We start from the raw sequence: 57,671 nt of genomic DNA on the forward strand, positions 1-57,671 counted from the left end.
CCCACTGCTCCATTTGACCGTTCAGCTTATTCCAATCCCGCTACGTGATACCGGCTGCCCTATGGCACTGATAATAAACAGATAACAGACACGGCGCCCGCCCCTGGGCCGATATCTCCAATCTCACTGTTCCATACCAGTTATCCGATACGACTAGGCCTCGCGCAGTGCAGTTCTACATCTCACATCTTATATCTCACGTCTGTCTAAATCTAATTAAGGGTTGGCGGTCTCAAAAAAAAATAGTTTCTTGCAGCGTTTTACTAACAACCTTATGATGACATATATGAGATTCTTACTTTTTTTGACTTTTCTTTTTCTGTCAACACTTTCGAATCAACCGGTTTATGGACAGCGATTTCCTCCGGCAGACAGTACGATTACAACCAAACACGAAACTGTCGCAAATGGCCAGCGTTTTAGCTATACGGCAACGACAGGGACACAACCTGTTTGGGACGATAAAGGCAAGGTGATAGCAACCGTTCATTACACATATTATAAGCGGGACGGTATACAGAATATTGCCCGACGTCCTTTGGTAATTTCGTTTAACGGGGGACCCGGATCGGCTTCCGTCTGGATGGAAATTGCTTACACGGGACCTCGGTTATTAAATATTGACGAGGAGGGCTATCCTGTACAGCCCTATGGTATTAAAGACAATCCGCACAGCATTTTGGATATAGCGGATATCGTATATATAAATCCAGTCAATACCGGATATTCAAGAATTTTAGATGAGAAGGCTGATAGGAACATTTTTTTTGGCGTAAATGCGGATATACGGTATCTGGCCGAATGGTTGAATACATTCGTGACAAGAAATAATCGCTGGACATCTCCGAAATATTTGATCGGTGAGAGTTACGGTACAACGCGCGTGTCGGGATTAGCTCTCGAACTTCAAAATGCACAGTGGATGTATCTAAATGGCGTTATCTTAGTGTCGCCGACCGACTTAGGTATCAAGCGCGACGGCGCGCTGGACAAGGCGCTAAGACTACCGTATTTTGCTGCGACAGCGTGGTATCATCGGAAGCTGTCGCCCGAGTTGCAAGGGAGGCCTTTGGATAGCTTGCTGCCTGAGGTTGAACGTTTCACGTTAGACGAGCTGTTGCCTGCCATCGCCCGCGGCTCCAGTTTACAGGACGACGAGAAGAATCGTATTGTCCAACTGATGGCCAAGTATACGTCCTTGTCTCCAGCGGTTATCTCCCAAAATAACCTGGACATTCCCACTTCGCTGTATTGGAAGGAGCTGATGCGTAGTGATGGATATACCATCGGCCGCTTGGACTCAAGGTATTTGGGTATTGACTTCCGCGAAGGAGGCGAACGTCCGGACTACAACGCCGAGCTTACCTCATGGCTGCATTCTTTCACGCCGGCGGTCAACTATTACTATTCGAATGAATTAAACTATAAGACCGATGTCAAATACAATATGTTCGGTCCGGTACATCCTTGGGATCGCAGTAACGATAATACCGGAATAGCATTGCGGCAGGCCATGGCTGCTAATCCGTACTTGCATCTGATGGTGCAATCTGGATATTTTGACGGCGCAACTGATTATTTTAATGCGAAGTATAATATGTGGCAAATGGATCCTTCGGGCAGATTGAGCTCGCGGATGCGTTTCAAGGGGTATGAAAGCGGGCATATGATGTATCTTCGCAAGGAAGACTTAATTAAAGCGACCGAAGATATCCGTGAGTTCATTCGTATATCCCTGCCACAGGAAGGGAAAGCGGCCAAATATGAGTAAAATAGATAGCAAAAGCATATGAACATTTACGAAGTTATTGCGATCGGGCTGTATATGGTCCTGATGGTGCTCATCGGTATTTATTCTTATAAAAAGTCTACGGGTAATTCCGACGACTTCCTAATCGGCGGACGGAAAATGGGTGCCGCAGTCACCGCGCTATCTGCCGGGGCAGCAGATATGAGTGGCTGGCTGCTTATGGGCCTCCCGGGGGCTATGTATTTATCCGGCCTGTCCAGTGCCTGGATCGCTATCGGCTTAACGGCGGGCGCCTTTTTGAACTATGTCCTCGTCGCTCCGCGGCTCCGGATTTACACGGAAGTCGCCCGCAATGCTATTACGTTGCCCGTCTTTTTCGAAAATCGTTTTCACGACCGGACGCAGCTATTAAAGTTGGTATCCTCCATTCTCATTTTGGTGTTTTTTACGCTTTATACTTCTGCAGGTATGGTGTCAGGAGGGCGTCTATTTGAGTCCGCGTTCGGGATGGACTATTACACAGGGTTGTTCTCGACGACTTTTGTCGTTGTACTTTATACTTTCTTAGGCGGCTTTCTAGCGGTCAGCCTGACCGATTTTGTACAGGGCACGATCATGGTAGTCGCCCTGATAGTCGTGCCCGCAGTTGTTGTTTTTCAGATGGGTGGGGTAGAGGCAACGTTTGACATAATTGAAGCGAAGAATTCTAATTACCTGGATCTCCTTCAGGGGACCACCCTCGTGTCCGTTGTTTCTCTGCTCGCCTGGGGGCTCGGTTATTTCGGGCAGCCACATATCCTTGTGCGGTTTATGGCAATAGAACATATCAGCGATATTCCTAAAGCCAGGCGAATTGGAATAGGCTGGATGATCTTTACTGTTGGCGGAGCAATGCTCGTAGGGCTTTTCGGTATAGCTTATCTGCGCACGTTCGATGTAGACACGATGAACCGTTTTGATGCATCCAAGGAAGCCGCAGAGACAATTTTTATCTACTTGTCACGCGTGTTGTTCCATCCGTTTATCGGCGGGATATTAATGTCTGCTATCTTAGCGGCAGTCATGAGTACGATTTCATCGCAGCTACTCGTGACATCAAGTTCGATGACGGAAGATATTTACAAGACATTTTTTAATAAGAAGGCGACACCGCGGAATATGCTGCTGATGAGCCGCTTATCCGTTCTCATCGTAGCCGTCGTGGCCTTTTGCCTTTCATTGAATCCGCAAGATAGTATTTTGAATCTGGTGGGCAATGCTTGGGCCGGGTTTGGAGCTGCTTTTGGTCCGTTAGTAATCCTGTCCCTGCTCTGGAAAAGAACAACCGCCTGGGGTGCGCTGTCAGGGATGCTGGTCGGCGGTACAATTGTCCTGCTATGGGTATATGTACCCCATGGCTACAAAGCTGTCTATGAAATCATTCCCGGTTTTGGGCTTGGATTTCTAACGATTATTATTGTTTCCCTTTGTACCAGGCCTGTGTCTCCGGAAATCTGCCGTGAATTTGACCGCGTTCAGGAGATCAGAAATGCGGGGAGCAGATAGGAAAAATAGCACGTCCACGGAACCGTACGCGGGTATGGACGTGCTATCGTCAATCCTGTTTGTCAACGTCTCAGTTAGATATGGGCAATGTAATGCGGCTGGGATGTTGGCCACCCACAAAAATCGTGTGTTTGTTGATAACGTAATCTTCCCGGCGCGCTTTGTAGATATCCATAAACTGGTTGGGGTTACGGTCAACTAATGGAAACCAGGTATGCTGGATCTGGACCATGATTTTATGGCCCTTCTTAAATGTATGTGCGATATCGGGTAAACGCACCTGCACGTCGGTAGGCACATTCGGGACAAAAGGTTCCGGGACGCTGTAGCTATTTCTAAATTTTCCGCGCAATACTTCTCCCCGGACAAGCATCTGATAGTTGGCCATGACCGCCTGCTGGCCGCGGGGCGATGTCGATGTTGTCGTGTCGGGGTATACATCTATAATCTTTACAATGAAATCGGCGTCAGTTCCTGTCATTGCAATCCGTAAATCTGCTGTTACGGGCCCCAGAACAGTAATATCCTCGGTTAATTTATCTGTTTCGAACACGATGACGTCGGGTCGATTGGCCACGAAGCGCTGATCTGCAATCATGTACTCTCGTGTTCTGTCCGTGATAATTCCTTCCTGAAAAGGCACAGGTTTATTGGGGTCAGCGGTATATTCTATCGTTGAAGCCTCCGTCTTTGCGCTTATCGTTTCCATTTTTCCTCCTTTCGTAAAATAGAAAGGTGTTTCTTTTACTTCTCTCGGAGGCCATTGATCAAATTGTCGCCAGGCGTTTGACCCCGTGACGTATATTGTAGCTTCTGCAGGATTAAAGTTCCCCTTTCCCTTTAGGTGGTATTCGAAGAACGGGAGTTCAAGCTGCTGCTGATAGTAGGCGCTTGTTTTTTCGCCAAAACGTATATCTCCGAAGGAGTCGCCGTCAGATCGCACCCAGCCGCCGTGATACCAAGGGCCGGCTACAAGGACGTTTTTGTTTTTCGGATTACGGGCTTCGATCTGTTTATAGGTTTCGAAAGCGCCGTAGGTATCCTCAGCGTCGAAAAGCCCCCCGACAACGAGGACGGCCGGCTTCACCCCGTTCAGGTGTTCGGTAATGGTGCGGCTGGTCCAAAAGGTGTCGCGAACTTCGTGTTTTGCCAGATCGTTCCAGAACTTCACCGTATGTCCCAGGTAGTTCTCTTTAATGCCACTTAACGTGGGATTGTCGAGGAAGAACCTGTAATAATCTTTGGAAGGGAGCTGAAATGCTTTTGGACTGTTTTCGTTAGATACGGGTTTTGGCCGCGGCGCGTCAAATGTGTACATAAAGCGGAAAGCATCCATCAGGAACAATGCGCCCCCATGATGAAAATCATCGCCGATAAACCAGTCGGTTACCGGAGCTTGGAGGGAGACTGCCTTCAGAGCGGGATGTGAGCCGATCAGACCAGCTGTAGCGTAGAAGCCGGGGTACGAGATGCCGTACATGCCGACTTTTCCGTTATTGTTTTTTACATGTTTAATTAACCAATCGATTGTATCATAGGTGTCTGTGCTTTCATCTATCTGGTGCCCATTTATATCTGTTCGCGTAGGCCTGATGTTTTCGTAAACACCTTCGCTCATCCACTTTCCCCGGACATCCTGATAGACAAAGATGTAGCCGGAACGGCTCATTTCGGGAAAGTTACCTAAATAGGGTTTGAATTTATCAACCCCGTAGGGTGCAACAGTGTATGGCGTACGGTTTAACAAAATCGGGTATTTCTGACGCGTATCTTTGGGCATGTAGATGGACGTAAATAGCCTTGTGCCATCGCGCATCGGAATGTACGTTTCGATTTTTTCGTAATGAGTTTTGATATAGTCTTCATTCACTTCCTGGGGATACCCCGGGATATAAGCAAGCAATAATAGCAGTATAAAAAGGAGCTTCTTCATGTTGGTAAATTTGGATGGTTGTTAAACATTGATGAAATTACATAAAATCTATGAAATCAGTTACGATGTATTATTTAAAAAAAATGAAGATCTGATGTAATATTTCACAGATTACAGTTGTCTTCTTACTAAAATGCACCAAATGAATCAAGAAGCCTTCAAAAATACGGTATTCGTCCTGAAAGATGGGATGTATCGCTTTGCGAAGAGCATTTTGGTCGACGAAGATGAGGCTTATGATCTGGTTCAGGAGGTGATGATGAAATTGTGGCAGAAAAGGGAGACACTATTGCGTATCGGTAATATAGAAGCATTCGCTATGCGTTGCGTGCGGAACGATGCGATGAATAGAAAGAAGCATGCCAAGGTGGTTCAGCTCTACCAGGAAAGCGTTATCGAAGGGGTCACAAAGGAACAATATCCTGCGATGACAAAAGAGCTGATATTGCGGTTGATTCATGCGTTGCCGGAAAAGCAGCGGACAGTTATGCATCTGCGGGATATTGAAGAGTATGAAATTAACGAGATCTGCGAGGTGATGGATATGGATGAACGAGCTGTGCGGGTGAACCTAACCCGTGCGAGGCAGAAGGTTAAAGCACAATTACAAAAGATTTTTGACTATGAAAAGAGACAGATCAACGGACTTGGAAGATAAATATTGGAACGGTACCTCTTCTTTGGAAGAGGAACGTCGCCTCAAGCGGCAAAAAAAGCTGGATTATTTTGAGGGACTGAAGGAGGCGAAGCACGAGCGAATGGACTGGGCATTTGCAGATTTCGTAGAACGGACGGATGCCAACGTAATACAGTCGAAAAAAGAGAAGGGATGGGCTGGAAGGCTCTGGCTGTATGGTGCGGCCGCAACGGTAGTACTATCCCTTGGGATATGGGCGATGATGGGAGAAAATTCGGGGCCGGAAGAGGTCGCGCGAATGAAACATACAGCGCTTGTTGAGCCCCTGCCGATTTCAAAAGGCGATCCGAAGGATGAGGAGCCTGCGCTTGATAGACCTGCTGCCGGCAGGCACAGGGGAAGATCTGTAGCGGCCCGTGTAACGAACCCGCCGGCGCAGAACAGGAGCGTCGTCAGCGCGCGTTCAGCGCAGGAAGAAACCTCTGAAAGGGAGGCAGCGAATGAGCACGAAGCATTTGTTATCGTAAACGGAAAGCCTGTTTATAACGAAGAAGAGGCGGAGGAGATAGCCTTGGCATCTTTGAAACTAATGGTAAACAATTTCCAGGAGGGTAAGGAAGCACTGGAGAAAGTTAAGTATATAAAAGTCACCTTATAATCTAAAAAATATGAAAGTAGTATTCTCGCTGTTGATGTTGCTTGCTGCAACATGGACGCATGCACAAGTTTCCAAACTGGACAAGATCTTCGATACCTACCAGGAGGCGAAGGGCGTAACCTCTATCAAGATAGGAAAGCCTATGTTTAACATGATCAACAAGCTAAATATTGGCGACTCGGAGATGGAGCAGATCAAGCCTTTATTGACCAAAATCAATTCCATAAAAATGCTGATCGTAGAAGAGGATCAGGATTTTCAGATACAAAAGGAGGTGAAAAATGCATTTGCGAAGATCAACTACGAAGAGCTTATGGCCATACATAGCGATGGCAGCCGTATAAAGTTCTTAGCCGAGCATACCGATGATAAGGTATTGAATAACCTCTTATTAGACATCACTGCAGATGGAAGCACCATCTTTATGATTTTGGATGGCCTTATTAGTTTCGACGACATCAACAAACTTGTGGAGGAAAAATAGTATGGTTAAGATTTATCAGCTAACGTTTTGCATAGCGCTGATCTTGACGATTCAGTCATGTTACGTAAAGCAAAGTTCAAACATGCGTTTCATAGACCGGTCAGTTGCCGGACGGAATGCAGAAATTGTATCGATCAAGGTGCCGATGTTTTTAGTTAAACCGTTTTTAGCCAAGGAGCTTCGAAAGGAGGACGATGAGATGCTCCGGCTGGCTCTAAAGAAGGTGAGGAGCGTCAAGTTAACAACCTTGTCTAACCCGGCAAACAGCGACCGGATACGGGAAAGCTTTAGAAAGTTTCTGCGGGACGAACAGATGGAGGAGTTCGCCAGTGTCGTCAGTGATGGAGACCGTGTCTCCATAAATGGACAGGTAAAAAAGGACAGAATTAAGAAGCTGATGTTGGACGTATCGTCAGCTGATGGGGAGCACGTATTTATCGAGGTTAAAGGTAATTTCACGATGGATGATATTGCTCAGGCTGTTAATTCTTATGAGGTATCCACGCGCGCGGGGTGTGCTCCATGATCATACGACCCAGGTGTTAATCGTTGATAAAGTATCATCTGTTCTTTAGCACCGCTTAGCGGGTCCTTGGTTAGGCTTTGCAAAGTGGCATGATTGGCGTCGTAGGGCCATCCTATTGCACCTCAACGTACCCGATCAAACATGTGGATATCGGCATTTAAGATAGATGTCGGATGTAGAGGGGCCGTTCATTGTGAGAAGCCATGCCGGCGGCGTGCAATCGGTTAGGAGCTGCATAAAAAAGCCCGAAAACATTTGTTTTCGGGCTTTTTTATGTATAAGGGAGCAAATTACTTCGCTAATTCTTCCGCGATGGCTACACCGATTTCAGCTGGCGATTCCACTACGCGGATGCCACATTCGCGCATAATTTTCATTTTTGCCGCAGCTGTGTCGTCGGCACCGCCAACAATAGCTCCCGCGTGGCCCATACGACGTCCCGGAGGCGCTGTCTGTCCAGCGATGAAACCAACAACCGGTTTTGTTCCGTGCTCTTTGATCCAGCGTGCAGCTTCAGCTTCCATACCTCCACCGATTTCTCCGATCATGATAATACCTTCGGTTTCCGGATCGTTCATTAATAATTCAACGGCCTCTTTAGTGGTAGTTCCGATAATAGGGTCGCCACCGATACCAATAGCCGTAGTAATGCCTAAACCAGCCTTGACAGTTTGGTCTACAGCTTCATAAGTTAATGTTCCTGATTTAGAAACGATACCCACTTTACCTTTTTTAAAGATAAAGCCCGGCATGATACCAATTTTAGCTTCTTCAGCTGTGATGATACCAGGACAGTTAGGACCAATCAAACGAGATTTTTTGTCACTCAAGTAAGATTTTACTTGAATCATATCTTTAGTAGGAATACCCTCGGTAATACATACGATAACTTCAATGCCAGCCTGTGCAGCTTCCATGATCGCATCAGCAGCAAATGCAGGAGGAACGAAAATAATGGAAACGTTAGCGCCTGTTGCTTCTACTGCGTCTTGAACAGTATTGAATACGGGGCGATCTAAGTGAGATTGGCCACCTTTACCCGGTGTAACACCACCAACCACGTTTGTTCCGTACTCAATCATTTGAGAAGCGTGATAAGTACCTTCATTTCCGGTAAAACCTTGTACGATTACCTTTGAATCTTTATTTACTAATACACTCATTTTTTCTGTTTTTTTGCAAAGCAAATCTACTATTTTGCAACGACTTCTAAAAATTAAGCTTAGGGTATTAAAGCTTTTTTTTGAAAGAGCCGGTTTTCTCGGATTTCCGGACGCTTTCTTTTCAGTTAACCGGCTTGTTACAGCTTTAACCTTTGAATAAAATGCCACATGATGATGCCTACTGTCACCGAGACGTTCAAAGAGTGTTTGGTGCCGAATTGGGGAATTTCAAGACAAGCGTCTATTTCTTCCATAATTTCGTCCGAGACGCCATGTACTTCGTTGCCGAATACAACGACATACTTTTGGAGGGGGGCAGGGGTAAAGTCCTGCAGCGCGATACTGCCTTTCGCCTGCTCAACGGCTAGTATGGTATAGCCTTGACTCCGAAATGCACGGATAGCGTCGATGGTCTGCTCGTGATATTCCCACGCGACAGAGTGCGTCGCCCCTAGGGCTGTCTTTTCAATTTCCCGGTGTGGGGGGGAGGCCGTTATTCCGCACAATACCACTTTCTCGACCGCGAAGCCGTCTGCGGTGCGGAAGGTAGATCCGACGTTGTGCATGCTTCGTACATTATCCAGTAAAATAATAACGGGCGTCTTATCTTGATTTTTAAATGATTCGACATCAGGCCGATTCAACTGTTCCATCGATAATTTTTGCATGGACAAAGATACATAACGAAAAATAAAAAATGATTTTGAATATTGGGAATAAGATGTTATTTTTGCAATCCGAAATTAGTATAGAAAATAAATTAGCTAAGAGAAATGGCAAATCATAAATCAGCGATCAAAAGAATAAGGGCAAACGCAGCAAAACGTTTAAGAAACCGTTATCAAGCGAAAACTACACGTAACGCAATTAAGAAACTACGTAACACGACAAATCCTGAAGAGGCAAAAGCTTTGTTACCAAAGGTTGTGTCTATGCTTGATCGTTTGGCTAAGAAAAATGTTATTCACAAGAATAAAGCTTCTAACAACAAATCCAAGCTAACGAAGTTTGTTAACAAGCTAGCGTAAGTAGTTTTGTTTTAAAGATATGTAGGGATGTATTTTTTTTACATCCCTTTTCTTGTTCTACCAGAAAACCGCCGGAGTCGTTGCTCCGGCGGTCTTTTTATTGTATTTTTTTAATAACCTCGTCTAATTTGGTTTTGTCATTCTTATACGGAGCCAAATCGTACAGCTCGACTTTTCTGAAGTCGATCGGATGGCTTTCGCTTTGAAGATGGATAAATCCTTTGTTAAGCAGCGTGCCATCTGGCTTTTGCTTTGGATCATAGTTTTCTACATTTCCGCCTCCGATCTGTGGTTTGCTATACTCCAGAACTACCTCACCATCAAGTATGTGTTTGATAACAGAATCGCCAAGCACTAGAAATTCGGCGGTTACCCATTGGTCTCCATGATATGTCTTTGATGTGGAGCTTGTACAATGAGGTGTAAATAGTTTGTCGTTGAGTACGACATTGGTGCCGGGGGTACATAAATTGGAGGTCGTACGTTCGTCGGTACCATTTCCGCCCAGGAGTTGCCCTTCTATGGAAATCGGAAAATCCTGATCTCTTAACATGGTTTTCGGATCCTGTCCATGTAACATGGCGCCGCTGTTACGCCAGGCCCATCCTTCTCCTCCTTTCACTTGATCGCCGACAAACCGGTATTCAATGCGGAGCAGATAATGACTATATGGCGTATTATACGCCAGATGACCGTACTGCTGTTTGAATTCGTCGTAACCATCGTAGCGAACTTTCAGGAGACCGTCCTCGACACGGAAGGTGTTGGCATAGTTTTCCCCCGGTTCGTGTAGCCGGATCTTTGGTGTCCAATCGCTGATGTCTTTACCATTGAACAGCTGGATAGGTCTGGGAAGGTTCTCTGAGGCCGTCGTGTTGGATTTGACTGCGCAGGCAAAACAGATAACACTGGCAGCAAAAGTGGATAGAAGCGTAAGTTTCATGTAAAGGGTTTAAGGTTAAAACAATAAATTCTTATTTTTGACATATTCGCTGGGGCGTACGCCGATAATCTTATTAAACGTATTGCTGAACGTCGGCAGGCTATTATATCCCACCCGTAAAGCAACCTCGTTTACGCTTAGTTTATCGTCCAGCAGTAGTTTTAGCGCAGTTAGCATGCGCAGAATGGTATAATACTGTATGAAAGACATATTCAGTTCGCGTTGAAAGAGGCGTGCCAACGTACGTTCGCTGACATCGAACTCGTTGGCCAACATTTTAAAGCTAATGTTCTCATGTATCCTGTGTTCGAGGTAGCTAACAATATCCTTCAGTTTTTCGTGCTTCGGATAGGGTAACGCCAGCGGAAGTTCTGTCTGTGAGACTTCGGGAAGTATGAGTTTAAAAGCTTTTGCTATTGAATATTTAGGTTCTTCCACAGGGAATATGTTCCCTGTCCATCTGTTCGTAAACATAATGAACTCGATGAGGAAATCGTTTACAGGGTAGATATTCACTTTGTCGAAAAAAGACGTGTCGGTGTCGAATTTTGGGAAGTACAGGTTTCTCATAACCACTTCCGGACTGCTCGGATGGATACTATGCTTTATACCTCCCGGAATCCAGATATAGTGTCGCGCTGGTAAGAAATAAGACTTCTCCTCCGTCTTTACAAAAACGATCCCTCCTTCGGTATATAAAAACTGGCCTTTTTGATGAGCATGTTCTGCTATGAAGCTTTCTCCCATCATTGCGTGGTGACAATAGATGCTATCTTCAAAGGAGTCGACTTCCGTCATATAGTATTTATCAACGTAGGGCTTTCTTTCCATATCAAGTTCTTAGGGCACAGCGTAAATTTCTTGTTTTTTAGCGAGATAACCAAAAAAGTGAGTTTATGCTTACTTGAATATGGTTATACTTCCGGAATATGAGTAAGTCCTGACTTTTTATTTTGATTTTAAGTCCTTGGTTATCAGTATTCTTTTTAGAGGGGTAAATTGGAGGTTTATGGAGTAAGTTGTTGATAATCAAAGTTGTATGCTGTTTCTTTGATAAATCAATAATAATGTGGCAAGTTTTAATAAAATCGGCATGTAAAATATAATTAATATTGTTTAACTTAACTTAGAAGCAAGAAAAGGAGTTCAACATGGCATACGAGCGCATTAAACTAGAACAATTAAGAGATAAAGTAATGTCCGCTGAAGAGGCGGTAAAATTTTTTGAAAATGACATGGTGGTTGGTGCGAGTGGCTTTACAAAAGCGGGTGATAGCAAGGTGGTGCTTGCTGCATTGGCTGAACGGGCGAGGACGGAAGATATCAAAATAACATTAATGACGGGCGCTTCCCTTGGTCACGACACTGACGGTAAACTGGCTGAAGCGGGGGCGCTGAAAAAGCGCATGCCATTTCAGGTGGACCGGACGCTTCGGAATAAGATCAACGCAGGAGAAGTCTTATTTATTGACCAACATCTAAGCGAGAGTGCCGAGTTGCTCCACAATAAGAATCTGCCGCCGGTGGATATCGCCGTATTGGAGGTGGCTTATATCGATCGGGACGGCAGCCTGGTACCAACAACTTCTGTTGGAAACTCCGCCACATTTGCCGAACTGGCGGAAAAGGTGATCATCGAAATCAACACGGCGATCCCAATGGATATATACGGGATACATGACATCTATAAAGCGGAAGATTATCCGCACAGGAATGTGATACCTATCGTCGCTCCATGGAATAAGATTGGTAGGAAAACAATTCCCGTCAACCCGGATAAAATTGTTGGTATTGTATTTACAGACAAGAAGGACAGTCCTGCGGATATTGCTGAACCTGATGAAAAGACGATTGCTATAGCCGACCATATCCTGCATTTTTTTGAGAACGAGGTCAAGCTTGGGCATCTAAGCGATCGGCTTTTGCCATTGCAAGCAGGTATTGGAAAGGTAGCGAACGCCGTGCTTACGGGCTTTAAGAAAAGTAACTTCTACGATCTGACAATGTTTTCCGAAGTGCTGCAGGACAGTACATTCGATCTTATTGATTCAGGGAAGCTATCTTTTGCTTCCGCGTCGTCCATCACGGTTTCGGCATCATGTTATGAACGTGTGTTCGGAAATCTGCAAAAATACCGGGACAAAATCGTGCTCCGTCCTCAGAACATTTCGAACACCCCTGGGCTTATCCGTCGTCTGGGCGTTATTGCTATCAATACGGCCATCGAGTTCGATATCTACGGTAACGTAAACTCCACCCACATTTCAGGGTCTAAAATCATGAACGGAATAGGGGGATCGGGAGATTTTGCCCGTAATGCTTATCTCAGTATTTTTGTTACTCAGGCAGCATCAAAAGATAATACAATTTCCCACGTACTGCCGATGGTTTCCCATGTAGACCATACCGAACATGACGTCGATATCCTCGTTACCGACATAGGTTTGGCCGATCTACGCGGGCTGGCGCCTAGAGAACGCGCTCAGAAAATTATTGACAACTGCGTACATCCAGACTTTAGAGCCGAATTACAGTCTTATTTCGATCGTGCGAAAGAGAAGGGAGGACACACGCCCCATCTGTTGGAAGAAGCGTTTAGCTGGCATGTCAGGTTGGCAGAAACAGGGTCTATGCGGAAAGCATAATACAGATACAGCTGCGCTCTTCGCATCCGGCAGCAAAAAGCAGGCAGGCTTCCCAGAACCTGCCTGCTTTGTTCACGTTGTTTAACTTCTGCTTATCTTCTTCCCGGCAGATAGATCTGGAAGCCCAGTCCGACGCCAAGTCCTGTGGCTTTGTCGCCGAGGTTGACGTTCGCTTTGGTGTAGTTATAACCCAATATTGCTTCCAGCGCAACAGATTGTGTGATAAAATGGGCGTATCCGACATTTGCTCCTAAGGCGAGGGATACGTCGTTGCCTGCTGAACTTCCCGCAATTCCGATGTCGCCCTGCGCAAAGAAGCGGCTCGACGCGGTTGCTCCGCCAGGGAAGTAATACCGTACAAACGGCGCGATACCGTAGTTCCATTCGTTGTCTCTATCGTTTACAGCCGTGAAGCCTAAGGTCGCTTGTGCACCCACCGCTATGCCATCGGAGACAAAGTACCCGGCACGGGGCTGAAGCTGAATATTGAAAGCTTCTCCTTCGAAGCTATAACCGAGATTTCCTAATGAACCGCCGACCATCCAGTTTCCTTGTTTGATGGGCGTTAAGCCAACATCAGCCGATGTCTGAGGCACGGTTTCGATCCTTTGGGCCTGAGAGGTAAAAGCGAAGCCCCCCAATAGCGCCAATAAAAATGTAAATTTCTTCATATCTGATCAAGTGTTGATGTTATGTAAATAACAGAGATCAGGAAAAAATGTTTGATTTATTTTTCAGAGCGAGGCAGGATGTTTCCCACTGTTTCCGTTATATGCGCATGTGCGCTCCTTGTTACTCTGGATACGCACATTACAAACGACACACGCGTGTAAACGATCTAATCAATATATGGAGAGAATAAGCCTCTTTTCTTCGCATAGAAATTGAGCGCTTTGGCGGCCTCTAGGGGACGGTCGGTGCTCAAGATGTCAGCTCCGTTTTCAATAAATTCGGCGTAAAGGTGGTTGCCGCGTTCTTCAGCCTGACGGTCCAGGTTGCCCATGGTTCCCAGTATACACATAACTCCATGTTGGTGCAGCAGGTCTGTGAGGCTTCTGTCGGGACGTCTCGTACCCACGAAGGCCACAATCCGTGTGTCGGGAATATCTCTGTCATTTAGGCGTATTAAGTCTTCAGCATGCTTAATGGATGCCGAAATCATGAGGTCTGGAGCCAGGTTGTGTACCACGGCAGCCTGATCTGCGCTATAGGTGATGACCACGGAATACGCTTCAGCCTTTGTTTCCCGAATGGCGTCGACCACCAGTTGGTAGGGGACGTTTCTTTTAACATCCAACGTGAAAATGACCTTGCCACCCCCCCAGCGGAGGGCTTCCTTTAAAGTCGGAATCTTGTAATCTGTTACAGAGCCTGCGTTGTCTTTTAGGTAGTGTTTCTGCAACTCTTCGAGCGTGTGCTGGTTTACCCGTCCCGTTCCGGTTGTTGTCCGGTCTATTGTTTCGTCGTGCATTAGAACCAGCACAGAGTCCTTGGTAAGAGCGATGTCGCATTCAATGATGGCTGGCATTTTGTCCGCTACCCGCTGAAAGGTTTCTATAGCGTTTTCCGGATAACCGGGTGCGGGGCCGCCGCGGTGGGCACTCACCAAAGGAATGCGCGTCTCGGCGTACGTCAGGAAGCGATATAAATCCTCGACCCCGGAAAATTTGAAAGTCTGACCCTCATGTGTGATGGGGTCGGATGCTGTCGTATTGTTGCTTCGGAAGCAGCCCGCGAGCGTCGTAAGTACAGCAAGTAGTAATGTGAATTTAAGTGGATGTCGCATATTGTTTTATGGATTGGCTTAGGTCGTCCAATGACGTATGCAGCTGGTCGATCTGCAATTGAGCCTGTTTGTAAAAAGGTTCGCGCTCCAGCAGTTTATTTTCTATGAAATGGAGCAGGTCATCTCCCTGCAGTCCTTTTAATGCAGGGCGTTTGGCTATGTTGGATTGTTGTAATCTGCTGTATAAGGCCTTGGGACTTAGGTGAAGGTAGATTGCCAAACCGTTGTTCAGGATCCATTGCATGTTGTCAAAGTAACAGGGGCTTCCGCCTCCCGTTGAGACAACGATATTAATCTCTGTCTGCTCGTGTAAGACTTCTCTTTCCAGCTCCCGGAAGCTGTCTTCACCATACATAGCGAAATAAGCTGGAATGGACATCCCCACACGTTCAACAATCACTTCGTCTAGATCAACGAATTTCCTTTCAAGGTGAAGGGCCAGCTTTTTCCCCAGAGTAGTCTTTCCGCTACCCATAAATCCGACTAAGAAGATGGGCTTGTTCATTATTTTGCCAGGTATTCTTTTTCTAATTCTTCCTTCGAGGGAAATGTAATTTTCGACCATTTTTTTATGACGACGCCATTCTGAAGCAAAAGAACACCGGGGTTGGACCTTACCATACTTTTTAGCGGAATGGCGTCGGCGTAGAATGTTTCGAGAACCAGGTCCATTTCTTCATTCAGCTTCATAGCAACCTGCGATGAACTGGATGTTAATAGAACGGCTCGCAGGTTATAGTCAGTGGAAAGGTCACGGATGGTTGTGTTGATCCTGTCTAGAGCAATGATGTCGGCCGTGTTCAGCTTATCCGCATAGGTACTGACCACAATGAAGTTGTAATATGGATTTGTAAGGATCTCCTCCGTTACATCGTTGCCTTCCGCGTCGGATATAAGCAGATCGGGGATAGGTATCTGATATCCTTTCTTAACGAGCCGCGAAGTTGGTTCCCCGATGACCTCCCAGTTTTCATCTTCCCAGATGCCGTTCATGTACTCTTTATCAGTCACCTTCCGGCTTTCTCCGGTGGCTTTATTTTTGATTTCATAGATGTGTTCGTATACATCTCCTTGTTTTCCCTCAGGAAGGACCATCAGTTCCGGAATGTTGTTTCCTTCTTTATAGGGCAAAAAATCTATAAAGGGTAGAAAATATACGGTGTATATACCGATTCCAAACGAGAGCAGTATGACGAGGGTAGCGATTACACTTTTGGCCGTTCCCTTTGTAAAAAGAGGCCTGATCCGCTCGCGATACCTGAAGATGATAACAATGAAGACGAGCAAAATTAGGTCTTTGATAAAAGATTGCCAGGGAGTGAGCGGGATAGCATCTCCAAAACATCCACAGGATGTCACAACTTCGAAGAAGGCCGAGTAGAAGGTCAGAAAAGTAAAGAACAGGATGAGCAACAATAGCCCCCATGCTACGTTTTTCCTGTAAAACCCTAACAGCAAAAAAGCGCCCATAATAATTTCGAGTCCGCAGATAACAACGGCAATCCAGGTGCTGTAGTCGTTTAGATAGTCTAGGTGGAAGACATGGAAGTATTCTTGCAGCTTATACCCGAAGCCGGTGGGGTCATTGGCTTTTACAAGCCCCGAGAAGACGAAAAGAGTACCTACAAAAATCCGGCTGAACGTGAGTAAAACGTCTATAACTGATGCCCGTTGTCTCGTTGTGGGAGTGAAATTTGTTTCCATGTCGTTATTTTTGATCTGCAAGTCCAAGCTTAATTAAAGCGAAGACGGCGTAGTTCAGCATATCTTGGTAGTTAGCTTTCAAGCCTTCGGATACCAATGTCTGCCCTTCGTTGTCTTCTATCTGTTTTACGCGATGAAGTTTCATGAGGATCAAGTCGGTCAACGAGGAGATACGCATCTCTCGCCACGCTTCTCCGTAGTCGTGATTTTTGGCAAACATAAGGTCCCGCGTCTCGTCTACCTTTTCGTTGTATAGCTTTTCTGTCGTTTTATAGTCGAGTGTGTCTGTACTGTTTTCCGATAGCTCCAGCTGAAGCATGGCAATTACACAGTAGTTGACGATGCCGACATATTCGTCGAGGATGCTTTCTCCTACCTTGGATGTCTTTTTTACTTCTAAGGTACGTATGCGCTGTGCCTTGATGTAAATCTGATCTGTGATTGATGATGGGCGCATGATTCTCCAGGCGGTTCCGTAATCTTTTGTTTTTTTTAGGAATAGATCTTTACAATAGCTGATTACGCTGTTGTATTCTGCATTCGTGTCCATCATCGTGTGTTAAACTCTATAGTCTTACAAACTTAGATAAATTAGCATGTATATGCAATACAATTGTAGTCGCCGTAGTCCGTGTATTTCTTTTCTCCCGCATCGCCTACATACGAAGGAGGCTTAACACGGGTATATTGTGAAAGTCTGATTTGCTGACCCGGTTCCACTGTGCTGTCTTTATGAGAAAATATTCCGTTCTTTGAGTAATGAACACGCTAATCTCGAATAGGTTTGCCGACATCGCTTATTTGGCTTCGGGGAGCGCCCTTCAACGGAGGGCCTATCACACACTGTGTGCGTCCCGCTTGATGGATATTTTGCAGCCCTATGATATTATGCTCGTGGGCACCATACCATTGGACATTGCAGTTGCTACCAGTGATTTAGATCTCATCTGTTGTGCTGAAGATCTCGATGCATTTCGGATGGACGTCGTGGCGGCGGCAGGCGGCTACGCAGGCTTCCGTATGTCGGAGAAATGGATAAAAGACGAGCGGACCATCTTGGCCAACTTCTATCTCGGCGACTTTGAAGTTGAGGTTTTTGGGCAGTCAGTACCGGTTAAACTGCAGAACGGATTTTTACACATGATGAAGGAATATGAAATTCTGACAAAGTATGGACCAGACTTTAAAGAGAAAGTAATAGCTTTAAAAACTAAAGGATTAAAGACGGAGCCGGCATTTGCAATGTTGCTGAATATAGAGGGAGATCCGTATGAGGGATTGCTTAATTATACCGTGAACAATGAAGATTTTTAAACCAGAGATAAGAGACGTACAGATCGTACGATATATACAGCCGTTTCGCGAGGGGGGATCGCTACCGGCACTCGTAGATGCCGACGACGGTTTTAGCTACGTGATTAAATTCCGCGGAGCCGGACAGGGAAAAAAGGCGTTGGTAGCGGAGCTCATAGGTGGAGAGCTGGCCCGTTTTTTGGGACTTCGGATGCCGGAGATGGTATTTGCTGAGCTCGACGAGTCGTTTGCCCGTACCGAACCGGACGAAGAGATACAGGATCTCTTACGTTTTTCCGTTGGCAGGAATCTCGGCGTGCATTTCTTGAAAGGAGCGATAACATTCGATTCCAATGTTGACACGGTCAGCGCGATTGAGGCATCTAAAATCGTGTGGCTGGATGCCCTGCTGATGAACGTCGACCGGACGGTCAGGAACACAAATATGCTTATATGGCATCAGGAGCTCTGGCTAATTGATCATGGCGCATCATTATACTTCCATCACACATGGGACAACTGGGAAGAGCAGGCTGCTAAGCCTTTTGTGCAGATCAAGGAACACGTGTTGTTAAAATACGCAAGTCATGTAAGGGATGTGGATATGGAGTTTAGGGAGCTCTTCCATGCAGACAATTTGTGGAATATCATGAATGTTGTTCCAGATGAATGGTTAATTGATGAATCCCGCGGCCTGAGCGCGCAACAAGCCCGCGCAGTGTATGTCTCCTTTTTGCTAGATCGCGTTGCCAATTCGGAAAACTTTATTAAACAAATTGAGCATGAACGAAAGAACTGTATATGAATATGCTGTTGTCAGGGTGGTGCCACGAGTCGATCGGGAGGAGTTCGTAAACGTGGGCGTAGCTCTATATTGCAGGAAACAGCGTTACGCTGCGGTAAAAATTTTCGTTGATGAAAAGAAATGTAGAGCTATTGATCCGGAGATCGACCTGGAGCTTATCCGTAAACATCTTGATTCCTTTCAGCTTATCTGTTCGGGGAGCAAAGATGGCGGCCGATTGGCCATGTTGGAACAGGCAGAGCGTTTTCGGTGGCTGACGGCAAAACGTAGTACGATTATCCAGTGTTCGGTGAGTCATCCGGGCTTGTGTGTCTCCGCGGAGGAGACACATCAGGAACTATTTGAGAAATTAGTTCTATAGAAATAGTAGTTTTTGACAGGAGGAATCTTAAATTTGTCAATCTTGAGATCATCGTTCATGGAAGATTTTTATCAACATATTTACCGGAAGCAGTTGGAAGCGCAGGATATGCCCAGCAATGCGCGCATAGCGAGTTGGGCAATGCATGTACTGCATCTTTTGTTTCCGGAGCGGGGTTCACTGCACTTTGACAGTGCGGAGGAGGTGCGTCAGGCGTTTGACGAGGCACGTGAAGAGCTGTTGGAGCTGTTGCAAAAGACAAAGGCTTGTTCGCACTGCAACAATGAGCGCATAGCTGACGAGTTTTTTGTCGGATTGCCCGCTATATACGAGGTCATGCTGACCGACGCAGAGGCGATTATGCAGGGCGATCCTGCAGCGCAGAGCCTCCGTGAGGTGATCCGTACGTATCCGGGTTTTACCGCCATCTGTATCTATCGCCTTGCCCACGAACTGTGGGTGCACGGAGTGCCGCTTATTCCCCGTATTTTGACCGAACACGCGCATTCGAAAACGGGGATTGACATCCATCCGGGTGCCCGGATTGGCCGTTATCTTTACATTGATCATGGCACGGGGCTGGTCATCGGTGAAACGTGTATCATTGGAGATCATGTCAAGCTGTACCAGGGAGTAACATTGGGTGCTCTCAGCGTGGAGAAAAATATGGCAAACACGCAGCGGCATCCAGTGATCGAGGATCATGTGATTATCTATGCGGGAGCGACCATTCTTGGAGGACAGACTGTCATAGGACACCACTCCGTGGTCGGTGGAAACGTCTGGTTGACGTCCAGTATAGATCCCTATACAACTGTTTATCATCAACCGAATTCCAAATTTATTGACTCTAAACCTATTGCATAATGGGAAACTTAATAGATACCATTGGAAATACCCCTTTAGTGGAAATACGTGGGTTCCACAAAAATCCTGATGTACGGATCTTTGCGAAGATGGAGGGCAATAACCCCGCAGGGTCGGTGAAAGATCGGGCGGCATTAAATATGATCCGTTCAGCTCTTGAGCGGGGTGAGATTACGAAAGACACGAAACTTATTGAGGCGACTTCGGGCAATACGGGTATTGCGCTTGCGATGATTGCGAGCCTATACGGTTTAGAACTGGAATTGGTTATGCCTTCTACTTCGACGCGGGAGCGAACGTTGACCATGGAGGCTTACGGAGCTAAAGTCACGCTGTTGGAATCGATGGAGATCTGCCGCGATTATGCGGAGGAAAAAGGCGCAACGGGCGGCTATTTCATATTAAACCAGTTTGCCAATCCCGACAATTACGGCGCGCACATTAAAACAACAGGCCCGGAAATCTGGCGCGATACCGCCGGAGAGATTACGCATTTTGTGAGCGCTATGGGAACGACGGGGACGATTATGGGATGTTCTATGTTTCTGAAGGAGAAGAACCCCGCTATTCAGATTGTAGGGTGTCAGCCTACTGAAGAGTCGTCGATCCCGGGTATCCGGCGGTGGCCAAAAGAATATCTGCCGAAGATTTTTGATCCTTCGCGTGTGGATCGGGTGATCGACATTGCGCAGGATGATGCTACACGCCGTGCCCGAGAACTGGTGAGGCGTGAAGGTATCTTTGCTGGAATGAGTACTGGAGGAGCCTTCCATGCGGCACTTCAGGTAGCTGACGATATAAAAGAGGGGCTTATCGTGTTTATTGCCTGTGACCGGGGCGACCGTTACCTTAGCTCCGATTTATTTGGATAACTGTGCTCTCATTGCTATGTAGGAGAGAGGGGGAGGTCATATGGCGCATGGCCTCCCTGTCTGCCAATAGGTGATCGCTTATTTATTGTCCCGGCTCCAGATCTCGTATATAGGATCCCCTTTAGAGCTTTTACCGCTGTGATGCCAATCATCACCTTCCAGCTTTCCGTCAAACGATAGATGCGCCCCGACCCGCGAATTGTCCCGGGAGAAAAACAAGATATGCTCGCTATATTTGCCGTCTTGAAAGGTGTAATGCCCTCCTCCGGTGCCATAGAACCCTTTAACTGCAGGGTTTATTGCTATCCACTGAAAATAGCCGTCAACCAGAAGTTTAATGGTTTTCCGGTCGCCACGGGTTATTGTCCCCATCTTGTCTCCTTGCTTCCTTCCCGTAATTCGCCATAGTCCGTCTAAGGGCTGCGACTTCGCGTCTGCTTTTTTCCAGGAGATGCCGTCCCCTTCCTGCGCCCCCGTTGCGGCTATGGTTAATGGGAAATTTTTCCTCTGTCCTACTAAACTTGAGTCAGCATCGGCATATTCAACCTGAACAGCCAAGTTGCCTGCCGTATAGGAAAAGGGACCCCCCAAGGTTGATATGTATGTCTGATCCCGGTATGCGGTCTTCGAGCAGTAGCCGTCGGCGAACATCCAGATTATCGTTGTATCTCCGCTTTCCTTTGTGAAAACTCCCCGTATGGCGGCTGTTTCCTGGCTGTAAGTAGCGAGGCTTATACAGATTGCTAAGATAACTAAGGTTAGCTTTTTCATGATATCAAGTATTGATTTTGTATAAATATAACAATTTACGGGTTAACATGTTTTACAAAAGGGCCGATATGCACACTTCTGTCGATGGGGGCTGTGTCATTTCGGGGTATGTTTTTTTACTGTCTTTGTAGCGGCGGGATACAAAAATTATCTTTGCAGGGTAACACGATCATGAAATTACGGCACTACCTTTTTTTACCGGCGTTTTCAGCATTGTTATCCTTTTGCTGCAATGCGCAACATTTTTCCGCGCTTGAGGGTGTAGACACCAGCTTACGGTTGCTGGACACAACGGGAAGGAAGTGGTTTGTTCAAAAACGGGCAGACGCATTACCCCGATTTGCACAGCATACGAAAGAACCGCAGAGAGAAAAGAAGTTTTGGCGCGCCGGTTCCGAATGGTTTCTGGCCCAGGCGTTTCCAGCGTTATTCAACCGTTTTATCACGAAGGATCCTTATTCGTACATTACCTTCAAAAACTTTATTAACCATCAGCGGATTTCCGCGTGGGACTGGGACGACAATCAGTTTACGACCAACCAGATCGACCATCCTTACCACGGGCAGCTTTACTTTAATGCGTTCCGTAGCAACGGATACAATTTTTATGAATCCAGTATTGCAACTTTTGCCGGAAGCTATATCTGGGAAACGGCGGGAGAGACCCAGCATCCATCCATCAACGACTTGGTGAACACCACTTTTGGGGGAATTGTCCTTGGCGAGATGACACACCGGTTAGCCCGTAACATCCTGGGGCGCGCCAGCCGGAATCGGCGTGCAATGGTGTCCAACGAAATCGGTGCCTTTTTCGTTAATCCTATTAACGGACTAAACCGTCTGCTGGACGGTAAATGGGGGAGGGTGGACAGCTATAATGCTTCAGACTCATCGTCGGTCTGGGCAGAGGTAAATGTTGGCGTCAGGCGTTTTGATGCCCGGGAGGGAGATATTCTGGAAAAGGGAAAAAACGGATCATATGGGCGTCTCCGCTTGTGGTACAGCAACGGACCGGAGAATATTAAACGGCCGTTTGACCAGTTCTATGTGAATCTGGAACTGGGCAAAGGAGATAGTTCATTTATAAACGCTGTGAATGTGCACGCCTTACTTTACGGTAACAGATTTTTTAAAAGCAAAGGAGGGACCCATTACGGGATATTAAGTGCCAACTATGATTTCTACAACAATGACGCCTTCTTCTATGGCGCGCAGAGCCTGAACTATAACTGGACCTCGGAGTTCCGCTACAAAAAGTCAAATAGGTTTAACATGAACGTTGGTGTCGGTGCTGTTTTACTGGCTGCGGTGCCGGATCCGTATCTGCTCTATGGAGCCAGCCGAAATTACAACTATGGTTCGGGAGCCAGCTATCGATATCGGGGCGAACTGAGCGTATTAAGAAGGTTACTGATAACGGGCGACTATAATGGCGGCGTATTCTTCACCATCAGCGGCAACGAGTCGTACTATGTTTTGCATGCGGCGACGTTGGAAGTGAGTTTGCGTATTATCCGGAATTTTTCATTAAACGTCAGTTCCGGGTATTTTGCACTAGAAGGTCATTTCAAGGATGAACAGTATGAGGACTTTAACAGAAAGTTTCCGTCAGGCCGCCTATCACTTGGCTATAATGTCCGGTTCTAGGAACGGGCCCGGTCTGGAGGCGTGGCTAAGGACAGTCGACATTGCTGCTGCAGAAGAAGAGTTGGTACTTCGTCAACCAATACTGTACTGGAGGTGTTCCATCTCTGCTCCAAATATATGTACGCGGTTTACAATGGTAAAGCCGATATTCAGATAGAGCTTTTTGGCCAAGGGGTTGTCTAGATTTACCAGGAGTCCCAACACCTGTTGGTTTCGTTTTACAAAAAGGTCGACGGCGTACAGCAGTAGCATTTTTCCGATCCCACGGCCCTGATATCCGGGCGAAACGGCGATGGTGTCGATATAGACTTCGCCTGATTGCGTCTCTGCCGGCAGCTTGAGTGTCCGATCGTATGTAGAGGCGAGATCGAGGAGCACGGGATGACGTAGCCTTTGCAGATCAGCTCCGGGGTACAGGCAGATCTGTCCAACGAGCTGTCCGTCCGCTTCGGCAACGAAAATATATTCATACGAATATTGGTTTGAAGGGCGGCGTATGTGACGCGTTAGAAAATCTAGAGCTTCTTTTTTATCGTTTTTTCCGATAAAGTAATATATAATGTCTTCCATGGCCGAAAGCATGATGGGAGCAATTTCCGTAGCATCGGCGGGGGTGGCTTTTCGAATCCGGATCATCTTGAAATGGTTATATTTTTTACAACTCGCTAGGAAACAGAAAAGGCTACCCTACGGCAGCCTTCTTCTGTTATATGGATTAAACTTATTTGTCTAATTTTTCGAAGTCTACGTAGTCGATCTCCTTCGTGTTCAACTTCACGTTCTCTTTCAGATAGTTGAAAACTTTAAGAGCTTTCGCTTCTTCAAAAAGCCTGTTGGCTTGCTCTTTGTCCTGTAATAGCTGGATGGCGAACTGATTCAACTGATCGTCTGTTGGCTCTTCATTGATGTTATACATCTTGATTTGAGCGTAAATCCGTTCTTTCGCCATGCTGATTACTTCATCGTATTTTACCTCTAAGCTGTTGGCTGTGACGATGCGGTTTTCAATAATTGTCCATTTTAAGTTACTTAGGAAGTCAGCAAAACCCTCTTCCAACTCTTCATCAGAAATGTTTGGATTAGTCGCCTTTAACCATTTTTTCAGGAAAGCTTCAGGAAACTGCACCTCGACTTTATCCATGCCAAAGGTGTACATATCGTTGCGTAGCTTTTGGTCGGCGTTTTGTTTGAACAGGTTCTCTACTTCTTCTTTTACTTTTGCCTGAAATTCTTCTTCTTTGGTGACTTCGCCTGCAGGAAATAGTTTATCGAAAAACTCCTGATTCAAATCGGCCTCTTCAAGACGGTTGATGTTTTTAACCGTTACTTCAAACTTCGTTACATCCAGCTCATTCGCTTCATCTTCCGTAATTCCCAAGATGCGGGCAAGGTCGGCCTGTTTGAAAGCCTTCTTAAGGTCGACTTTAACAACGTCGTCTTTCTTAAGTCCTATCAGTGCTTTTTTCACTTTGGCATCTTCGATAATATCTGTCCGTACAGAAGCTGTGTTTTCAATGCCACCCTCTTTATCCTGCTTTAAGGTTGCATATAAGACGTCACCTTCTTCAGAAACCTCGGGGTTCGTCATTTTACCGTAGCTGCGACGTAAATTTTTAACCCTTTCTGTTAATGTTGCTTCGTCTGCCTTGATATCGTAAGCGGTAAACTCGGTTTCCTGTGTGAAGGGGATGTCGAACTCAGGCGCTAAACCAATTTCATAATTAAACGAAAAAGTATCTTTAAAATCCCAGTTATAAACGGCATCAGCGTCGCTTTCTACGGGAAGTGGCTGTCCCAATACTTCTAATTTGTTCTCACCAATATATTCAGCGATCTTATCGTTAACAAGTTTGTTGATTTCGTCGAATAAGATAGCTTTCCCGTATGTCCGTCTGATGTGACCAGCAGGAACCATACCTGGGCGGAAGCCCGGTAATTTTGCTTTTTTCGCTTGTTCTTTGATGGCTTTATCAACCGAAGGGTTATAGTCTTCCGGTGTTAATTCAACCTTGATGTTTGCGTTGACGTCGTCAACTTTTTGGTGTGAAATATTCATACTCTCGTTTAGCTTTTACGCATTTTACAAAAAAAATCCTCCCGAGTTCTTAAGTTCGGGAGGACATCAAGTGCGGAAGAAGGGACTCGAACCCCCACGCCTTGCGGCGCCAGATCCTAAGTCTGGTGCGGCTACCAATTACGCCACTTCCGCAGTTATTAGGACTTTTATTGTGGCACAAAGATAGGAACCGAAATGATATCTTGCAAGTCTTTTTTGATATTATTTTTAAAAAAAATCATAAAAAAATTTTTCTCTTGCATAAGTGTTTTATATTCATTTACTTTGAATAACAAAGTGCTTTTTATGAATCAAGACGATTTAATTAAAGAAATTGGACACATTCGCTCCATGATGGAGAAGTCTTCGAAGTTTATATCTATTTCCGGACTGTCAGGTATACTTATTGGCCTTTATGCGCTTCTGGGCGCGGCTTTGGCATATATTAAAATCGACGGCATTCAAAGCGGACTTGACTATCAGGAACGAACCATTGATAAAAGCACCGTAACTTTTCTGATTCTGCTGGCCCTTGCTGTGTTAGCCGCTTCTCTTTTAACAGGTATATGGATGGCCGGACGCAAAGCCAGGCGGATTAAACAGTCTATATGGAATGTGACAAGTAGATCGCTGTTATTTGCACTGGCGGTTCCGCTGGTAACAGGGGGCATCGTCTGCATTATTTGGGTTATTAAAGGTTATTATATGTTGGTCGCTTCTACCTTATTGGTATTTTACGGACTGGCATTAACGGCGGGCAGCGTCTATACATTTAAAGAGGTGCGCTGGCTGGGGCTTTTGGAAATTATGTTAGGTTTGCTAGCTTTGTTGCTTCCGGGGTACGGATTGTGGCTTTGGGCGGCGGGATTCGGCCTGCTGCATATGATATATGGTTTTATTGTTTATAAAAAATACGAATAAAGGTGGCGTTAGACCTTTCGCTTTACGATAAAGTTTTTGAGAACAGGGTTCGCTTACAGGTCATGAGTATTCTCGTTGCTAACGATGAGTACGATTTTAATTCATTAAAGGAATTACTTGAAGTGACAGATGGGAATTTAGCATCGAATTTAAAAACGCTCGAAAAAGAGGGGTACATCACTGTGGAAAAAAGGTTTATTGATAGGAAACCTAATACGCGTTATCGCCGTACCGAACAAGGCAAAAAAGCGTTCGAGAACCATTTGACTGCGCTGGAGAGCTTAATTAGACAACAGGGAAGATAGCTTTTTTTTAGTTTCCAACTTTGAAAAACAAAGTTCTTTGTTTTGATCGTCAAATGGTTCCGGCCGGCCTCGCGGACGTGTTTGGAGGCTGCGAGACTTCGAGGCCTTTAGGTAGAGCACGTCCGCGGGATCAATGCCGCCTTGAGAAGAGCTGTCTGTACGAGACGATGCGCGTTTTCTTTAACGTATGGAATAATGGCTAACATAAGATAAAGACAATTGTATGGAAAATTCAAAATCACAACAGCCTTCTACCCGTGAGGTAGAGCAACAGTCATTTTTCGAAAAATTGACGAATTCCATTGCCGTGAAACTAGTCACGATGCTCATCCTGTTGCTGTTTCTCCTAATTCCCATGGAATGGGTAAACGGTCTGATAGCGGAGAGGCACGATCGGGAGCGAGGCGTGGAGCGTGAAATCGCAAGTAAATGGGGCGAGTCCCAGGTTCTGTCCGGCCCTATAATCGGGGTGCCGTACACGGTTATGCGACAGGTCGGTGCTGTAGATGAAAACGGCCGGAACAAGACAGAAGCTTATCTGGACAAAGATTATATCTTTCTGGCGGCTAAAAATACGTCGTTCGTGTCTAAGGTAAGTCCGACGTATTTAAAAAGAGGTATCTACCGGACGGTGGTATATCAGGCGACAGCGCAGATACAGGGACACTTTGACGAAATCGACTTTTCAAAACTGGAAATAGAAAATGTCGAGCTTCACTGGGAGAAGGCCAAAATGTTTATAGGTCTTAGCGATTTGAAGGGCCTAACAACCACCCCTAAACTAATCTGGGAAGGACAACAGCTATCGTTTGGAATGGGAAACAGTAACGTGCATCTGTTTGAGCGCACGCTTGAGGCTGATATAGACCTATCGGAGAGGTCGACTAAGGGTCGATTCTCGATCCAAATGGACATCCGCGGCGCACGTGGATTATCGGTTCTCCCTTCTGCGGAGGAAACTTCCGTAAAGATAAGTGGAACGTGGTCCAGCCCGAGTTTTGGTGGCGGATTTTTACCCGAAGAGAGACAAACGGGGGGCGATTCCTTTCAGGCGGTTTGGCGGATACCCGGATATGGACGTAAGTTTCCGCAACAATGGACGGGCTTTAAGACGCAACTTTATGTGATAGATCCGCTGGCCGCTTATGGCGATGCACCTTCTTCGGCGCCTACTGCGCCGGCTATTGCCGGCGACGAAGGTTCGCGCGGGTTCGGTACGTCAACTGCGCAGGATATGGTTGAAGTCTATTTTATACCGTCGGTTGATAACTATCAAAAAACCACACGCGTTGCCAAATATGGAATACTGGTCGTCGCATTGACTTTCGCATCGCTGTTTTTTACGGAAATCATCAAACGGCGTCGTATACATCTTGTTCAATATATTCTTATAGGCTGTGCAATGGTTCTTTTTTATTCCCTCTTGCTTGCCATTGGTGAGCATTTGGGATTCAACTGGGCTTATCTGATATCGGCGGTCGCCACGACGTTGTTGATAGCGTCCTTTATATGGGGGATAACCAAGCAGCCACGGATTAGCTATCTTTTTAGCAGTATATTGACGATTTTCTACGCTTTCGTCTATGTGTTGATGCAACTGCAGGACTTCTCGCTGGTCGTCGGTGCTGTGGGGATGTTTATCATTCTAGCCGTCCTGATGAGGTTGTCTCTTCGTATTCATTGGTTTCAGTTTGAAAAAAACGATTAAAAGAATTTACAATGGGGTCTATTGTCTGGCAAGCTCAGTTTTATTTCACCTTTGTGTATATCCTTTGGCGTCGGGGATTTCGGGATAGGGATTACATTTCTTAAATTAGCCCAGCTAAGCAAAAAGATATGAATAAACTATCGGTACTGACGTGCGCACTTATTTTTTGTGCGTATGCTCACGCGCAGGATACGCGGGACTCCCGTGTAGACCGACCATTAATAACGAATAAATTACATCAGTTGAAAAAGGACGTCATGACACCCCAGAAGCTTTGGGAGCTGGGGAGGGTCTCGGCTGAAGGCGTGTCGCCGGATGGACAGTATTTGGTATACGGTGTTTCCAACTATAGCTTTGGGGAGAATAAATCGGAGAAAAACCTTTTTGTCATTCCTGTTCAGGGAGGCGCAGCTACACAGCTAACGGATGAACCGGGGGGCGAATCCCTTGTTCAGATCACGGAACAGGGTGAAGTGGTCTACCTTTTCAAAGGACAGCTGTGGTCGAAACCGTTGCAAGGGGGAGCCGCGAGACAGCTTACCGATGTCGAAGGCGGATTGGAAAACGTAAAATTGTCGCCGGATGGTAAGTATATCCTTTTTAGTAGGCGCGTCCTCCTCAAGAAATACCACAGTACGGATAAATACGAGGACCTTCCCCAATCCAATGTCTACATTTATGACGATCTCGATTACCGCCATTGGGACACATTCCACGATGGAAAGTTCAACCACCCGTTCGTAGCACCGTATGACAATGGGCGGGTCGGCGAAGCTATTGATATTTTGGAGGGGGAACCTTTCTATAGTCCGCAGATGCCCTTCGGCGGTGCGGACGACTTTACATGGAGCGCCGACAGCAAAGCCGTGCTATACGTCTGCAAGAAAAAATTTGGAAAGGACTATGCAACAAGTACGGACACGGATATCTATCAATATGATTTGGTATCTAAGACGACGACGAACCTTACCGAGGGCCTTAACGGATACGATACGCACCCCATGTATAGTCCGGACGGGAAGCAGCTCGCGTGGCTTAGCATGAAAACCGACGGGTACGAAGCCGATAAGAACGATATTATCTTGCTTGACCCCAGTTCGGGTAAGCGTATCAACCTGACCGAGGCCTGGGACGGAACCGTTAATTCTTTTGTCTGGAGTAAAGACGGAAGCAAAATATACTTTACAGCCCCTACCAGAGGAACGGTGCAGCTGTTCGCTGTTAACCTATCTAGAAGAAAGAAAGCGGTGCCCCATGTGCAGCAGATAAGCGATGGCGCATGTGACATTGGCGCGATCGTCGGGGAGACGGAAGAAGGGCTGGTGGTCACATCAACAACGATGACGCGGGCGGCCGAAGTATACCTCTACCATTTGAAAAAACGGACGCTTGCTGCAATTACACACGTAAACGATGCTATATTTGGCAGGCTTGCCGAGACCAAAGTCGTAGGGCGTTTCACCAAGGCTTCTGATGGCGCCGATCTTTTTTCCTGGGTGATCTATCCGCCCGACTTTGATCCGGGAAAGAAATACCCTGTGCTGCTGTTCTGTCAGGGAGGGCCGCAGTCGGCGACGACGCAGGGGTATTCCTATAGATGGAACTTCCAGCTGATGGCATCGCAGGGGTACATCGTTATCCTGCCCAACCGGAGGGGCATGCCGGGGTGGGGCGTGAAATGGAATCATGATATAAGCAAAGACTGAGGTGGGCAGGCTATACGCGACTACCTGTCAGCGATAGATGACTTAGCAAAGGAGCCTTACGTCGATACTGCGCGGCTGGGGGCTGTTGGAGCGAGCTACGGCGGATATTCGGTATTTATGCTAGCCGGGGTTCATAATGGACGTTTTAAATCGTTTATTTCCCACTGTGGTCTGTTTGATATGACCTCCTGGTATGGAACAACGGAAGAGCTGTTTTTTGCAAATTATGACTTAGGCGGACCCTATTGGGAGCCGGGCAACCATAAAACTTACACCGAGTTCAATCCGATAAAACACATTGACAAGTGGGATACTCCGATTTTGATCTTTCAGGGAGGCAAGGACTTCCGTGTGCCGATCGGCCAAGGGTTGGAGGCGTTTCAGGCGGCGCAGCTAAAGAACATTAAGAGCCGGTTGGTATATCTGCCGGATGAGAATCACTGGGTTCTTTCCGGGCACAATGCACAGGTGTGGCAAAGGGAGTTCTTCAGCTGGCTAAAAGAAACATTGTAGAAGGCGGGAGTGCGTTGGTATTACCCGCTATCAGGGAAACAGCGTCTTTGATGGCGGGTAATATGCCTATTTCGTGTCTTTTTTTCCGAAAATGCTTAAGCGGATATAACGCCCTGGCCGCTCTTTCACGTCTTTTACCAATGCGTCCAACTCGGAGGATGCACTGTTTAGATTGTGATACAGCTTATCATCGTGGAGCAGCAGGCCTATGGATCCTTCGCCGTTGTTGATTTTTGCCGTGATTGCCTGTACCTCTTTCATTGCCAGGTTGGCGTTGTCAATAGTTGCCTTAATCTCCGTTTTTGAGAGGTCCTCCGACAGGTGGTCCAGATTCGCCAGAATCGCATTGATCTTATCGTTATTATTTTTAAAGTTATTCGTAATAGACTCCAGGTTTTGCATGATTTTCACCAGGCGGACCTTTTCCGATCCCATAAGGCCCTCCACATCGCTGGTAATGCGCTCCATGTTGTTTAATGATATGGCAATGCTGTGCAGGCTACTTTTAAAGTCGCGTTGGAACTCCTTGTCCAAAGCGGTGTTGACGGCGGACAATACAGAATCGAGTTTGACGACCAGGTTTTCCACCTTTTTTTGAAGTGGCTCCACTTTTTCAAGCAGGTTGGCCTGCACGTCCGACAGAAGAGGGTCTCCGTCCTTTGCCATTGTTTTGCTGTTTCCCAACTCGAATACAATGGCCTTGCTTCCCAGAAGGTCAGCGCTGACAATACGGGCTACGGAGTTCGAGGGGATCTTATAGTCTTTTTTTATCTTAAAGTGGGTACGTATCTTACCGTTCTCGAGGAGCTCCATTCTCGAAACCCGGCCAATCTGATAGCCGTTTACCACAACCGGTTTGGAAACTGTAAGGCCATCGACATTATCATAATCTGTATAGAACTCGTTTTCGTTGCTGAAAACGTCGTTTCCTTTTAAAAAGTTATAACCTATAAATAATAGTGCAAGGGCAACGACCGTAATGATGCCAACTCTTGTTTCGTTCGTTATCTTCAAAATGAGGTCTGAATAATGTTAAATTTACTATGCAATAACAACAAACTAATGTACTAAATGTTTATCGTTCTACGGCTGTTTTATATGTTTTTATTGCGTTAAATAAATTTGTTACAATTTCATTCTGACCGGAAGAAGACAACATATATTCCTCTTCTGTAGGGCTGCTTATAAAACCGATCTCGGTTAATACCGATGGCATTCCCGCTGTTGCCAACACCGCTAACGACAGCTCCTGCACCCCGCGGTTATTGCGGGCGGATTTGGCGTATTCGTCCTGCATGTAAGAAGCTAGCTTGATGCTTTCACGGCGGTATTGGTTTTTCATCAGTTGGAATACTATCATACTTGATGGGTCTTTCGGATCGAATCCCCCATAATTTTCCTTGTAGTTGTCCTCCAACAAAATCGAAGCATTTTCGCGGATAGCTACGTCCTGCGAGCCGAGCCGGTTAAAACCGCAGACAAATGTTTCTGTTCCCCGGACAGATGGATTTTTACGTTTACTGGTATTTGCTGAGTTGCAGTGAATGGAGATAAAAAGATCTGCTTGGTTCTTGTTGGCGACGGCCGGCCGTTCGTATAGGGGGATGAAAACATCGGTTTTTCTCGTGAATACAACTTTTACGCCGGGCAGCTCACCTTCGATTTTCTTACCCAACTTCAGTGCCACACTCAGTGCGATGTCCTTTTCGTTCGACTGCCTTCCGCGGGCGCCATAATCGTGTCCTCCGTGTCCGGCATCAAGGACAATTGTTCTTACCTTCTGAGGAACATTGGCGGGTTCCTGCGACGCAGGATAAAAGGGTTTGGAGGCGCTGGAAAAGGTTAACGTAAAAATTGCTGTAACAACTATACTTAAATTTTTTACATTTAATTTTTTTGTCATGTGTATAATATCCTCTCGTATCGTCGTTTAAATTAATGTGCAAAATAGCGCAAAATTATTTTTTTATTCGTGTTCATCGTCCACGTTTTCTAAATGTTTTTTGACTATTTTTGCCAAAGAAGTTTAAATTCACACAAAAATAACATTCGTAATTAACTTTGAAGGCGTTAACTTGTTTTTTCTGTAGCATTTTGTTTTTGTTTACAGCATCCCTAACTACGTATGCTCAGGTAGTGGAGCCTTCAAAAACTAACAATTCTAACGTACCGGACACGAGTTTAATTGTGCCGGACACAACAAAAAATCACTTAAGGACCACACAGGGTACGGATACTGTTGTAATGAAAGATCAGGATGGTTTGGAAACAGTCGTCACGATTGTCGCCAACGACTCCTCCTGGAATCAGGTTAACAAAAATATTCTTCATTTATATAAGGGAGCTAAGGTAAAATACCAGGAGTTTGAGCTTGCTGCTGACTACATCCGCCTGGATCGGAATACGAACGAACTTTTTGCCAGCGGAGTCGTGGACCACAATGGCAAGTATGTTGGACGGCCGGTTGTTATTTTTCCGGGAGACACGCCTAAAACGGTAGACTCGTTGTTGTACGATTACAAGACCCGCGAAGGGAACACTTACGGGATAATGACCGAGCAAGACGGCGCTTACGTACAGGCTAAGATTGTGCGGAAGAACCTCTATGATGAACTGTCCCTAAAAACGGGCATGTATAGCACTTGTAATTTACCGTATCCTCATACACATTTTGGCATACAGTTTACGAAAGGTCTGATGGCCGGGAAGCACATTATTGTGGGGCCAGCTTATCTCGTGGTGGAGAATATCCCGATTAAATTTTTAGCGATACCCTTTGGTTTCTTTCCCAGGCAGAACAAGCGTGCGTCGGGCTTTTTATTTCCTTCCTTCGGCGAGGATGCAACGCGGGGATTTTCCATGCGTGACATCGGCTGGTATCTCGCATTTAACGATTACTGGGATTCTGAGATCCGGGGTAGTTTATATTCCAAAGGATCGTGGGAAGCAAATGTCCGTACAAACTATTTGGTTAACTACAAATACAGTGGAGGATTTAATATCCGTTATGCGGCGACTAAAGTGGGGGTGGAGGGAACCCCAAGTTTCGGAACAAACAAGGATTTTAACGTGACGTGGAACCATACGCAACGGCAAGAGGCCAATCCGGGAACGTCGTTTTCCGCCTCAGTCAACTTTGGTACCGCTTCGTACTTTCAAAACACGGGTTTTAATCAGGCCAACAGTATCGAAGATATCACGCGGAATAACATGTCCTCGTCTATTTCTTATGGAAAGGTTTTTGCCGACGGCAAGGTAAACTTTACGTCTAGCTTAAGTCATAGACAGGATATGGCGTCGGGTAGAGTGGATCTAGAATTACCATCATTCAGTTTGAACGTCTCTACATTTAACCCTTTTGATTCTAAAGACCGGGTTGGCGATCAGAAGTGGTATCAGCGGATTACGGTAGGATACAGTCTGCAGGGACGTAACACCATATCTGCCGGCGACTCCGTGCTGTTCAGTAAGGAAAGCCTGAAGAACTTTACGAACGGTTTTCAGCACAATATCCCCATAGCTTTGACCTTAAACGCTTTTAAATATTTTCAGTTCAACACCTCCGTGAACTATACAGAGCGCTGGTATCTGCAATCTACGCGTAAACGCCTTATCAATCGGGTAGACGGGTTTGAGCAGGTCGTGGACACGGTACAAGGCTTCCGCAGGGCGTATGACTATTCGGTGTCTTCGGGGTTGTCGACAAAGGTGTATGGTATGTACCCTAAGATGGGAAAGATCGAGGCCATCCGTCACGTCATAACACCGTCGGTCAACTTAAATTATCGGCCCGACTTTTCCGATCCGAGGTATGGCTTTTATCGGGAGTTTGTCAACGAGAACGGCGCATTGGAAAGATACTCCATTTTTGAGCGGGGAATCTATGGATCGCCCAGCGCGGGAAAGTCAATGGGTATAGGCTTTTCCATCGATAATAATGTTGAAGCGAAAATCCGGACGGCTAACGATACAACGGGGAACGGTATCAAGAAAGTGAAGATTCTTCAAGGCTTAACCTTTAGCGGAAACTACAACTTTATGGCCGACTCGCTAAAGCTGTCAACGATTAGTTTTTCAGGTCGAACCTCCCTGTTCGGCGAAAAGATCAATTTAAATTTCAACGGATCTTTTGATCCGTACGTCGTCAATGAGGAAGGGATCCGCGTAAACCGGTTTGCATTGCAGGACGGGAAGCTGGCACGGTTGACCAACTTCGGACTATCTTTTGATTACAGTCTCAACCCACAGGCAAACAAAAGCCGCAACAATAACATCGACTCTTTACGCAATCAGATGCCCAATATGACGCAGGAACAAGCGGAGGCATTGGCGCGTATTAGCACCGACCCAAATGCGTTCGTTGACTTTAATATCCCTTGGAACTTAAACGGCTCGTTTAGTATGAATTACAGCCAGACGTGGGAGAGGGAGCAGCGTCGGATGCGAAGCGTGGTTACAGCGACGGTCAATCTAAACGGAGACTTCAACGTTACACCAAAATGGAAGGTGCAGTTCAATACAGGGTACGACTTCCGCCAGCAGGCGCTTTCTCTTACCCGGTTTAGCATTTACCGCGACCTGCATTGCTGGGACATGTCAATAGGCTGGACGCCCTTCGGCCAGTATAAAAGCTATAACATTACCATTCGGGCTAAAGCGTCGGTCCTTCAGGATCTGAAGTTAACGAAACGGGAGAGCCATTACATATACTAAGCTAAGCTTTCCGTATAACTTTAACGTTCATTTTTTATGACGGCAGAAATCATTACTATAGGAGACGAAATACTCAATGGGCAGATTGTTGATACCAACTCGGCCTGGATGGCTCAGCAGCTTGCCCAGCTGCATATTGTGGTAGTACAGATTACGTCGATCCCCGATGCAGCCGGAGCGATAAAGCATGCGCTCGGACAGGCGGAAAAGCGAGCCGACATTATTTTGGTGACCGGCGGACTAGGGCCGACGAAAGATGATGTGACCAAGGAAGCCATTGCCGCTTACTTCAATACCACCTTGGTGCGTGATCCAGCTGTATTGGCGCATGTGGAAAACATATTTGAAAGAGCTGGCTACGGCGATATGCCCGAGATAAACAGGAGGCAAGCCGATGTGCTGGCTAATGCCCTTGTTTTGTTTAATGACGTGGGAACAGCACCCGGCATGTCCATACAACAGAACGGTAAATATTTTGCTTTCTTGCCCGGTGTACCATTCGAAATGAAATTCCTGATGGAGCATCGCGTACTGCCGGCTCTTCGGTCATACCAACAGGACACGTTCGTGCATAATGCTTATCTATTGACCGTTGGTATTGGCGAGTCGCATTTGGCGCGCGAGATCACAGATATCGAAGAGCAGATGCCTGCGTATCTTAAGCTGGCCTATCTGCCTGGTATAGGATCAGTCCGATTGCGTTTTACGGCTGTTGGTCCAGACCTGAAACGGTTGATAGAGGAGACGGCCAACTTTGTTGATCAAGTGAAATCGCGCTTAGGAAAGTATGTGGTTGCCCAGGCCGATGTTTCGTTTGAAGAAGTCATCGTACATACATTCAAAAGTCACCAGGTTAGTGTAGCGACGGCCGAAAGCTGTACAGGTGGGCGTATTTCAGCCCAGATTACACAGGTAGCCGGAGCCAGCGCTATGTTTAACGGAACGGTTGTCGCCTATGCTAACGAAGCGAAGGTGGAACTGTTGAGCGTTTCGCGATCCACCCTCGAACATTATGGAGCAGTGAGCGAACAAACGGTGAAAGAAATGGCTGAGGGGGTAAAAAAGTTGTTTCACACCGACTACGCCATCGCTACGAGCGGAATTGCCGGACCGGGGGGAGGTACCGCTGAAAAACCTGTGGGGACGGTGTGTATCGCTGTCGTAGGACGAAGAGAGACACAGGTACGGACCTATCATTTTAGAAATGACAGGGTCCTGAATATCGAGCGTACCACCATGGCGGGGCTAACGATGTTGTGGAATCTGTTTCAAAAAGAACATCTAACGTCTACGGAATAATGTTTTTGTATTTTTGCTCGGCAGAATATTATATTTTTCTCTATAAAAAAGTTCTTGATGGCAGAGGAGAGATCGATAAATTGCTTTTATATAAACGCGGTTATTTTGCACCTAACGGCAATTTATCTAAGTTTGTTTATGGGTATTAAGTAGATTAAATGTTAATTTAGTAAATCATTCAACGAACGGGTTCATATGGGAATATATAAATTGGTGCTTCCGAAGATGGGAGAAAGCGTGTCAGAAGCTACCATTACGAAATGGGTTAAGCGTATCGGTGATTTTGTTCAGGAGGACGAGGCGGTTGTGGAAATAGCGACCGACAAGGTGGATTCGGACGTGCCCGCGCCCGTAGAAGGAAAGCTGGTTAAGCTCTGTTTTTCAGAAAATGAGGTGGTTCAGGTGGGTGAGGTTATTGCCTGGTTAGAAGTAGATGGGGATACCGGTGCAGAAGACGTAGTCGGAGAGGATGCAACTACAGGAGAGACCGGCGCTATAGACACAACGGATGAGGAAACGGCCGTAGAACAGGATGGAGACGTATTGCCTCAGGACTCCATACCAGGGGCGGACCTGCTGGAAGTCAGAGCGGAGGAACGCCCCATTTTCCAGGGCGGTGCCAGGTTCTATTCGCCGTTGGTTAAAAGTATCGCTCATGAAGAAGGATTGACCCAGTCTGAGCTCGATAAAATACCGGGAAGTGGTGCTGAAGGAAGGGTTACAAAGCAGGATATTTTAGACTACCTCCGTACGCGTGGGACAGCAGCAGGTTCATCGGTTGCGCAAAATGATGGCCCAGGAGGAGAGAAAGCATCAACCGTGCAGCCGCCAGAACCGTTGCCGAGTTCGACGCCGACGTTTTCGGCTGCCGGCGATGAGATTATAGAGATGGACCGTATGCGCCGGCTAATTGCCGACCATATGGTGAACAGTGTTAAAACGTCTCCTCATGTAGCTTCTTTCGTAGAAGCTGACGTGACGCATTTGGTAAATTGGAGAAACCGGATCAAGGATAGTTATAAAAAGAGAGAGGGAGAGAATATCACGTTTACGCCGATCTTTATAGAGGCTGTTAGTAAGGCACTCAAGGACTTTCCTATGGTTAACGTGTCGGTAGACGGACATCGGATAATCAAGCGTAAAAACATTAATATCGGGATGGCAACAGCCCTCCCTTCGGGAAACCTCATCGTTCCGGTTATAAAAAACGCAGATCAGTTAAGCTTGGTTGGCCTAAGTAAGGCGGTGAACGATTTGGCGACACGTTCCCGATTAAACAAGCTGAAGCCGGATGACACGCAAGGAGGGACGTTTACGTTTTCTAATATTGGTGCCTTCGGAAACATTATGGGAGTGCCGATTATTAATCAGCCGCAGGCAGCTATATTAGCCGTAGGGACGATTAAGAAACGTCCGGCAGTATTGGAGACCGAGCACGGCGATGTAATTGCCATTAGGCACATGATGTACCTGTCTATGTCGTACGATCATCGTGTTATTGATGGTGCGCTTGGCGGAACCTTTTTGAAAAGGGTAGCTGATTATCTCGAAAACTGGGATATCAACAGGGAGATCTAGATAAACCGGAACTGCTGCAGCGCCATCGTGCCAGGCATCTCGACTGCAATTTAAGCATCGTTACCAAGTGGGGGCGCGCCGGCGCAACCTCAACGCTGTCCGTAGAGCTCCACAGGTCTCTACGGACAGCGTTGTTCAGAAACCTTAGCCATCCGGTCAATTTGTTAGGTGCGAGCAAAACAAAAAAACGTCAAAAATGGGACACATAAGAGAATACTATGAAAGAATTGTAAAACTGCAAGAATCGGAATGGGAATTTATAGCTTCACATTTTGATAGAAAAGTGTTTGCCAAGAACCAAATCATCACACGGCAGGGCGAAACGGAAAATTACCTTTCATTCGTTGAAACTGGCATCGTTCGGTTTTACATTCCCGGTGACGAAAACGAACTGACTTTTAATTTCAGTTTCGACAAAGAATTTACCTGTGCTTACGATTCTTTTCTCACGCAGACACCGTCCGAATACGAATTACAGGCATTGACGGAAACCGTTGTTTGGCAAATTTCCTTTGACGATTTGCAAAAAGTGTATGCCCAGACCAAAGTTGGGAATTATTTAGGACGTTTCGCTTCCGAAAAATTGTTTTTGGCTAAAAGCAAACGTGAACTGTCCTTGCTTAAATACAATGCGAAAGAGCGTTATTTAAAGTTGTTCAGCGAACAGCCCGATATTTTAAAATTCATTCCGCTAAAATACGTGGCTTCCTACATCGGAATAACGCCACAGGGCTTGAGCCGTATTCGCAGACAGATTACTTAACATAGGTTCATTGCCAACCTTGTTCATTATTTGGAACTTTGCGATAAAAAGCAAAGGAATGAAACGACCTATTTTAGCATACGGACACAGCTTTTTAAAACAAAAGTGCAACGACATCGAAAAGAATTATCCCGAGTTGGATAAGCTAATAGCCGATATGTGGGAAACAATGAAAAACGCCAATGGTTGCGGATTGGCTTCGCCACAAATCGGACTTCCGATAAGACTTTTTGTAGTGGACAGTAAAACAACTTTTGAAAATCTTGACGAAGCGGACAGGGAAATCTATTTTGACAAAGACGACAAAGGATTACAGGAAACTTTTATCAACGCAAAAATCATTGAACGTTCCGCTGAGCTTTGGGAGGACGAAGAAGGCTGTTTAAGTATCCCAAATTTATCGCAAAAAGTAAAAAGACCTTGGACGATTAGCATAGAATATTACAACAAAGATTTTGACTTTCAAACAAGGACATTTAGCGGAACGACCGCAAGAATGATACAGCACGAATACGACCACACAGAAGGAATTTTGTATCTTGACTATCTAAAACCATTGACCAGAAGTTTGATGGAATCCAAACTTAAAAAGATTACAAAAGGACAGATTAAGACGAAATATCCAATGAAATTCGTTTAAAAAATGCCCGCACCTAACAAGCTGTATAATAGCGGGGAAAATGCCAAAATCAAAGTTTCTGCTTTTTAGCTGACTTTGTGCTTAACTGAACAGTAAGTGCATAAAACCCGCTATTGCTCATACATTAGACCAATAGCCGTTACGACAGTTCATTGGACACGGAGGGCAATATGTTCCTCCCCAAGAATGACGATTCTTTTGCGGGTAACCAATATTAACACATTCATTAGGTTTTGCTGTTTCATGGTTGCGCGTAGCACCGACGGTTAAGATTTCAGATCGGTCGTTTTTAATCACCTACGGACGGCGGGACGTGTTGCATGCGGTGTTTGATGATAAACCTGTAACGTAAAAAAAGTAGCAACGAAGATGTCAGCAAGCCCAAGGTAAGTCCGTACCAAACGCCTTTTACCCCAATGCCCCAATAGACGCCAAAGAGGTATGCTGTTGGAATACCGACAATCCAATAGGCGACAAAAGTGATCAATGTGGGAATATTTACATCGCCCATTCCGCGTAATATGCCAAGTCCGACAACCTGTGTGCCGTCGAATAGTTGGAATAAGCCAGCAATGATGAGCAATTGTGCTGAGATACGGATGACGGTCTCGTCATTACTGATAAGCCAGGGCAGGTATTGGTTAAATGTTGCAAATATAAGTGCACAGATAATCATAAAAAAAAGTGCGAGGTGATACGATACGGTGGCAAATCGCTGCACGCGCTGCATGTTAGCTTTCCCGTAACTGTGTCCCGTCTTTATTGTTGCAGCAGAAGCAATCCCGCTGGCCATCATGTAGGTCATAGCAGCCAGTGTAATGGCAACCTGGTGGCTGGCTTGTTCGACAGCTCCGATTTTTCCGGCAATAAGCGACGCCGCGGCAAATGCCCCGACCTCGAACACATACTGCAGGGCTACCGGGGCGCCGATCTTAAAGATATTTTTGACGCGCGAAAAGTCGACGTGAAATAGCCGGAACTTATTGATATAAACTTTGAAAGTTTGGGAACGTAGTACGTAGACAGACATGGCCAGCATCATAAGGATGCGGTCAATTAACGTAGCATAGCCAACACCAACAATTCCTAATGGCGTGATACCGAACATACCTTTCGCCAAAATGATCGATAAAAGAATGTTCAGTACGTTCCCCCAGATGGTGATGTTCATAGCCTGCTTAGTAAATCCCAGCCCTTCTGCAAACTGTTTGAACGTGTTAAATACCATCAGCGGGACGATCGAAAGCATGAGGATCAGCAAGTAGGGTTTAGCCGTTTCGACCACGCGCGGGTCCTGATCCATATGCTGAATAGCATACATTGAACCGAAGTTGACAAGAGCAAAGAGCAATATCGCCGTCGCCACATTTAGCCAGAGGCTATTGGAAAGCAGTTTGCCGCAGTTATCCTTGTTGCCTTTGCCGTTTTCCTGAGCGATGAGTGGCGTGAGCCCGTACGATATCCCTAAGCCGATGACCATGACAACGATAAATACAGAATGCACGAGCGAGACGGCAGCCAAGGGGATGGTTCCGGCAAACTTACCGACTACAACGGTGTCGGCTGTTTGTACCAGCGTCTGTCCTAGCTGAGAAATGACAACAGGGCCGGCCAAAGCAAACGTGCTCCAGTAAAAGCGTTTATTCCGTTTATAGTATCTGTGTAACATAGCAAACGGGCAAAGATAGGAAATCCTTCCGCTGAGATTGTCATCCGTCAATAAATTAACATTCCGGGGGATCAACGGTGCGGCCATTGTCAAATTGTTACCAAATATTTACACCAGAATTTGGAGGAAAAGTAAATTTAGGCTTACCTTAGTCGGATAGTTATTACAAAAAGGAGAAGTAGAAATGACCTTAGGATTTTTGAATATTGGTACGCAGGAGATGGTATTTATAGTCATCATTATTCTGCTGTTGTTTGGCGGAAAGAAACTTCCCGAATTGGCCCGAGGGTTAGGACGTGGTATTCGCGAATTTAAGGATGCTTCAGAAGGGATAAAGCGGGAGATATCCGATCAGATAAATAATTTCGAAAAAGACTTAGACGTAACTGTTGATGATAAGGTTGAAACTCCCCGCTACGTAGAGCATACGGCGGATGAGGTTGCGGAAACACCTGAAGAGCGGAGCAGCGAGGAGGAAGAGCCGAAAGAGAAAACAACGTTCCCGCAGTTTTCGACACCGGAAAATACCGTGCAACATAATCCAGGAGAACAGCCCACCGACGAAGGTCAGCACTATAAATACGGATACAACGACCACTTTGCTTCTGGATCCGGAGAGGAAGCTGAAAAGATCGATTCCACAGACGCTGCTGGCGAAGACACCAAAAAGGCGTAAATTTTGTTAAAGCATTAAACCGGAAATTCACCGTCTAAAAGATACCGTAACTTTCTGGTGAAGTATCTTCGCTGGGGGGAAGACTTGAGGTTATGTAAGGGTAATGCGCACGCTTGCTACCGTATGCTATCCTTTGTAGACGTCCCACCCCGTCCGGCGGCCAAAATGATGACACCATATCCGCCTCTTTTAGACACACATTCTTTTTTATATCACTTTATATCTTATATGGCATACGAAATTATTATTTCGCAAGAACTGGGGATCAATAGCCGACAGGTGGCGACCACCATGCAACTATTAGATGACGGCGCCACTGTTCCCTTTATTGCGCGCTACCGGAAAGAGCTGACGGGAAGCCTCGACGAAGTGCAGATAACCAGTATCCGCGATAGGGTGCAACAACTGCGCGACCTCGATAAGCGGAAGGAGGCTATCCTGCGGTCGATTGCCGATCAGGGTAAGCTGACGGGTGAGCTAGAGCAGCAGATAAGCGATGCGGCAACGATGGCTATCCTGGAAGATATCTATCTCCCCTATAAGCCAAAGCGGAAAACCCGTGCGTCGGTAGCCCGCGAAAGAGGGTTGCAACCTCTTGCTGAGCAGCTGCTGCTGCAAGAGAATACCGACCCAACAGAGATTGCTGCCGGTTTTGTGGATGCCGAAAAGGGTGTCTCATCGGTGGAAGAAGCGTTGGCGGGTGCGCGGGACATCGTAGCCGAACATATCTCGGAAGATTTGGACGTCCGTACGCGGACGCGGAAGATATTCCTGGAGCAGGCGCAGTTCGTATCCCGTGTGGTACCGGGAAAGGAAGAGGAAGCTATAAAGTATAAAGACTATTTCGAATGGTCTGAGCCCTTAAAAGACGCGCCATCGCACCGGGTGTTGGCCATGCGGCGGGGCGAAAAAGAAGGAATGCTTTACCTGGATATCGCCGTGGAGGAAGAAAAGGTTCTGCCTATGCTCGAAAAGCGCTATATTAAAGCATCAAACGGTGCTGCAGGACATATTAAACAGGCGTTGCAGGACAGTTACAAGCGCTTGTTGAAACCTTCTATGGAAACGGAAGTGCGGGTACTCACCCGGCAACGGGCCGACGAAGAAGCGATCCGCGTGTTTGCAGATAACGTTCGGCAGCTATTGTTGGCCGCCCCCTTAGGACAGAAGAGACTATTAGCCATTGATCCGGGCTTTCGCACGGGATGTAAGACTGTCGTCCTAGATGGGCAGGGTAATTTGCTGGAAAATACCGCCATCTATCCACATACCGGGGGAGGAGGGGCGTCTGAGGCGGGTAAGACCGTCAGGCATCTCGTTGACAAGTATAAAATTGAAGCGATTGCCATTGGTAACGGCACTGCTGGGCGCGAAACCGAGGAATTTGTCCGGAAGCTCGATCTTAATGGCGTTACCATCGTCATGGTGAACGAGTCGGGAGCGTCTATTTACTCGGCATCTGAAGTAGCAAGGGAGGAATTTCCTGATCAAGATGTTACGGTGAGGGGAGCCGTGTCTATTGGACGTCGCCTAATGGATCCGCTAGCGGAACTGGTGAAGATAGATCCGAAATCCATTGGCGTTGGACAATATCAGCATGATGTCGATCAAAGCAAGCTGCAGACGGCGTTAGACGACACCGTGATATCGTGTGTAAATGCCGTGGGAGTCGAGTTGAATACCGCTTCCAAGCAGATACTGTCCTATGTTTCGGGTCTTGGGCCGGCACTGGCCCAACAGATTGTCAATTATCGGATAGCGAATGGACCCTTCCGATCACGTCGGGAATTGAAAAAGGTGCCACGTCTGGGCGACAAGGCATTTGAGCAGGCTGCGGGATTTCTTCGCATCCGCAATGGCGAACATCCTTTGGACGGCTCCGCCGTCCATCCTGAACGCTACACGCTCGTGGAGCAGATGGCCAAAGATTTGTCGGTTGATGTGCGGGATTTATTGACAAACGAGCAGCTTCGCAAGCAGATAGATGTCCGTAAGTATGTTTCGGACGAGGTTGGTATCCCAACGCTTAACGACATTATCTCCGAGTTGTCCAAGCCGGGGCGCGACCCGCGGGAACAATTTGAAGAGTTTAAGTTTACCGATGGGGTGAACAGCATCGCAGACCTGCGCGTCGGTATGAAATTGCCCGGGATTGTAACGAACATAACGAACTTCGGGGCTTTTGTTGACATTGGTGTGCACCAGGATGGTCTAGTCCATTTAAGTCAGCTGGCCAACCGTTATGTTGCCGATCCGCACGAGGTTGTTAAGGTGCAGCAGAAAGTGATGGTCACCGTGACGGAGATCGACGAACGTAGAAATCGGATCGGTCTGTCAATGAAGACAGAAGAAGGACGTAGCCAGCCTAAAAAGACGAGCGGGCGTCAACGGACAGAATCAGATATGGCAACCAAACTTGCGGCATTGGCGAGCAAGTTCAAATAGTTCCTTTAACAAAAAAAGAGCAGCACCGCTGCTCTTTTTTTGTTAAAAACAAGTATCTACAGATCCACCGCATTCTAGTGCGCCGTTTTGCTTTAATAACCCGGGTTTTGTTCCAAAGCGGGGTTTAATAAAATCTGCGACGATGGTATTGGATAAACCAAGCTATTTTCACTTGTTAACGTGGGGTACTTCTGCAGCGCGAGTTTCGTACGGGAGAGGTCAAACCACGTTTCGCCCTCGAACAGTAATTCTCTTTCTTTTTCTTCCTGCACGAATCTCACAAAGTCTTCGACATTGGCGAATTCACTTTTTTCCTTGGTTGTCCCCGCGCGGTCTAACACTTGTTTCAGCGAGTTAAAGGCCTCGTCGGTAACTGCGTTGTTTAACCGGGCCTCGGCCTCCGCATGTATTAGCAAAATCTCAGCGAGACGCAGTAACGGGAGGTTTTGACTCGGCGGATTTGCGTTCGGGAACTTTCCGATGTAATAGCGGTCTCTGGATCCTTTAACGATAGAGAAACTCCGACGCCGATCCTCTTCGTCGAAAATATCGGCCACCGTACTGTCTTTCGCGTAAAAAAGCATACTGGCGTTGTCGTTGGCGACAGCCGCGAGCGGATTGGTAGTCTGGTCGTCAAATTGGAGCTCAAAAATCGACTCAGCAGCGTTTTCCGTCTCCCAGATGCTGCGGAAATCGCTGACTAGCTGAAACATCTGCGACGCTATCAGGGCTTTTGCGGTTTCGGCCGCCGGTCTGTAGTCTCCGGTTCTAGCGGCGATATAAAGATACACCTTAGCCAGAAGTGCCTGAGCGGCCGCTTTTGTTGCACGGCCTTTCGTCGCATCCGAAGTCTCGTGGGCATCGGGGAGCTGTTCCATGCTTTCGGTGAGATCTGTAACAATTTGTTCGTAGATTTCTTCGGGGCCGGATTGCGGAATGGCAATATTTTCTTCTTCTGTGGTGGGAGTCAACTTTAGCGGAACGGCGCCGAAGGCGCGTACTAAAAAGAAGTAATGCAAAGCACGGACGAATTTTGCTTCACCGATAAACTGATCACGTTTTTCATCCGTTATGCTGCCTTCTTCCATTTCTGGGACTCTCGCAATGATGTTGTTGGCAGCATTAATTGTTGTATAAGCCCCTTGCCACATGTTTGCAATCCACGGGTTTATCGCTGTTACTTCGTGCGTTTTGAAGTTTTCATATTCCGGGAAGGCGGAAGAGTGCGATACATGATTTGCTGAAAACTCTGGAACAATGATCATGCTCTGGCCGTAATTAAACGAGCTGGTCATTGTACGGTACATTCCTACCGCAGCCGCATTAGCGTTTGTTTCTGAGTTAAAGTAGTTATCGTTTGTTACCTGATTAAGAGGCTCCCGATCAAGGAAGCTATCGCATCCTGTTACGCTCGCGAGTAGGCCGAAAAGAAATAGTTTATATATCGTGTTCATAGGATCTCCTGTTTATTAAAATGACAAATTAACACCTGCTGTAAAAATTCGTGGCTGCGGGTAGCTGCCGTAGTCGTAACCGTAGATGAGGCCTGTGTTGGCACCTCCATGGCTGGAGCTCACCTCCGGATCGAATCCGCGGTAATTCGTAAACACGTATGCATTCTGTACGGTGACGTAAGCACGAAGCCTGCTCACCTTCATCTTGTCCGTTAAACTTTTGGGTAGCGAGTAGCCAAGCGTAATGTTGCGTAGCCGGAAAAAGGAACCGTCCTGTACAAACCGATCGGATATGGCTCCGTTGTCGAGACTGCCCGGAGTGGGGCGGGGGACGTCGGTGATATCTCCCGGCTGCCGCCAGCGGTCTACCCAGTCTACAAAACCGTTGGAACTGGCGTTATAGCCTTCCAAGCCCGTCGCTAGATTATAGTTAAAGATGTCGTTGCCATAGGAAAACTGTCCCATGATGCTTAAATCGAAATTCTTGTATTGAAACGTGTTGGTGATACCGCCGAAAAAATCAGGATTTGGATCACCGATAATCTGACGGTCCTGATCGTTGGTTGGTGTTGTTGGCTGGCCATTTTGTCCCTCATAGTCTATCAGACCCGTTTCGGGATTTACGCCGATCATCTTCCAGCCAAAGAAAGTCCCAAGGGGTAGGCCGGCCTGCGCGATGTTTAAATTACCCACGCCTCCCAATATGCGTTCTACTCCCTGGGGGAGGGCCAGCACTTTGTTGCGGTTAAAAGTCATATTAAGAGCCGTAGTCCATTTAAACTCGCCGACAAAGTTCTGTGTTGTCAGCTCAAACTCAAATCCTTTGTTTTCTATATCTCCTGAGTTCGTAAACCGGCTTACATAACCGGAGTTGGTTAAAATGGGAACGCCGATGAGTAGGTCTGATGTCTTCTTATGATAATAGTCTGCAAGGATTGATATCCGGTTGCCAAACAGGCCGATGTCTACTCCAATGTCTGTTTGTCGTGTTGTTTCCCACTTTAGGTTTCTATCCCCGAGTACCGCCGGAACGAATCCAGGCATTCCGAGGTAGTTGTTTCCACCCGCGTATAGCGAATAGCTTGCGTAGTTGCCGATATTCTGGTTTCCCGTGATCCCCCAGCTGGCGCGTAGCTTCAAATTGCTGATAGCCGGTAGATCGTTGATAAAATCCTCCTCCGAAATTCTCCAGGCTGCAGCAAAGGAAGGGAAGGTAGCCCAGCGGTTGTCGGCTCCGAAACGCGACGAGCCATCTGCCCGTACATTTGCTGTAACGATATATTTCTTCCTGAAGTCGTAATTTATCCGCGCAAAACCAGATGCAATTGCCCATTCTTCCGGATAGGCATCTGCCCCGGTTACCACGCCTCCCGCATTGATGTGCTCAATGTCGTTAGACGGGAAGTTCGACCGCTGTGCGTGAACGAACTCTAACCGGGATTCCTGGACTGAGAAACCTCCCAATGCATTAATATGGTGATCATCAAAGGTTTGATCAAAAGTTAACGTAGTCTCATTGATCCATAGCTGGTCTCTTGTATTTCTTCGTGCACCTATCCCTCCCTGACTGGCAAACGAACGGATCCCGTTAGGAGGCATAAAGAATGTTTCGTCGATAAAACTAATGTCCGTTCCGAAGCTGGTTTTGAGCGCTAAGGAAGGAATAAAGCGATATTCTGCGCTTACATTTCCCAGGATGCGCCATGTTTGAGCATTATTTACCGGCAGCTCCAGCATGGCGACAGGGTTTTCTTTCGATAAGCTGACCTGGTCGTATACATAATTACCATTATTGTCAAATACCGGTAGGTTCGGAGCCATAAAGAAGCCTGATTTTGTCGGTCCTTCTTTCGAGTTCTCTTCCTGAACGCGGTCATTTTCCGCCCGGGTGACATTGATCGCGGTCGCGAAGTGGAGCTTGTCGTTATGTTGGTGGTTTAGATTAATACGGCCGCTTATCCTATTAAAATCGGAATTCAGCAGAATACCCCCTTGACGCATATAACCGAGAGACGTATAATATTGCGTTTTTTCACTTCCGCCGCTGGCGGAAAGCTCGTAACTCCGGGTAGCCGCGTTACGGAATATGGCATCCTGCCAATCCGTATTGATGTCAGGATTTGCCAGAATCTGATCGGGCATCGTACTCGTTGGGTCGTCTTGCTGCCTGAATCGGTAATAGTCCCGCATGTAATCCTGATATTGCGCTGTGTTCATCATTTTATACTTGCGTTCCGACGGCATCTGAGAAAAACCTTCGTACATGTTGAAATGAAACTGACTCGTGCCGGCATCGCCTTTTTTTGTCGTTATTAGTACAACGCCGTTTGCGGCTCTGGCACCGTAGATGGATGACGAGGCAGCATCTTTCAGAACTTCCACCGACTGTACGTCGGACGGATTTAGGGAAGAGAGAATGTTGATACCCTGCGTGCCGCCGCCGAAGTTGAAGTTTGACCCACCTGTGAAGTTGGTGGTACTGTTAACCGGTATACCATCTACGACATATAGGGGGTCGGAACTGGCATTGATGGAAGTTGTTCCGCGGACGCGGATGCTTAAACCGCCTCCCGGAGATCCTGATTTTTGGGACACTTGTACTCCACCTGCCTTGCCCTGTATTGCTTGGGGTATACTTGGGAGGACTTCGTTTTCTATCTGATCTGATCCGATGCTGGAGACGGAGCTGGCCAGCGTTGCCCGTTCCATGGTTCCATATCCGACCGCGACAACCTCTACTGACTGAATGGTCTGCGACTCTTTGCTCAACAGCACATCGATCGTCGTTCTATTTGCGACAGCTTCTTCGTATTCTTTATATCCTACGGCGCTAAATACAAGGACAGTGGATGGACCTCCCTGAATGACGAACTTTCCCTGATCGTCTGTAGCGGCAGTTATAGCTTGCCCCTTTACCGATACGGTGGCCCCGGGCACTGGACCGTTTGCGCCCCTGACAGTCCCTTCAACCGTGTTTTGAGCCGCGCCGGCGGAGTCTGTCGCATTGGTCTGCTGAACAGCGGCTTGGGTAGAGTCGCTTTTCGCCAAACCGGTAGTGGCAGGACGGTTGGTTGACGTAGAGTCGGCAGCTGTAGGTTCTCTATCTGCTGTGTCTGCTCCAGCAACCTTTAGGATAATGTTAATTTCGCTTCTGTTATTTACAGGCTCTTCGTGTCTGGCAAAGTCTGTCTTATTAAATATGAGGGTAGCGTCAGGCTTTGCTTCTATTGCGAAAGCGCCAAGGTCATCCGAGACAGCCGTGACCGACTCTCCTTTAACGGACACAATGACTCCGGAGAGATTCGCTCCCTGTTCATCCTTGACGGATCCTTTGATGTCTATAAGGGAATCCTGTGCCGCGGTCACGGCATGTAGATTGTTTCCGTGGCGAAGAGTACCAGCCGTTAGCGTGGAGGGAAACCGTCGGGAATAGTCGGTTTCGCCAGAGAGACTATTATTCTCTGCACTGCGTAGGGATGAAAAATACGGAATTGAGGTGAGAAGTAATAAGGGAATGGCATAGATAGCGTGTTTCATGCGTATATCAAGTTAAGTTTAATACATTTCCAACACACCGAACAAAAGTTTAGGCGACGTCGTTCAGTTGATTATTGTAACAATTTTGTTTCAATACTTTATTGGTAACGTTTATTTTACAGCGATTAGTATGTAATTATTTAAAAAAAGATTATTGTTATGGTTTTTGGAAAGAATACATAAGAAGAAAGGGTAGTAAATGACTTATGAGGAATTTTTGGAGCTTGTAGATAATGCGGACCGCATTCCCGATGGCTTAACAGTGCATCAGGAGGCGCTTTGGTATGATAGGAGGGGCGACTGGCAACGCGCTCATGATCTTATAGATCACTTGGACGACCGGACGTCGGCTCGGGTGCATGCCTATTTACATCGCGTGGAAGGTGATATGTGGAACGCACGGTATTGGTACAGCAGGGCGGGCGAGTCTCCGTTTAGCGGAAGCCTGGATGAAGAATGGGTGGCGCTCGTACGACGGCTTGTTTAACAATAGTTAAATGCCTGCTACGCCTCGGGTTACGCTATCGAAAGTTGCGTAATGTTCGAAACGCAGGTGTCCATTCCTGCTGATGGCAAATGCGTTGCTCCTTTATTTCTCTTTTCTATTGTGGGGTAGGTGTATCCTCGTTTTGCTTGGTTTCGCTGCGTCTCTTCCGCTCATTCCAAATCCATAGCTTTCTCCAGAATTCCGATAATGAATTGAACTCCTGTCTATAAACCAGCCCGACGGCGCTAATGTAGTCGCTATATGGCGTGAAAAGGAAGTTGCGGGTGTTCAGTCGGTTATAGGCCCGTAGTACCAAGTTGCCGTCTTGTCGCAGACGGAACGTAATCTCGGCGTCGGTTGCTATCTGATCGGAAAAAAGAGTCAGGTCATTCACCTGATTTTTGCTGCGGTCGCTAACGCCACCCGTTAAGACGAGGCGATCGTCAAAAAAACGTAATGAGGCGGATGCGTCGTTGAAGGATCGGATATTCAGGTCGAGAAAGTTCATGTTAAGGGACTGGGAAATAATGCTGTTCAACTGGTTAAAGGCTATTTCAGTTCCGGCTGATAATAGCGTATTGTTTACTTCCCTGCCGAACTCCTGTGTCGAAGCGGGTGTAAAACTGCGGCGGACGATTAGACTGATGGCCTGTTGATTCACATTGTTGAGGTCACTAAAATAGCCCTGCAGTTCATCCTTGACATATGGATCTTGCGGGAAATTGAGATCAAACGATACTTCAGGCTGCGACAGCGTTCCCCGTAGATTCATATCGGCCTGTGCTAATATGCGGCTATTGTTTTCAGTTCGCCCTGCAGCATTATATAACGGAGCGATGGATGTCCGTTGTTGGTAGGTGGCGCTGAGGTTCACTACAGCTTCGGCAGGGTTTCCCGCCCAACGGATAGTCCCGCCTTCTTTCAGGTCAAAAAACTTGTTAATAAAGTCCTGCGCTGTAAAGTGAAACTTGCCCGATGATACATGGTAGTCGCCAAACATCTCAAAGTCGCCTAAGCTGGAGATCCGTAACGAGATATTTCCGGTTCCCGTACTTTTTAACGAGCCGATGTTGTTTTCAAGACTAATCTCCGCATCGGGTGTTATGGATAGATCCATATTCATCGTGAGCCCTTTAAAAAGCCGTTTACTGGTAAGCGTTTTATTTTGGGTAGAATCGGAATTAACAAAATAGATGAAATCAGTTTCGCTGACCCGCAGTGATGAATTAAAGGGTAGCGTAATAGCTGTATTCGCATTGGACCGGGCGCTGATATCTATGTTGATCGCAGAAGCTGGGCCGCGAAATCTAAAGTCGCCCGAGGCATACGCCTTGCCGAAAAATAACTCGTTGTCTTTACGGCCTGTATTTAAAATTTGAAAGTTCTCAGCAGTAACATGCAGGCGAAGTGTCGGATCGCTAAGATGATTGAGGTTAATGGTTCCGTTGGTTATCGCGGGCGTGTTATGTATGTCGGTAAACCTAAAGTCGTTTAGTACAATGCTGTTGTCTTCTATTACGACCATCTGGTTAGCCACGGCATATCTGGTCTGCAGATAATCGACGATAAATGAAGCTCCGGTCAGCTGGGCTGTTCCGCTGATCTTCGGTTGTCGGATGCTCCCGCTGATGGTTACGTCGCCGCTTGCTTTGCCGTAAAGATTTCGCGCCAGGTTGCGGACAAACGGCGATAATATACCGATGTCAACATCTTTGGCCTTCCCGCGGAGCCGCAGCCCATTCTCCGTAGCTCGTAGATCGTAAGTCCCCTCTAGGGTTACGCCTTTACCGTCGATGTCGGACAGCCTCGAATCCAGCTGGATAACGCCATGCTGCGGATCGAAGTCTGCGTTGACAGTCAGGTTCCCTACGGGAAGATTATTGTAAATGATCGGTGTTGTCGAGATATGTGCAGAAAGATTAGGCGACCGGAGTGCTGCATGTATACGAATATCTCCGCTTAAGTGTCCTATGAGATCGATACCGAGCGGCTTGGTAATGCCAGAAAGTGAAGTGAGGCTAAAATCTTTAAACGAAATATCCAGGTTATCATTTTCGTTGGATAGTATGCCATTGAGTGCCACTTCTTGCCGATCTCTGGTCAGGCGGAGATCGTCAAAATAAAATTTGCCTTTTGAAACCCGCAACTCCGCATCCTGATTCATTGTCCAATGTTCCTGGTTTAATACGATGTCAGACTTCTCAAAACGGATATATGCCGGTTTATTATATGCAAAGTGTATATTACCGTTTAGGTTAAGGTAGTTCGGCCGCTTTTCCTCCGACATGGAGATGGCGAATCTTAAGCTATCGTTGGCCAGTACGTTGTTTATATGTATCCGATCAATGTAGGTCGAGTCAAAGAAGCTAAGCCTGTCAGCAGTTACATCTAAAGAAAAAGCCCGGTCGTCGGCCTCCTCGGTCATAGAAAGATTGCTGATCCTTACGCCTTTGTAGGATACAACGGGGCTGAATGCTTTAAATTTCGCAGTATAATCTGCCGATGAGAATTGAGCAGATAGACGCGCGCCGCTTTCCAGGCGCAAGTGTGGGTCGAACAATGCTGATATGGGCTCGAAGGACTTTATATGGATCTGAAGATCGAAATTTTGTGCTTCATAAGGACGCTGACGGATGTTTATCGCAGGAGCGTATCGCATAGCCAGGGACTCGAAATAGGCGCCGACGGTATTTAAATCTATTTGTCCGGACATGACGCCATCTACAACTTCCGACTGGATGGTAAGCTGTTTGGAACGTTCATCGCCACGTGACTCAAAATCGACATATCCGATGGTGAACTCCCCCCGGGAAGAGCGGAAATGCAGATGGTCCGAGATGATATGTCCGTTCATGGAGTTCAGCGAGTTGCCCTGCAGTGTGGCCTGAACATTTGAGCCGGTGATAACAATGCTATCCCTGTCGAACAGGTTCAGCTGCTTCAGGTTTAACAGGTCGATGGTTGACGAGATGCTGTACGTTGGTTCGTCTTCTGTCCAGTCTATTTCTCCGTCGAACGCGAGTGAAGCGTTAGCGTCGTTCACCTGGCCGCTCGCATAGACAAACGCCTTCGTTATTTCGCCCTCGAAATCGATGAGACGGTAACGATAGCTGTTGAATACGAAATCCCGCAGCGTGCCATTGGTAGAAATATGTAAATCGTCCGGATTACTGCCTTTTCCGTCGAACTTAACCTGAATAGCGGTATTACCTACGTCTTTGGATTTGATTAGCTCGCCGAGCTTGAAGTCGGGCGCCTCGAGGGAGCCATGAAAATGGAGCTGGGGGCGAAAGGCGACATTGCTTACAGTACGTACGGTGCCCAGGTCCGTCCGGATAGTTCCATCAACATCAAATTGATGATACAGTCCGGACAGACGGCCTTCGAAGGCCAGCGTACCGAATTGGTGCAGGTGTTGCGGCAGGGATAACGATTGCTGGACGGATAATTCCGGAACCAGGCGTTCCACGTCTTTTGCCGACGTGCGGAGGCTCTCTAAATCAAAATCGAAATGGGTCTGCTCGATTAACGGAAGCCCGTCAATGGTGAATGCTCCCCTCAGCTCCGTGTGGCTGCCGGTTCTCAAAATTACATTTCGGGCGCTTGCATGTGCCACCGTTCCGTTGACGGATGCCTGCTCTATTACCGTAAAAAAGTGAATCTTCTCCATTGCCGGAGCAAAAAAAGCAATGTCCCTTGAGTCTACCGACGCGCCATTCAGCGTGCCTTCTATTTTTACTTTGTTGACAAAATCCCCGAAATCTGAAAAGCGGTCGTAGTAAAACGCGAGATAGTCGCCTACCGTCGACCGGTTGGTGCGGAGGCGGAGATTCGCGAATTCCATTTTATCTGTTGAGATATAGGAGTCGGCACTCAGTTCGCGCAGGTACAGGCCGCTCTGCTCTTTAAAGGTGAGACCTCGTATGTCGAGCGATACGGCGGAGGGCGTGCGCTGGATATTCGTGAATGTCCCCGAGATCCCCGTCAGCCGCAAATTACCGAAATCGACGCCTGCAGCCGTGGGTTTAGACTGATGATTTGTCAAAGAAAATGTGCTCTGGATAAGGTTAATTTCGCTAAGCGCGAATTCCAGTCGCCGTGAACTTTTATCTTTCTGCTCTTTTTGAGGAGTGAAGTAGGCTGCGAGGAAGCTGATGTTTGCACTGTCTTTGTAGATCTCGTAGTTGAATGTAGCCTGTTCCACCGTCACCTGGTGAATCTCGACTTTTTGTTCAAATATTTTGCGCAGCGAGATTTTGGCAGTGATCCGCTTTGAAGAAATTAATGGGGCTCCTTGCCGGTCGTTTATGATTATGTCCTGTAATTCCAACGAACGAAACGGTTTGAGGTAAACCCTGCTTACGGAAATATGTGTTTGTAACTCTCTACTTAGATAGGCAGCCACCTTTTTCGATACATAGGTCTGTACAGAGGAGTACTGCAGGGCAAAAAGCCCCGCTATCACTAGCAGTAGCATGCTAAGGAATGTGATGACCGCTATTTTAAGTATTTTTTTGATATTTTTGTACTTTAAATTAATCGTAATATCATGGCTGTTATTCTCGGTATCGAGTCTTCCTGTGACGAAACTTCTGCTGCAATATGTATTGACGGTGAAATTAAGTCAAATATCATCGCTAGTCAAGCTGTTCACGCAAAATATGGCGGGGTTGTACCTGAGTTAGCGTCCCGGGCACACCAGCAACACATTATTCCTACAGTAGATCAAGCCATTCAGCAGGCAAAAATACGGAAAAATGACATAGATGCAGTCGCTTTTACGAGAGGCCCCGGTTTATTAGGATCTTTACTGGTGGGGACTTCTTTCGCGAAGTCGTTTGCTCTTGCGCGTCAGCTGCCGTTGATCGATGTTAACCATATGCAGGCGCACATTTTAGCGCACTTCATTGACGAACCGAGACCTGCCTTTCCATTTCTTTGTCTTACCGTATCGGGGGGGCATACACAAATTGTATTGGTAAAAGATTATTTCGATATGGAGTTGCTGGGACAGACCTTGGACGATGCTGCCGGCGAAGCTTTTGATAAGACTGCGAAAATATTGAATCTACCGTATCCCGGAGGACCGTTGATTGATAAATACGCGAAAGAGGGGAACCCCGATTCATTTAAGCTGCCGGAACCTCAAATTCCAGATCTGAACTTTAGCTTTTCGGGGTTAAAGACCGCGATTCTTTATATGGTGCAAGCCGAGGAAAAGAAAAATCCACGTTTTCTTCAGGAAAATATAGCAGACGTCTGCGCTTCTGTGCAAAGCCGCATTGTGTCTATCTTACTCAATAAACTGAAAAAAGCCGCGCTGCAAACTGGAGTTCGCCAGATAGCCATTGCCGGTGGGGTGTCTGCCAACTCCGGCCTGCGGGAGTCGTTGCAGGAGATGGGATTGCGCTCCGGATGGGAGGTCTTTATCCCGAAATTCGAATATTGCACGGACAACGCTGCCATGATCGCTATTGCCGGATATCACAAGTTTCTCAAAAAGGAATTTGTTGGCCAGGACATTACGCCCTTGGCGCGCATGCATGTTTAGCTGATAAGCCGGTCCTGAACAAGCATGTAGCTGATGCTATCCTGACGGCCGCGCCGGGTCCCGGATCGGGCCCCCGGATGCTCCTGGTTTCCATAGCTTTTATGGAAAGTTTCATAGACGATCATCATAGTAGAAACAATATAAACCCCAAAAACTATGATGTGGAAAAATAAGCTGGATATCTATGAGAAGGAATGGCTGGATGTCATTTTTTCTTCCTGTAATCAAAATTATGGCGCCTATGACCTGCGGTGTTATGCTAGTCTTGCGACCAATAAAGCGCTACTTGCCGTTATCAGCGTTGTGACGCTGTTGGTATGCTGGAAAGCAGCATATGATAGAATGCCGAAGGAGGTCGGGGCTGTTACGCCTGAACGTGTCGTGTCTGTTACGATGGATATGCCTGTTGAAAACGATCCGCCAGCTAAAGAGGACCCTCTACCGATGCCAGAGAGTCCTGCTCAGCGGATTTCGGAAGTAGCGCCGGCACAGGAGCTGGTGTGCTATGTAGAACCCGTAATAGCCGCTGCAAATAGGGTAACAGAAGACCTCGTGTCGAACAATCAGTTAAAAGATAAGATGAGTGCGCGCATTTCGCTTAAACCTGTTAAAGGAGGCTCCTTTGTAGCGAAAGGTGAATTCGGACCAAAAAAGGCGCATGGGGCAATCACCGGCGGACTGACAGACGACGTGCCGGGTGGGGGAGGGACATCGGAATCGGCGCCCTTCACATCGGTGGAGATCATGCCGATGCCTCCCGGCGGCACGAAGGCGTTCATCAGGTGGGTTGGACACACCTACCGATATCCAGATAAGGCATTAGAACAGCAGATTAAGGGAAGCGTGGTGGTTTCGTTCGTAGTAGAAAAGGATGGAACGTTAACCGACATGAAGGTGGTGCGGGATTTAGGATTCGGGACGGGAGAGGAAGCGCTGCGCGTACTAAGAAAAGCTGCCCGATGGAGTCCGGGAGTTCAGAACGGACGCGCCGTGCGGGTTAGTTATACACTACCCATCACGTTGAGCTCTCTATGACCTTTTCGGGGGGAGTTCCGTATGACCGGCTTTCCCCGATTTTTTATAGTGTTTGTATTAGCTTTACCAGCCAACGTTTGATGATAGCAGATACTTCGTAGCGCTCGTCATTGGCAAACTTAATCATCACGGATTCAATGTTGGCCAGCATGTCCAGATACTCCGGGAAGTAGCCTTCAATATCCCTGTAGTCTGATAGAATGTCAATCAGGTAGCAATGCGTGTCGTATTCCAAAAACTTCTGCTGGTGATTGTACGAAGCTTCCACCCATTCCATTTCGCTCCGGAAGCCGGAATGAATGTGTCTGTCGCAAACCTGTTTATAGTTGTGCCGTGTCTCGATAAGCTCACGACGAATAGCTTCCTTTTTATCCTTTAGCTCCTCGAATACCGTGGACAGTCTATCCTGAATTTCGACCTCTTTGGATATTATTGTCATGACAAATAATTGTTAAGGTTCTACTTTGCATTAATAGCCGCGAACATAATAACGTTCGAAGGCGCGTAAATGTTTTTATATTTTAAAATAACGTATTGATTTGTTGGTAATTATCATGTTTCAATAAAAACTTGTCTGTCTATTACCTACGATAAACACGAAAAATTCTCAATTTTGGAATATGAGAGGAATCGAAAAAGATATCAACGGATATAGGCTTGAAATATGTTCCAACTCTTCGTATTCAGCATTGCAGGCGCAGAAGGGAGGAGCAAGTCGGGTAGAACTGTGCCAAAACCTGGAAAATGGAGGTACAACGCCGTCGTATGCGCAAATAAAGCGTAGCCGGGAGTTGTTGGACATTGGAGTTCACGTGCTGATTAGACCGAGAGGCGGCGATTTTGTTTACGCTGAAGCCGAGTTTGAGGAGATAAAAATGGATGTGGCGTTCTGTAAGGAGACTGGATGCGATGGCGTAGTCGTGGGGATACTGCATCCCGATGGGCGCGTGGACAAAGAGCGTTGTGCTGAACTTGTTGCGCTGGCGAAGCCTATGACCTGTGTTTTCCACCGTGCGTTCGATCGCTGTAGCGATCCGCTACAGGCTTTGGAAGATATTATCGCGCTGGGGTTTGACCGAATACTAACTTCGGGTATGCGGAATACCGCCCTGGAGGGAGCACAGCTTTTGAAGGAATTGATTGCGCAAGCGGGTGGCCGGATCGAAATAATGCCCGGTGCGGGTGTGACGGCCGAAA

The 57,671-nt window shown here is 46.8% G+C and carries 48 protein-coding genes, 1 tRNA gene and 1 pseudogene (1 of these 50 running past the window's edge); 29 read left to right on the forward strand and 21 right to left on the reverse strand.

Annotated elements, in window-relative coordinates; genetic code table 11:
• Positions 1 to 286 precede the first annotated feature (286 nt).
• Together BC792_RS01645 and putP are read left to right on the forward strand one after the other, a co-directional pair.
• A complete protein-coding gene (locus tag BC792_RS01645) occupies positions 287 to 1,771 on the forward strand; it encodes a S10 family peptidase (protein WP_148907254.1) in 1,485 nt (494 codons plus the stop codon).
• Positions 1,772 to 1,789: 18 nt separating this feature from the next.
• Positions 1,790 to 3,295 carry a sodium/proline symporter PutP gene (putP, locus tag BC792_RS01650; RefSeq protein ID WP_148907255.1) on the forward strand — a complete coding sequence of 502 codons (1,506 nt, stop codon included), beginning with the start codon at positions 1,790 to 1,792 and terminating at the stop codon, positions 3,293 to 3,295.
• 70 nt (positions 3,296 to 3,365) lie between these two features.
• Here putP and BC792_RS01655 read toward each other — a convergent pair whose 3' ends face one another.
• Positions 3,366 to 5,228, reverse strand: coding sequence for a CocE/NonD family hydrolase (locus tag BC792_RS01655; protein ID WP_148907256.1), 1,863 nt, complete (start codon positions 5,226 to 5,228; stop codon positions 3,366 to 3,368).
• Between the two features lie 142 nt (positions 5,229 to 5,370).
• On the opposite strand from BC792_RS01655, the gene BC792_RS01660 reads away from it, so the two are divergent.
• The 4 genes from BC792_RS01660 (at position 5,371) to BC792_RS01675 (ending at position 7,533) form a co-directional block, all read left to right on the forward strand.
• Positions 5,371 to 5,886: an RNA polymerase sigma factor gene (locus BC792_RS01660; protein ID WP_148907257.1), complete on the forward strand. Its 516-nt coding sequence runs from the start codon at positions 5,371 to 5,373 to the stop codon at positions 5,884 to 5,886.
• Entirely contained in the window at positions 5,852 to 6,523 is a 672-nt protein-coding gene (locus tag BC792_RS01665; protein WP_148907258.1) for a hypothetical protein, read from the forward strand. Before BC792_RS01660 ends, BC792_RS01665 begins: the two co-directional genes overlap by 35 nt.
• 10 nt (positions 6,524 to 6,533) lie before the next feature.
• Complete coding sequence (locus tag BC792_RS01670; protein ID WP_148907259.1) at positions 6,534 to 7,007, forward strand: DUF4252 domain-containing protein; 474 nt, start codon at positions 6,534 to 6,536, stop codon at positions 7,005 to 7,007.
• A gap of 82 nt (positions 7,008 to 7,089) precedes the next feature.
• Positions 7,090 to 7,533: a DUF4252 domain-containing protein gene (locus tag BC792_RS01675; RefSeq protein WP_246154769.1), complete on the forward strand. Its 444-nt coding sequence runs from the start codon at positions 7,090 to 7,092 to the stop codon at positions 7,531 to 7,533.
• A gap of 290 nt (positions 7,534 to 7,823) precedes the next feature.
• Here the strand turns inward: BC792_RS01675 and sucD are convergent, their stop codons facing one another.
• Positions 7,824 to 8,696 (reverse strand): succinate--CoA ligase subunit alpha, encoded by an 873-nt coding sequence (gene sucD, locus BC792_RS01680; RefSeq protein ID WP_148907474.1) that lies wholly within the window; start codon positions 8,694 to 8,696, stop codon positions 7,824 to 7,826.
• A 137-nt stretch (positions 8,697 to 8,833) separates the two neighbouring features.
• On the reverse strand, positions 8,834 to 9,364 hold the full coding sequence (locus BC792_RS01685; RefSeq protein WP_148907261.1) for an RNA methyltransferase: 531 nt from the start codon (positions 9,362 to 9,364) through the stop codon (positions 8,834 to 8,836).
• 105 nt (positions 9,365 to 9,469) lie between these two features.
• Here BC792_RS01685 and rpsT point away from each other — a divergent pair, with 105 nt between their 5' ends.
• Positions 9,470 to 9,724, forward strand: a complete 255-nt coding sequence (gene rpsT, locus BC792_RS01690) for a 30S ribosomal protein S20 (protein ID WP_148907262.1) — start codon at positions 9,470 to 9,472, stop codon at positions 9,722 to 9,724.
• A gap of 97 nt (positions 9,725 to 9,821) precedes the next feature.
• Here rpsT and BC792_RS01695 read toward each other — a convergent pair whose 3' ends face one another.
• Together BC792_RS01695 and BC792_RS01700 are read right to left on the reverse strand one after the other, a co-directional pair.
• Positions 9,822 to 10,667: a 3-keto-disaccharide hydrolase gene (locus tag BC792_RS01695; RefSeq protein WP_148907263.1), complete on the reverse strand. Its 846-nt coding sequence runs from the start codon at positions 10,665 to 10,667 to the stop codon at positions 9,822 to 9,824.
• A gap of 15 nt (positions 10,668 to 10,682) precedes the next feature.
• Positions 10,683 to 11,498: a helix-turn-helix transcriptional regulator gene (locus BC792_RS01700; protein ID WP_148907264.1), complete on the reverse strand. Its 816-nt coding sequence runs from the start codon at positions 11,496 to 11,498 to the stop codon at positions 10,683 to 10,685.
• A gap of 320 nt (positions 11,499 to 11,818) precedes the next feature.
• Between BC792_RS01700 and BC792_RS01705 the strand changes: the two genes are divergently transcribed.
• Positions 11,819 to 13,312 (forward strand): acetyl-CoA hydrolase/transferase family protein, encoded by a 1,494-nt coding sequence (locus BC792_RS01705; protein ID WP_148907265.1) that lies wholly within the window; start codon positions 11,819 to 11,821, stop codon positions 13,310 to 13,312.
• A gap of 92 nt (positions 13,313 to 13,404) precedes the next feature.
• On the opposite strand, the gene BC792_RS01710 is transcribed toward BC792_RS01705, so the two are convergent.
• The 5 genes from BC792_RS01710 to BC792_RS01730 all read right to left on the reverse strand — a co-directional run bounded on the left by BC792_RS01710 (position 13,405) and on the right by BC792_RS01730 (position 17,352).
• The gene (locus BC792_RS01710; protein ID WP_148907266.1) at positions 13,405 to 13,983 is read right to left on the reverse strand and encodes a porin family protein; all 579 of its coding nucleotides are present in this window, start codon (positions 13,981 to 13,983) and stop codon (positions 13,405 to 13,407) included.
• A 167-nt stretch (positions 13,984 to 14,150) separates the two neighbouring features.
• Positions 14,151 to 15,098, reverse strand: coding sequence for a glycerophosphodiester phosphodiesterase family protein (locus tag BC792_RS01715; RefSeq protein ID WP_148907267.1), 948 nt, complete (start codon positions 15,096 to 15,098; stop codon positions 14,151 to 14,153).
• Entirely contained in the window at positions 15,082 to 15,603 is a 522-nt protein-coding gene (locus tag BC792_RS01720) for a shikimate kinase (protein ID WP_148907268.1), read from the reverse strand. Before BC792_RS01720 ends, BC792_RS01715 begins: the two co-directional genes overlap by 17 nt.
• Positions 15,603 to 16,802: a BT_3928 family protein gene (locus BC792_RS01725; RefSeq protein WP_148907269.1), complete on the reverse strand. Its 1,200-nt coding sequence runs from the start codon at positions 16,800 to 16,802 to the stop codon at positions 15,603 to 15,605. Before BC792_RS01725 ends, BC792_RS01720 begins: the two co-directional genes overlap by 1 nt.
• A gap of 4 nt (positions 16,803 to 16,806) precedes the next feature.
• Complete coding sequence (locus BC792_RS01730; protein ID WP_148907475.1) at positions 16,807 to 17,352, reverse strand: DUF1599 domain-containing protein; 546 nt, start codon at positions 17,350 to 17,352, stop codon at positions 16,807 to 16,809.
• A gap of 209 nt (positions 17,353 to 17,561) precedes the next feature.
• Here BC792_RS01730 and BC792_RS01735 point away from each other — a divergent pair, with 209 nt between their 5' ends.
• Genes BC792_RS01735 through cysM form a run of 5 tightly spaced genes read left to right on the forward strand, consistent with a single transcriptional unit; the run spans position 17,562 to position 21,000 of the window.
• Complete coding sequence (locus BC792_RS01735) at positions 17,562 to 18,116, forward strand: DUF4269 domain-containing protein (RefSeq protein WP_148907270.1); 555 nt, start codon at positions 17,562 to 17,564, stop codon at positions 18,114 to 18,116.
• Positions 18,103 to 18,900, forward strand: coding sequence for a HipA family kinase (locus BC792_RS01740; protein WP_148907271.1), 798 nt, complete (start codon positions 18,103 to 18,105; stop codon positions 18,898 to 18,900). The genes BC792_RS01735 and BC792_RS01740 overlap by 14 nt, the downstream gene beginning before the upstream one ends.
• Complete coding sequence (locus BC792_RS01745; RefSeq protein ID WP_148907272.1) at positions 18,878 to 19,261, forward strand: DUF3037 domain-containing protein; 384 nt, start codon at positions 18,878 to 18,880, stop codon at positions 19,259 to 19,261. The genes BC792_RS01740 and BC792_RS01745 overlap by 23 nt, the downstream gene beginning before the upstream one ends.
• Before the next feature lie 57 nt (positions 19,262 to 19,318).
• Entirely contained in the window at positions 19,319 to 20,128 is an 810-nt protein-coding gene (gene epsC, locus BC792_RS01750) for a serine O-acetyltransferase EpsC (protein ID WP_148907273.1), read from the forward strand.
• The gene (gene cysM, locus BC792_RS01755; protein ID WP_148907274.1) at positions 20,128 to 21,000 is read left to right on the forward strand and encodes a cysteine synthase CysM; all 873 of its coding nucleotides are present in this window, start codon (positions 20,128 to 20,130) and stop codon (positions 20,998 to 21,000) included. The genes epsC and cysM overlap by 1 nt, the downstream gene beginning before the upstream one ends.
• 78 nt (positions 21,001 to 21,078) lie before the next feature.
• On the opposite strand, the gene BC792_RS01760 is transcribed toward cysM, so the two are convergent.
• Positions 21,079 to 21,771, reverse strand: a complete 693-nt coding sequence (locus BC792_RS01760; RefSeq protein WP_148907275.1) for a hypothetical protein — start codon at positions 21,769 to 21,771, stop codon at positions 21,079 to 21,081.
• Positions 21,772 to 21,942: 171 nt separating this feature from the next.
• On the opposite strand from BC792_RS01760, the gene BC792_RS01765 reads away from it, so the two are divergent.
• Positions 21,943 to 23,418, forward strand: coding sequence for a DUF3943 domain-containing protein (locus BC792_RS01765; protein WP_170249928.1), 1,476 nt, complete (start codon positions 21,943 to 21,945; stop codon positions 23,416 to 23,418).
• A gap of 72 nt (positions 23,419 to 23,490) precedes the next feature.
• Here BC792_RS01765 and BC792_RS01770 read toward each other — a convergent pair whose 3' ends face one another.
• From BC792_RS01770 to BC792_RS01780, 3 genes are all read right to left on the reverse strand, one after another.
• Positions 23,491 to 24,054 (reverse strand): GNAT family N-acetyltransferase, encoded by a 564-nt coding sequence (locus tag BC792_RS01770; RefSeq protein WP_148907277.1) that lies wholly within the window; start codon positions 24,052 to 24,054, stop codon positions 23,491 to 23,493.
• Between the two features lie 85 nt (positions 24,055 to 24,139).
• The gene (locus tag BC792_RS01775; RefSeq protein WP_148907278.1) at positions 24,140 to 25,474 is read right to left on the reverse strand and encodes a trigger factor; all 1,335 of its coding nucleotides are present in this window, start codon (positions 25,472 to 25,474) and stop codon (positions 24,140 to 24,142) included.
• Between the two features lie 71 nt (positions 25,475 to 25,545).
• Positions 25,546 to 25,627, reverse strand: a tRNA-Leu gene (locus tag BC792_RS01780).
• A gap of 153 nt (positions 25,628 to 25,780) precedes the next feature.
• On the opposite strand from BC792_RS01780, the gene BC792_RS01785 reads away from it, so the two are divergent.
• The 4 genes and pseudogenes from BC792_RS01785 to BC792_RS18770 all read left to right on the forward strand — a co-directional run bounded on the left by BC792_RS01785 (position 25,781) and on the right by BC792_RS18770 (position 30,627).
• The gene (locus BC792_RS01785) at positions 25,781 to 26,395 is read left to right on the forward strand and encodes a hypothetical protein (protein WP_148907279.1); all 615 of its coding nucleotides are present in this window, start codon (positions 25,781 to 25,783) and stop codon (positions 26,393 to 26,395) included.
• A 2-nt stretch (positions 26,396 to 26,397) separates the two neighbouring features.
• Positions 26,398 to 26,700, forward strand: a complete 303-nt coding sequence (locus BC792_RS01790; protein ID WP_148907280.1) for a winged helix-turn-helix domain-containing protein — start codon at positions 26,398 to 26,400, stop codon at positions 26,698 to 26,700.
• Between the two features lie 223 nt (positions 26,701 to 26,923).
• Positions 26,924 to 28,408: a cell envelope integrity protein CreD gene (gene creD / locus BC792_RS01795; protein ID WP_148907281.1), complete on the forward strand. Its 1,485-nt coding sequence runs from the start codon at positions 26,924 to 26,926 to the stop codon at positions 28,406 to 28,408.
• An 815-nt stretch (positions 28,409 to 29,223) separates the two neighbouring features.
• A pseudogene (locus BC792_RS18770) lies at positions 29,224 to 30,627 on the forward strand (S9 family peptidase).
• A gap of 66 nt (positions 30,628 to 30,693) precedes the next feature.
• Here BC792_RS18770 and BC792_RS01805 read toward each other — a convergent pair.
• Together BC792_RS01805 and BC792_RS01810 are read right to left on the reverse strand one after the other, a co-directional pair.
• Entirely contained in the window at positions 30,694 to 31,641 is a 948-nt protein-coding gene (locus BC792_RS01805) for an MlaD family protein (protein WP_148907282.1), read from the reverse strand.
• Positions 31,642 to 31,702: 61 nt separating this feature from the next.
• On the reverse strand, positions 31,703 to 32,530 hold the full coding sequence (locus BC792_RS01810; protein ID WP_148907283.1) for an N-acetylmuramoyl-L-alanine amidase family protein: 828 nt from the start codon (positions 32,528 to 32,530) through the stop codon (positions 31,703 to 31,705).
• A gap of 341 nt (positions 32,531 to 32,871) precedes the next feature.
• On the opposite strand from BC792_RS01810, the gene BC792_RS01815 reads away from it, so the two are divergent.
• From BC792_RS01815 to def, 5 genes are all read left to right on the forward strand, one after another.
• Entirely contained in the window at positions 32,872 to 35,340 is a 2,469-nt protein-coding gene (locus BC792_RS01815) for a putative LPS assembly protein LptD (protein ID WP_246154772.1), read from the forward strand.
• A gap of 36 nt (positions 35,341 to 35,376) precedes the next feature.
• A complete protein-coding gene (locus BC792_RS01820; RefSeq protein ID WP_148907285.1) occupies positions 35,377 to 36,639 on the forward strand; it encodes a competence/damage-inducible protein A in 1,263 nt (420 codons plus the stop codon).
• Between the two features lie 195 nt (positions 36,640 to 36,834).
• Positions 36,835 to 38,217 carry a dihydrolipoamide acetyltransferase family protein gene (locus BC792_RS01825; RefSeq protein ID WP_148907286.1) on the forward strand — a complete coding sequence of 461 codons (1,383 nt, stop codon included), beginning with the start codon at positions 36,835 to 36,837 and terminating at the stop codon, positions 38,215 to 38,217.
• A 196-nt stretch (positions 38,218 to 38,413) separates the two neighbouring features.
• Positions 38,414 to 38,980, forward strand: a complete 567-nt coding sequence (locus tag BC792_RS01830; RefSeq protein ID WP_148907287.1) for a Crp/Fnr family transcriptional regulator — start codon at positions 38,414 to 38,416, stop codon at positions 38,978 to 38,980.
• Positions 38,981 to 39,038: 58 nt separating this feature from the next.
• Entirely contained in the window at positions 39,039 to 39,620 is a 582-nt protein-coding gene (def, locus tag BC792_RS01835) for a peptide deformylase (RefSeq protein WP_148907288.1), read from the forward strand.
• A 289-nt stretch (positions 39,621 to 39,909) separates the two neighbouring features.
• On the opposite strand, the gene BC792_RS01840 is transcribed toward def, so the two are convergent.
• Positions 39,910 to 41,289, reverse strand: coding sequence for an MATE family efflux transporter (locus tag BC792_RS01840; protein ID WP_148907289.1), 1,380 nt, complete (start codon positions 41,287 to 41,289; stop codon positions 39,910 to 39,912).
• A 184-nt stretch (positions 41,290 to 41,473) separates the two neighbouring features.
• Here BC792_RS01840 and BC792_RS18755 point away from each other — a divergent pair, with 184 nt between their 5' ends.
• Positions 41,474 to 41,965: a Sec-independent protein translocase subunit TatA/TatB gene (locus BC792_RS18755; protein ID WP_148907290.1), complete on the forward strand. Its 492-nt coding sequence runs from the start codon at positions 41,474 to 41,476 to the stop codon at positions 41,963 to 41,965.
• Between the two features lie 228 nt (positions 41,966 to 42,193).
• Positions 42,194 to 44,410 carry a Tex family protein gene (locus BC792_RS01850; protein ID WP_148907291.1) on the forward strand — a complete coding sequence of 739 codons (2,217 nt, stop codon included), beginning with the start codon at positions 42,194 to 42,196 and terminating at the stop codon, positions 44,408 to 44,410.
• A gap of 92 nt (positions 44,411 to 44,502) precedes the next feature.
• Here the strand turns inward: BC792_RS01850 and BC792_RS01855 are convergent, their stop codons facing one another.
• Complete coding sequence (locus BC792_RS01855; RefSeq protein ID WP_148907292.1) at positions 44,503 to 45,864, reverse strand: RagB/SusD family nutrient uptake outer membrane protein; 1,362 nt, start codon at positions 45,862 to 45,864, stop codon at positions 44,503 to 44,505.
• 15 nt (positions 45,865 to 45,879) lie between these two features.
• Entirely contained in the window at positions 45,880 to 49,401 is a 3,522-nt protein-coding gene (locus BC792_RS01860; protein ID WP_148907293.1) for a SusC/RagA family TonB-linked outer membrane protein, read from the reverse strand.
• 199 nt (positions 49,402 to 49,600) lie between these two features.
• On the opposite strand from BC792_RS01860, the gene BC792_RS01865 reads away from it, so the two are divergent.
• The gene (locus BC792_RS01865) at positions 49,601 to 49,888 is read left to right on the forward strand and encodes a hypothetical protein (protein ID WP_148907294.1); all 288 of its coding nucleotides are present in this window, start codon (positions 49,601 to 49,603) and stop codon (positions 49,886 to 49,888) included.
• A gap of 115 nt (positions 49,889 to 50,003) precedes the next feature.
• Here the strand turns inward: BC792_RS01865 and BC792_RS01870 are convergent, their stop codons facing one another.
• Complete coding sequence (locus BC792_RS01870; RefSeq protein WP_148907295.1) at positions 50,004 to 54,365, reverse strand: translocation/assembly module TamB domain-containing protein; 4,362 nt, start codon at positions 54,363 to 54,365, stop codon at positions 50,004 to 50,006.
• A gap of 72 nt (positions 54,366 to 54,437) precedes the next feature.
• Between BC792_RS01870 and tsaD the strand changes: the two genes are divergently transcribed.
• Together tsaD and BC792_RS01880 are read left to right on the forward strand one after the other, a co-directional pair.
• Positions 54,438 to 55,439 carry a tRNA (adenosine(37)-N6)-threonylcarbamoyltransferase complex transferase subunit TsaD gene (gene tsaD, locus BC792_RS01875; RefSeq protein WP_148907296.1) on the forward strand — a complete coding sequence of 334 codons (1,002 nt, stop codon included), beginning with the start codon at positions 54,438 to 54,440 and terminating at the stop codon, positions 55,437 to 55,439.
• 156 nt (positions 55,440 to 55,595) lie between these two features.
• Positions 55,596 to 56,474, forward strand: a complete 879-nt coding sequence (locus tag BC792_RS01880; protein ID WP_148907297.1) for an energy transducer TonB — start codon at positions 55,596 to 55,598, stop codon at positions 56,472 to 56,474.
• A 43-nt stretch (positions 56,475 to 56,517) separates the two neighbouring features.
• On the opposite strand, the gene BC792_RS01885 is transcribed toward BC792_RS01880, so the two are convergent.
• The gene (locus BC792_RS01885; protein ID WP_148907298.1) at positions 56,518 to 56,913 is read right to left on the reverse strand and encodes a hypothetical protein; all 396 of its coding nucleotides are present in this window, start codon (positions 56,911 to 56,913) and stop codon (positions 56,518 to 56,520) included.
• Positions 56,914 to 57,094: 181 nt separating this feature from the next.
• Here BC792_RS01885 and BC792_RS01890 point away from each other — a divergent pair, with 181 nt between their 5' ends.
• Positions 57,095 to 57,671: the 5' portion of a copper homeostasis protein CutC gene (locus BC792_RS01890; RefSeq protein ID WP_148907299.1), read on the forward strand. 176 nt of this gene lie beyond the right edge of the window; 577 of the gene's 753 nt are visible here — the first part of the coding sequence; it begins with the start codon at positions 57,095 to 57,097; its stop codon lies off the right edge, out of view.

Origin of the sequence: Sphingobacterium allocomposti (genome assembly GCF_008124885.1) — a bacterium.
Lineage (GTDB): Bacteria > Bacteroidota > Bacteroidia > Sphingobacteriales > Sphingobacteriaceae > Sphingobacterium > Sphingobacterium allocomposti.

Bases quoted from the DNA above. Each gene is read 5' to 3' on its own strand.
- BC792_RS01775 (WP_148907278.1), bottom strand. From the start codon at position 25,474: ATGAATATTTCACACCAAAAAGTTGACGACGTCAACGCAAACATCAAG.
- BC792_RS01655 (WP_148907256.1), bottom strand. From the start codon at position 5,228: ATGAAGAAGCTCCTTTTTATACTGCTATTATTGCTTGCTTATATCCCG.
- BC792_RS01740 (WP_148907271.1), top strand. From the start codon at position 18,103: ATGAAGATTTTTAAACCAGAGATAAGAGACGTACAGATCGTACGATAT.
- BC792_RS01715 (WP_148907267.1), bottom strand. From the start codon at position 15,098: ATGCGACATCCACTTAAATTCACATTACTACTTGCTGTACTTACGACG.
- BC792_RS01785 (WP_148907279.1), top strand. From the start codon at position 25,781: ATGAATCAAGACGATTTAATTAAAGAAATTGGACACATTCGCTCCATG.
- rpsT (WP_148907262.1), top strand. From the start codon at position 9,470: ATGGCAAATCATAAATCAGCGATCAAAAGAATAAGGGCAAACGCAGCA.
- BC792_RS01865 (WP_148907294.1), top strand. From the start codon at position 49,601: ATGACTTATGAGGAATTTTTGGAGCTTGTAGATAATGCGGACCGCATT.
- tsaD (WP_148907296.1), top strand. From the start codon at position 54,438: ATGGCTGTTATTCTCGGTATCGAGTCTTCCTGTGACGAAACTTCTGCT.
- sucD (WP_148907474.1), bottom strand. From the start codon at position 8,696: ATGAGTGTATTAGTAAATAAAGATTCAAAGGTAATCGTACAAGGTTTT.
- BC792_RS01880 (WP_148907297.1), top strand. From the start codon at position 55,596: ATGATGTGGAAAAATAAGCTGGATATCTATGAGAAGGAATGGCTGGAT.
- BC792_RS01720 (WP_148907268.1), bottom strand. From the start codon at position 15,603: ATGAACAAGCCCATCTTCTTAGTCGGATTTATGGGTAGCGGAAAGACT.
- BC792_RS01825 (WP_148907286.1), top strand. From the start codon at position 36,835: ATGGGAATATATAAATTGGTGCTTCCGAAGATGGGAGAAAGCGTGTCA.
- BC792_RS01675 (WP_246154769.1), top strand. From the start codon at position 7,090: ATGCGTTTCATAGACCGGTCAGTTGCCGGACGGAATGCAGAAATTGTA.
- putP (WP_148907255.1), top strand. From the start codon at position 1,790: ATGAACATTTACGAAGTTATTGCGATCGGGCTGTATATGGTCCTGATG.
- BC792_RS01885 (WP_148907298.1), bottom strand. From the start codon at position 56,913: ATGACAATAATATCCAAAGAGGTCGAAATTCAGGATAGACTGTCCACG.
- BC792_RS18755 (WP_148907290.1), top strand. From the start codon at position 41,474: ATGACCTTAGGATTTTTGAATATTGGTACGCAGGAGATGGTATTTATA.
- BC792_RS01870 (WP_148907295.1), bottom strand. From the start codon at position 54,365: ATGCTACTGCTAGTGATAGCGGGGCTTTTTGCCCTGCAGTACTCCTCT.
- BC792_RS01730 (WP_148907475.1), bottom strand. From the start codon at position 17,352: ATGGACACGAATGCAGAATACAACAGCGTAATCAGCTATTGTAAAGAT.
- BC792_RS01645 (WP_148907254.1), top strand. From the start codon at position 287: ATGAGATTCTTACTTTTTTTGACTTTTCTTTTTCTGTCAACACTTTCG.
- cysM (WP_148907274.1), top strand. From the start codon at position 20,128: ATGGGAAACTTAATAGATACCATTGGAAATACCCCTTTAGTGGAAATA.
- BC792_RS01855 (WP_148907292.1), bottom strand. From the start codon at position 45,864: ATGAACACGATATATAAACTATTTCTTTTCGGCCTACTCGCGAGCGTA.
- BC792_RS01705 (WP_148907265.1), top strand. From the start codon at position 11,819: ATGGCATACGAGCGCATTAAACTAGAACAATTAAGAGATAAAGTAATG.
- BC792_RS01735 (WP_148907270.1), top strand. From the start codon at position 17,562: ATGAACACGCTAATCTCGAATAGGTTTGCCGACATCGCTTATTTGGCT.
- BC792_RS01695 (WP_148907263.1), bottom strand. From the start codon at position 10,667: ATGAAACTTACGCTTCTATCCACTTTTGCTGCCAGTGTTATCTGTTTT.
- BC792_RS01665 (WP_148907258.1), top strand. From the start codon at position 5,852: ATGAAAAGAGACAGATCAACGGACTTGGAAGATAAATATTGGAACGGT.
- creD (WP_148907281.1), top strand. From the start codon at position 26,924: ATGGAAAATTCAAAATCACAACAGCCTTCTACCCGTGAGGTAGAGCAA.
- BC792_RS01830 (WP_148907287.1), top strand. From the start codon at position 38,414: ATGGGACACATAAGAGAATACTATGAAAGAATTGTAAAACTGCAAGAA.
- BC792_RS01725 (WP_148907269.1), bottom strand. From the start codon at position 16,802: ATGGAAACAAATTTCACTCCCACAACGAGACAACGGGCATCAGTTATA.
- BC792_RS01710 (WP_148907266.1), bottom strand. From the start codon at position 13,983: ATGAAGAAATTTACATTTTTATTGGCGCTATTGGGGGGCTTCGCTTTT.
- BC792_RS01815 (WP_246154772.1), top strand. From the start codon at position 32,872: ATGAAAGATCAGGATGGTTTGGAAACAGTCGTCACGATTGTCGCCAAC.
- BC792_RS01860 (WP_148907293.1), bottom strand. From the start codon at position 49,401: ATGAAACACGCTATCTATGCCATTCCCTTATTACTTCTCACCTCAATT.
- BC792_RS01685 (WP_148907261.1), bottom strand. From the start codon at position 9,364: ATGCAAAAATTATCGATGGAACAGTTGAATCGGCCTGATGTCGAATCA.
- BC792_RS01700 (WP_148907264.1), bottom strand. From the start codon at position 11,498: ATGGAAAGAAAGCCCTACGTTGATAAATACTATATGACGGAAGTCGAC.
- BC792_RS01660 (WP_148907257.1), top strand. From the start codon at position 5,371: ATGAATCAAGAAGCCTTCAAAAATACGGTATTCGTCCTGAAAGATGGG.
- epsC (WP_148907273.1), top strand. From the start codon at position 19,319: ATGGAAGATTTTTATCAACATATTTACCGGAAGCAGTTGGAAGCGCAG.
- BC792_RS01820 (WP_148907285.1), top strand. From the start codon at position 35,377: ATGACGGCAGAAATCATTACTATAGGAGACGAAATACTCAATGGGCAG.
- BC792_RS01850 (WP_148907291.1), top strand. From the start codon at position 42,194: ATGGCATACGAAATTATTATTTCGCAAGAACTGGGGATCAATAGCCGA.
- BC792_RS01840 (WP_148907289.1), bottom strand. From the start codon at position 41,289: ATGTTACACAGATACTATAAACGGAATAAACGCTTTTACTGGAGCACG.
- BC792_RS01810 (WP_148907283.1), bottom strand. From the start codon at position 32,530: ATGACAAAAAAATTAAATGTAAAAAATTTAAGTATAGTTGTTACAGCA.
- BC792_RS01765 (WP_170249928.1), top strand. From the start codon at position 21,943: ATGAAATTACGGCACTACCTTTTTTTACCGGCGTTTTCAGCATTGTTA.
- BC792_RS01670 (WP_148907259.1), top strand. From the start codon at position 6,534: ATGAAAGTAGTATTCTCGCTGTTGATGTTGCTTGCTGCAACATGGACG.
- BC792_RS01770 (WP_148907277.1), bottom strand. From the start codon at position 24,054: ATGATCCGGATTCGAAAAGCCACCCCCGCCGATGCTACGGAAATTGCT.
- BC792_RS01745 (WP_148907272.1), top strand. From the start codon at position 18,878: ATGAACGAAAGAACTGTATATGAATATGCTGTTGTCAGGGTGGTGCCA.
- BC792_RS01760 (WP_148907275.1), bottom strand. From the start codon at position 21,771: ATGAAAAAGCTAACCTTAGTTATCTTAGCAATCTGTATAAGCCTCGCT.
- def (WP_148907288.1), top strand. From the start codon at position 39,039: ATGAAACGACCTATTTTAGCATACGGACACAGCTTTTTAAAACAAAAG.